The sequence below is a fragment of the Cupriavidus ulmosensis genome (assembly GCF_977008105.1).
Window position 1 is genome coordinate 1,193,555 of sequence record NZ_CDRMWP010000002.1, and the last position, 57,671, is coordinate 1,251,225.

At 65.9% G+C, this 57,671-nt stretch carries 45 protein-coding genes and 2 pseudogenes (2 of these 47 running past the window's edge); 27 read left to right on the plus strand and 20 right to left on the minus strand.

Annotation, left to right across the window (positions count from 1 at the left end; translation table 11 throughout):
* Positions 1 to 1,166, plus strand: partial view of an error-prone DNA polymerase gene (locus ACWTPI_RS24990; RefSeq protein ID WP_454733053.1) — the end only. 2,395 nt of this gene lie to the left of the window's left edge; 1,166 of the gene's 3,561 nt are visible here — the last part of the coding sequence; its start codon lies beyond the left edge, outside the window; the stop codon is at positions 1,164 to 1,166.
* Positions 1,167 to 1,288: 122 nt separating this feature from the next.
* On the opposite strand, the gene ACWTPI_RS24995 is transcribed toward ACWTPI_RS24990, so the two are convergent.
* Positions 1,289 to 1,540, minus strand: a complete 252-nt coding sequence (locus ACWTPI_RS24995) for a hypothetical protein (RefSeq protein WP_020201483.1) — start codon at positions 1,538 to 1,540, stop codon at positions 1,289 to 1,291.
* Between the two features lie 435 nt (positions 1,541 to 1,975).
* On the opposite strand from ACWTPI_RS24995, the gene ACWTPI_RS25000 reads away from it, so the two are divergent.
* Positions 1,976 to 3,916 (plus strand): methyl-accepting chemotaxis protein, encoded by a 1,941-nt coding sequence (locus ACWTPI_RS25000; RefSeq protein WP_454733054.1) that lies wholly within the window; start codon positions 1,976 to 1,978, stop codon positions 3,914 to 3,916.
* Between the two features lie 241 nt (positions 3,917 to 4,157).
* Here ACWTPI_RS25000 and ACWTPI_RS25005 read toward each other — a convergent pair whose 3' ends face one another.
* From ACWTPI_RS25005 to ACWTPI_RS25030, 6 genes are all read right to left on the minus strand, one after another.
* Positions 4,158 to 4,565: a Zn-ribbon domain-containing OB-fold protein gene (locus tag ACWTPI_RS25005; protein ID WP_020204091.1), complete on the minus strand. Its 408-nt coding sequence runs from the start codon at positions 4,563 to 4,565 to the stop codon at positions 4,158 to 4,160.
* Between the two features lie 4 nt (positions 4,566 to 4,569).
* Entirely contained in the window at positions 4,570 to 5,736 is a 1,167-nt protein-coding gene (locus tag ACWTPI_RS25010) for a thiolase domain-containing protein (protein ID WP_454733055.1), read from the minus strand.
* 128 nt (positions 5,737 to 5,864) lie between these two features.
* Positions 5,865 to 7,415: a class I adenylate-forming enzyme family protein gene (locus ACWTPI_RS25015; RefSeq protein WP_059414035.1), complete on the minus strand. Its 1,551-nt coding sequence runs from the start codon at positions 7,413 to 7,415 to the stop codon at positions 5,865 to 5,867.
* A 272-nt stretch (positions 7,416 to 7,687) separates the two neighbouring features.
* Positions 7,688 to 8,983: an MFS transporter gene (gene tcuC / locus ACWTPI_RS25020; protein ID WP_059414037.1), complete on the minus strand. Its 1,296-nt coding sequence runs from the start codon at positions 8,981 to 8,983 to the stop codon at positions 7,688 to 7,690.
* 211 nt (positions 8,984 to 9,194) lie between these two features.
* Complete coding sequence (locus ACWTPI_RS25025; RefSeq protein WP_454733056.1) at positions 9,195 to 10,058, minus strand: crotonase/enoyl-CoA hydratase family protein; 864 nt, start codon at positions 10,056 to 10,058, stop codon at positions 9,195 to 9,197.
* 45 nt (positions 10,059 to 10,103) lie between these two features.
* On the minus strand, positions 10,104 to 10,370 hold the full coding sequence (locus ACWTPI_RS25030; RefSeq protein ID WP_197090432.1) for a DUF2917 domain-containing protein: 267 nt from the start codon (positions 10,368 to 10,370) through the stop codon (positions 10,104 to 10,106).
* A 125-nt stretch (positions 10,371 to 10,495) separates the two neighbouring features.
* Here ACWTPI_RS25030 and ACWTPI_RS25035 point away from each other — a divergent pair, with 125 nt between their 5' ends.
* The 6 genes from ACWTPI_RS25035 to ACWTPI_RS25060 all read left to right on the plus strand — a co-directional run bounded on the left by ACWTPI_RS25035 (position 10,496) and on the right by ACWTPI_RS25060 (position 25,145).
* Positions 10,496 to 11,419, plus strand: a complete 924-nt coding sequence (locus tag ACWTPI_RS25035; RefSeq protein ID WP_454733057.1) for a LysR substrate-binding domain-containing protein — start codon at positions 10,496 to 10,498, stop codon at positions 11,417 to 11,419.
* A 388-nt stretch (positions 11,420 to 11,807) separates the two neighbouring features.
* A complete protein-coding gene (locus tag ACWTPI_RS25040; RefSeq protein WP_454733058.1) occupies positions 11,808 to 14,312 on the plus strand; it encodes a two-partner secretion domain-containing protein in 2,505 nt (834 codons plus the stop codon).
* The gene (locus ACWTPI_RS25045; RefSeq protein WP_454740810.1) at positions 14,309 to 16,087 is read left to right on the plus strand and encodes a ShlB/FhaC/HecB family hemolysin secretion/activation protein; all 1,779 of its coding nucleotides are present in this window, start codon (positions 14,309 to 14,311) and stop codon (positions 16,085 to 16,087) included. Before ACWTPI_RS25040 ends, ACWTPI_RS25045 begins: the two co-directional genes overlap by 4 nt.
* A gap of 34 nt (positions 16,088 to 16,121) precedes the next feature.
* On the plus strand, positions 16,122 to 16,943 hold the full coding sequence (locus ACWTPI_RS25050) for a peptidylprolyl isomerase (protein WP_454733059.1): 822 nt from the start codon (positions 16,122 to 16,124) through the stop codon (positions 16,941 to 16,943).
* A gap of 79 nt (positions 16,944 to 17,022) precedes the next feature.
* Positions 17,023 to 24,783: a two-partner secretion domain-containing protein gene (locus tag ACWTPI_RS25055; protein ID WP_454733060.1), complete on the plus strand. Its 7,761-nt coding sequence runs from the start codon at positions 17,023 to 17,025 to the stop codon at positions 24,781 to 24,783.
* A gap of 14 nt (positions 24,784 to 24,797) precedes the next feature.
* Positions 24,798 to 25,145: a hypothetical protein gene (locus ACWTPI_RS25060; protein WP_454733061.1), complete on the plus strand. Its 348-nt coding sequence runs from the start codon at positions 24,798 to 24,800 to the stop codon at positions 25,143 to 25,145.
* Positions 25,146 to 26,169: 1,024 nt separating this feature from the next.
* On the opposite strand, the pseudogene ACWTPI_RS25065 reads toward ACWTPI_RS25060, so the two are convergent.
* Positions 26,170 to 26,358: pseudogene (locus ACWTPI_RS25065) on the minus strand (transposase); the annotation flags it as partial.
* On the opposite strand from ACWTPI_RS25065, the gene ACWTPI_RS25070 reads away from it, so the two are divergent.
* From ACWTPI_RS25070 to ACWTPI_RS25120, 11 genes and pseudogenes are all read left to right on the plus strand, one after another.
* The gene (locus ACWTPI_RS25070; RefSeq protein ID WP_454734062.1) at positions 26,351 to 26,692 is read left to right on the plus strand and encodes a hypothetical protein; all 342 of its coding nucleotides are present in this window, start codon (positions 26,351 to 26,353) and stop codon (positions 26,690 to 26,692) included. The pseudogene ACWTPI_RS25065 and the gene ACWTPI_RS25070 sit on opposite strands and share 8 nt — an antisense overlap.
* Positions 26,693 to 26,976: 284 nt before the next feature.
* Positions 26,977 to 27,335: pseudogene (locus ACWTPI_RS25075) on the plus strand (immunity 8 family protein).
* Between the two features lie 922 nt (positions 27,336 to 28,257).
* Positions 28,258 to 28,557, plus strand: a complete 300-nt coding sequence (locus ACWTPI_RS25080) for a hypothetical protein (protein ID WP_454733062.1) — start codon at positions 28,258 to 28,260, stop codon at positions 28,555 to 28,557.
* A gap of 4 nt (positions 28,558 to 28,561) precedes the next feature.
* Positions 28,562 to 28,906: an endonuclease toxin domain-containing protein gene (locus ACWTPI_RS25085; protein WP_454734015.1), complete on the plus strand. Its 345-nt coding sequence runs from the start codon at positions 28,562 to 28,564 to the stop codon at positions 28,904 to 28,906.
* Positions 28,903 to 29,397 (plus strand): contact-dependent growth inhibition system immunity protein, encoded by a 495-nt coding sequence (locus ACWTPI_RS25090; protein ID WP_454733063.1) that lies wholly within the window; start codon positions 28,903 to 28,905, stop codon positions 29,395 to 29,397. The genes ACWTPI_RS25085 and ACWTPI_RS25090 overlap by 4 nt, the downstream gene beginning before the upstream one ends.
* 647 nt (positions 29,398 to 30,044) lie before the next feature.
* Positions 30,045 to 30,713: a hypothetical protein gene (locus ACWTPI_RS25095; RefSeq protein WP_454733064.1), complete on the plus strand. Its 669-nt coding sequence runs from the start codon at positions 30,045 to 30,047 to the stop codon at positions 30,711 to 30,713.
* Positions 30,714 to 30,890: 177 nt separating this feature from the next.
* Positions 30,891 to 31,247 carry a DUF7674 family protein gene (locus ACWTPI_RS25100; protein ID WP_454733065.1) on the plus strand — a complete coding sequence of 119 codons (357 nt, stop codon included), beginning with the start codon at positions 30,891 to 30,893 and terminating at the stop codon, positions 31,245 to 31,247.
* Between the two features lie 554 nt (positions 31,248 to 31,801).
* Positions 31,802 to 32,083, plus strand: a complete 282-nt coding sequence (locus ACWTPI_RS25105) for a hypothetical protein (protein WP_454733066.1) — start codon at positions 31,802 to 31,804, stop codon at positions 32,081 to 32,083.
* 958 nt (positions 32,084 to 33,041) lie between these two features.
* Positions 33,042 to 33,560 carry an Imm42 family immunity protein gene (locus tag ACWTPI_RS25110; protein ID WP_454733067.1) on the plus strand — a complete coding sequence of 173 codons (519 nt, stop codon included), beginning with the start codon at positions 33,042 to 33,044 and terminating at the stop codon, positions 33,558 to 33,560.
* 206 nt (positions 33,561 to 33,766) lie between these two features.
* Positions 33,767 to 34,753: an IS5 family transposase gene (locus ACWTPI_RS25115; protein WP_454732083.1), complete on the plus strand. Its 987-nt coding sequence runs from the start codon at positions 33,767 to 33,769 to the stop codon at positions 34,751 to 34,753.
* 763 nt (positions 34,754 to 35,516) lie between these two features.
* Complete coding sequence (locus ACWTPI_RS25120; RefSeq protein WP_454733068.1) at positions 35,517 to 35,669, plus strand: hypothetical protein; 153 nt, start codon at positions 35,517 to 35,519, stop codon at positions 35,667 to 35,669.
* 808 nt (positions 35,670 to 36,477) lie between these two features.
* On the opposite strand, the gene ACWTPI_RS25125 is transcribed toward ACWTPI_RS25120, so the two are convergent.
* Both ACWTPI_RS25125 and ACWTPI_RS25130 read right to left on the minus strand, forming a co-directional pair.
* Positions 36,478 to 36,885, minus strand: a complete 408-nt coding sequence (locus tag ACWTPI_RS25125) for a DUF1484 family protein (RefSeq protein WP_454733069.1) — start codon at positions 36,883 to 36,885, stop codon at positions 36,478 to 36,480.
* A 189-nt stretch (positions 36,886 to 37,074) separates the two neighbouring features.
* Positions 37,075 to 37,965, minus strand: coding sequence for a LysR substrate-binding domain-containing protein (locus ACWTPI_RS25130; protein ID WP_029043836.1), 891 nt, complete (start codon positions 37,963 to 37,965; stop codon positions 37,075 to 37,077).
* Between the two features lie 124 nt (positions 37,966 to 38,089).
* Here ACWTPI_RS25130 and ACWTPI_RS25135 point away from each other — a divergent pair, with 124 nt between their 5' ends.
* The 3 genes from ACWTPI_RS25135 to ACWTPI_RS25145 all read left to right on the plus strand — a co-directional run bounded on the left by ACWTPI_RS25135 (position 38,090) and on the right by ACWTPI_RS25145 (position 40,688).
* A complete protein-coding gene (locus tag ACWTPI_RS25135; RefSeq protein ID WP_020204104.1) occupies positions 38,090 to 38,989 on the plus strand; it encodes an NAD(P)-dependent oxidoreductase in 900 nt (299 codons plus the stop codon).
* An 80-nt stretch (positions 38,990 to 39,069) separates the two neighbouring features.
* A complete protein-coding gene (locus tag ACWTPI_RS25140; RefSeq protein ID WP_029043837.1) occupies positions 39,070 to 40,026 on the plus strand; it encodes a Bug family tripartite tricarboxylate transporter substrate binding protein in 957 nt (318 codons plus the stop codon).
* Positions 40,027 to 40,106: 80 nt separating this feature from the next.
* Positions 40,107 to 40,688 carry an amino acid synthesis family protein gene (locus ACWTPI_RS25145; protein ID WP_020204106.1) on the plus strand — a complete coding sequence of 194 codons (582 nt, stop codon included), beginning with the start codon at positions 40,107 to 40,109 and terminating at the stop codon, positions 40,686 to 40,688.
* A gap of 3 nt (positions 40,689 to 40,691) precedes the next feature.
* Here the strand turns inward: ACWTPI_RS25145 and ACWTPI_RS25150 are convergent, their stop codons facing one another.
* Positions 40,692 to 43,874, minus strand: a complete 3,183-nt coding sequence (locus ACWTPI_RS25150) for an EAL domain-containing protein (protein ID WP_029043838.1) — start codon at positions 43,872 to 43,874, stop codon at positions 40,692 to 40,694.
* 443 nt (positions 43,875 to 44,317) lie between these two features.
* Here ACWTPI_RS25150 and ACWTPI_RS25155 point away from each other — a divergent pair, with 443 nt between their 5' ends.
* The 4 genes from ACWTPI_RS25155 (at position 44,318) to ACWTPI_RS25170 (ending at position 47,908) form a co-directional block, all read left to right on the plus strand.
* Entirely contained in the window at positions 44,318 to 44,713 is a 396-nt protein-coding gene (locus ACWTPI_RS25155; RefSeq protein WP_454733070.1) for a hypothetical protein, read from the plus strand.
* A 23-nt stretch (positions 44,714 to 44,736) separates the two neighbouring features.
* Entirely contained in the window at positions 44,737 to 45,168 is a 432-nt protein-coding gene (locus ACWTPI_RS25160) for a DUF2846 domain-containing protein (protein ID WP_454733071.1), read from the plus strand.
* A gap of 193 nt (positions 45,169 to 45,361) precedes the next feature.
* Positions 45,362 to 46,375, plus strand: a complete 1,014-nt coding sequence (locus ACWTPI_RS25165) for a Bug family tripartite tricarboxylate transporter substrate binding protein (RefSeq protein WP_231586595.1) — start codon at positions 45,362 to 45,364, stop codon at positions 46,373 to 46,375.
* A gap of 357 nt (positions 46,376 to 46,732) precedes the next feature.
* Positions 46,733 to 47,908 (plus strand): OpgC domain-containing protein, encoded by a 1,176-nt coding sequence (locus ACWTPI_RS25170; RefSeq protein WP_020204111.1) that lies wholly within the window; start codon positions 46,733 to 46,735, stop codon positions 47,906 to 47,908.
* On the opposite strand, the gene ACWTPI_RS25175 is transcribed toward ACWTPI_RS25170, so the two are convergent.
* From ACWTPI_RS25175 to ACWTPI_RS25205, 7 genes are all read right to left on the minus strand, one after another.
* On the minus strand, positions 47,903 to 48,607 hold the full coding sequence (locus ACWTPI_RS25175) for a TetR/AcrR family transcriptional regulator (RefSeq protein WP_020204112.1): 705 nt from the start codon (positions 48,605 to 48,607) through the stop codon (positions 47,903 to 47,905). The two genes, ACWTPI_RS25170 and ACWTPI_RS25175, sit on opposite strands and share 6 nt — an antisense overlap.
* 91 nt (positions 48,608 to 48,698) lie before the next feature.
* Positions 48,699 to 49,688: a Bug family tripartite tricarboxylate transporter substrate binding protein gene (locus ACWTPI_RS25180; RefSeq protein ID WP_454733072.1), complete on the minus strand. Its 990-nt coding sequence runs from the start codon at positions 49,686 to 49,688 to the stop codon at positions 48,699 to 48,701.
* A gap of 88 nt (positions 49,689 to 49,776) precedes the next feature.
* Positions 49,777 to 51,705 (minus strand): acyl-CoA synthetase, encoded by a 1,929-nt coding sequence (locus ACWTPI_RS25185; RefSeq protein WP_454733073.1) that lies wholly within the window; start codon positions 51,703 to 51,705, stop codon positions 49,777 to 49,779.
* A 2-nt stretch (positions 51,706 to 51,707) separates the two neighbouring features.
* Positions 51,708 to 52,514, minus strand: a complete 807-nt coding sequence (locus tag ACWTPI_RS25190; RefSeq protein WP_454733074.1) for an enoyl-CoA hydratase/isomerase family protein — start codon at positions 52,512 to 52,514, stop codon at positions 51,708 to 51,710.
* Positions 52,515 to 52,566: 52 nt separating this feature from the next.
* Positions 52,567 to 53,751 (minus strand): acetyl-CoA C-acyltransferase, encoded by a 1,185-nt coding sequence (locus ACWTPI_RS25195; protein ID WP_454733075.1) that lies wholly within the window; start codon positions 53,749 to 53,751, stop codon positions 52,567 to 52,569.
* Between the two features lie 361 nt (positions 53,752 to 54,112).
* Entirely contained in the window at positions 54,113 to 54,664 is a 552-nt protein-coding gene (locus ACWTPI_RS25200; RefSeq protein WP_059414061.1) for a TetR/AcrR family transcriptional regulator, read from the minus strand.
* Between the two features lie 87 nt (positions 54,665 to 54,751).
* Entirely contained in the window at positions 54,752 to 54,874 is a 123-nt protein-coding gene (locus ACWTPI_RS25205) for a hypothetical protein (protein ID WP_454733076.1), read from the minus strand.
* A 51-nt stretch (positions 54,875 to 54,925) separates the two neighbouring features.
* Between ACWTPI_RS25205 and ACWTPI_RS25210 the strand changes: the two genes are divergently transcribed.
* Positions 54,926 to 56,113 carry a thiolase family protein gene (locus tag ACWTPI_RS25210; RefSeq protein WP_059414064.1) on the plus strand — a complete coding sequence of 396 codons (1,188 nt, stop codon included), beginning with the start codon at positions 54,926 to 54,928 and terminating at the stop codon, positions 56,111 to 56,113.
* Between the two features lie 33 nt (positions 56,114 to 56,146).
* Here the strand turns inward: ACWTPI_RS25210 and ACWTPI_RS25215 are convergent, their stop codons facing one another.
* Together ACWTPI_RS25215 and ACWTPI_RS25220 are read right to left on the minus strand one after the other, a co-directional pair.
* Positions 56,147 to 56,767 carry a glutathione S-transferase family protein gene (locus tag ACWTPI_RS25215; protein ID WP_454733077.1) on the minus strand — a complete coding sequence of 207 codons (621 nt, stop codon included), beginning with the start codon at positions 56,765 to 56,767 and terminating at the stop codon, positions 56,147 to 56,149.
* A gap of 52 nt (positions 56,768 to 56,819) precedes the next feature.
* Positions 56,820 to 57,671 carry the 3' portion of a gamma-glutamyltransferase family protein gene (locus tag ACWTPI_RS25220; protein ID WP_059414067.1) on the minus strand. 624 nt of this gene lie beyond the right edge of the window, so only the last 852 of its 1,476 coding nucleotides appear in the window; the start codon falls outside the window, past its right edge — the gene reads right to left on this strand; it ends in the stop codon at positions 56,820 to 56,822.

The window sequence follows — 57,671 nt, forward strand, 5'->3', positions numbered from 1 at the left end:
GCTCGATGGCGGCGTGGCGGCGCAAGGGCGACCTGCGCAAGTACCAGGACAAGCTGGTCAGGGGGCTGACCGCCAACAAGTATCCCGAGTCCTTCGCGCTGGCCATCTGCCGGCAGATCGAAGGCTTCGGCGAGTACGGCTTCCCGGAAAGCCACGCCGCCAGCTTCGCCAAGCTGGTCTACCTCAGCGCGTGGATCAAGTGCCACCATCCGGCCGCCTTCCTGTGCGCGCTGCTCAACAGCCAGCCGATGGGCTTCTACTCGCCCTCGCAACTGGTGCAGGATGCGCGCCGCCACGGCGTGCGCACGCTGCCGGCGGACGTCACGGTGAGCGGCTGGGAAAGCACGCTCGAAGCGGATGCGGATGGGAGCGCGGAGGTGGGAGCAAATATGGACGCGGACATGGACACGGAAGCAGGCACACAAGCGGGCACGCAAGCGGGCAGCGCCCGCCCGGCCGTGCGGCTCGGCCTCGACCGCGTGAAAGGCATGAGCAAGGACGTGGCGCTGCGCATCGAGGCGGCGCGCGCCGGGCGGCCCTTCGCCAGCGTGGAAGACCTGGTGCTGCGCGCCTGCCTGGACCGCCACGACATCGACGCGCTGGCCGCCGCCGATGCGCTGTCCGCGCTCGCCGGGCATCGCCGCCAGGCGCGCTGGCAGGCCCGCGCCGCCGCGCTGCAGGCGGCCCACCGCGACCTGCTCTACGCGGCGCCGCCGGCCGAGAGTGCGCTTGCCTTGCCCGCGCCGCGCCTGGGCGAAGACGTGGCCGCCGACTACGCCAGCACGGGCCTGTCATTGAAGTCGCATCCGCTGGCGCTGCTGCGCCCGCGCCTGACGGCCATGAAATTCGCCACCGCGCGGCAGCTTGCGCAGTGCGGCAACGGCCGGCGCGTGCGCGCCTGCGGCATCGTCACCGTGCGCCAGCGGCCCGCCACCGCCAGCGGCACCATCTTCGTCTCGATCGAGGACGAGACCGGCGCCGTCAACGTGATCCTGTGGCCGGACCTGATCGAGCGCCAGCGCAAGGAAGTGCTGGGCGCCACCATGCTGGGCGTGATCGGCACCTGGCAGCGGCAGGGCGAGGTCAGGCACCTGGTGGCGCAGCAACTGGTGGACCTCAGCCCGCTGCTGGGCCGCCTGATGGTGATGAGCCGGGATTTTCACTGAGCGGCGCTTGCTGCGCGCCCGCTTGCCTGCTTGTCTGCCTGCCTGCTGCGTTTGCCCGCGCGGGCGGCGGCGCGCGCCGCCCGTCCGCGCGCATGCCGGCGGGAGTGCCGGCATGCCGCGTGCTACAGCGCCTGCGTGCCTTGCGCCCGCGCCTGCCACTGTGCTTGGCGCGGTACCTCGTCCCGCCAGCCCACCGCCTTCAGCACGGCGAAGCCATGTGCCGTGACGCGCGGGCAGCGATGCCCGCCCGTGCAATCCTCGAGCGACACCAGGCCGCGCTCGACCAGGGTGTCCAGATCGACGGGGTCGAGTTCCAGGCAGTCCTGCGCATCGCGGACCAGCAGCAAGGTGGCAAATTCGTGGGGACTCAGCATCGGTGACTCCTGGGTAGGGTAGCCCGCGCTCGCAGGCCTTCGAGGACAAAACTGCTGACCAAAAGACAGCATTGCCGCGAATAGGTTCAAGGTCTTTCGTGCCTCCCGGCGTGCCTCCTGGCCGGTGTGCCGCACCGGCTTCGCTTGGCTTCGTTGTACGTTTTCTTTGCGTCCGTTTTGTGTCCGCTTTGTTGGCCCTTTGCTGACCTTCTTGCCATCCTGCCGCCGGCTTACCCGTTTCCCGCGTCCTTTGCCCAATCGGTCCCTTCCCGCCAGCGCTTGCCAGCGCCCGCTTTGCGGGCATGCCGCACCGCGCCTGTGCCGTTCTCGCCCCGTCGTTGTGCGGCGAAAAAATAAGCTGTCATCAAGGCCTTCAGGATGCCGGCGCGCAGCCGATACAAGCCGCATGCGAGTATTTTCCCAAGGATTTTCGTGGTGTCTTTTCTTTCCCCCGCAGTGCGCCTGATGGCGCGCCTGAACATCATCCGCAAGCTCGCCTTGCTGGCCGTCCTGTTTCTGATCCCGCTGTGCGGCGCGCTCTACGCGGTACTGAGCATGTCGCTGCAGTCCGTCGGCGCCGCGCGCGACGAACTGCGCGGCCTCGTGATCGTCGACCGCGCGCTCGATTTCATGCGCGAGACGCAGGTCAGGCGCGGCGCGGCCAACGCCGTGCTGGCGGGCAACGCCGCCTTCCGCGCCACCTTCGACGCCGCCGATGCCAAGGCGGCGGCACACCTCGCGCAGCTCAGGCAGGACGCCGCCGCGAGCAGCGGCTTCGATGTGGTGCCCGATGCGGAAAAGCTCGCGCAGGCGTGGCAGGCCATGCATGAATCGGGCCTGAAAGGCACCGCCGCGCCGCTGTTCGAGCAGCACAGCGCCCTGGTCAAGCAGACCCGCCTGTTCATCGGCGACGTGGCCGACCGTTCCTCGCTCGCGCTGGACCCCGATGCCGGCTCCTACTACCTGATCAACCTGCTGGTCGGGCCCATGCCGAAGCTGGCTGAGCTCAGCGCGCTGGCGCGCGGCCGCGGCGCGGCCATCATCACCCAGGGCGGCTATTCCGACGCGGCGCAGCAAGCCGACCTGGCGGCGCTGGCCGAGCAGATTCATGACGGGCTGGAATCAGTGCGGCGCGACATCGGCCGCGTCCTGCGCGCCGCGCCCGACTACCGCGAGCGCGTGGACGCGGCGCAGGCGAAGCTGTCGGCGATGGATGCCTTCCACGGCACGCTCAGGGACAAGATGCTCGGCACCGGCGGCATTTCCATCGACGCCAAGGCGTACTTCGACAACGCCAGCGCCGCCATCGAGGCGGTGTCCTCGGTCAACAAGGAATTCTCGGACATCACGCACGCCATGCTGGCGCGGCGCATCGCCGCAGAGACCCGCCAGCTCGAAATGCTCGGCGGCGTGGCGCTGCTGGCCGTGGGCGCGGCGCTCTACCTGTTCGCCGGTTTCGCCGCCGGCATGCGCGGCGACGTGCGCGAGGTGGCGGGGATGGTCGAGCGCATCAATGCCGGCGACCTGGCCGTGCACGCGGAAGCGCGCGGCAAGGACGAGCTCAGCGAGGTCAAGCGTCACCTGCTGTCGCTGGTGCGGACCTGGCGCGTGCTGATCGGCGACACCAAGGCCGGCGCGCAGAACGTGCTGGCCGCCGCGGGAGAGATCGCGCAGGGCAACCTCGACCTGTCCCAGCGCACCGAGGAGCAGGCTTCCTCGCTGGAGCAGACCGCCGCCAGCATGGAGCAGCTCACCGCAGCGGTGCAGCAGAACGCCAGCAGCGCCGACCAGGCCAGCGTGCTGGCCGGCGAGGCGCGCGAGATCGCGCAGACCGGCGGCGCCTCGGTCGGGCGCGTGCTGCAGACCATGAGCGAGATCGAGGGCGACTCCCGGCGCATCGTCGAGATCATCGCGGTGATCGACGGGATCGCCTTCCAGACCAATATCCTCGCGCTCAACGCCGCGGTGGAAGCGGCGCGCGCCGGCGAATACGGGCGCGGCTTCGCGGTGGTGGCCACCGAGGTGCGCAGCCTGGCCCAGCGTGCCGCCAGCTCGGCCAAGGAGATCCGCACGCTGATCTCGCAATCGGTGCAGCGCGTGGAGGCGGGTTCCACGCTGGCCGGCGACGCCGCCGCGACGATGGACGACATCGTCGGCGCGGTCGGGCGCGTCACCACCATGATGGACGAGATCAGCCGGGCCTCGCGCGAGCAGAGCAACGGTATCGCCCAGGTCAACCAGGCGGTGGCGCAGATGGATCAGGTCACGCAGCAGAACGCCGCGCTGGTGGAGCAGGCCGCCGCCGCGGCCGACGCGCTCAAGGAACAGGCGCAGCACATGGAGCGGGCGGTGGCGGTGTTCCGGTTGGAGGCGTAGGGGAGAGCGGACCGCTGGCAATCGGGATGCGTCGGCAATCGGACGGCGCCATGCGCGCGGTCCAATTGCCGGCGGCGCCGGCTTTGCTACCTGTGGTCTCCCCTCTCCCGCATGCGGGAGAGGGGCGGGGGGAGAGGGCCGGCGCATCCACGAAGCGATGACCTTCATCATCCGCAAGCGCCGGTCCTCGCTCCAGACCCTTCTCCGTCAGATCCCGCGGCGCCCAAGAGCGCCGCCGCTGTCAGCCCGCCTCCGCAGGCGCGAAGGTCGGCACCGGCGGCCCGTCCTCGGTCGGCGTGAAGGTCAGCTTCACCTTCTGCCCGATGCGCACCGTGTCGAGGTCGCAATCCACGATATGGGTCATCATGGTCACGCCTTCTTCGAGCGTCACGTAGGCGATGCAGAACGGCGTCGGGCCCGCGCGGCGCGTGACGCTGAACGAGTAGATGGTGCCGCGCCCGGAGGCCTGCTTCCATTCGGTGTCGCCCATGCAGAACGGGCACAGCGTGCGCGGGTACCAGTGCGGCTTGCCGCAGGACTTGCAGTGCCTGACCAGCAGGCGGCCTTCGCGCGCGGCTTCCCAGAACGCGGTGTTGTCGGGCGCCACCTGCGGCGACTTGAGCGGCGTGGCCGTGTAGGGTGTGCTCATGGTGTTACTCCCGTTCCAGAATCACAGTGGCGCTGCCGTGGCGCGAGCCGAGATAGCCGCCCGTGCCCTGGGCCAGCGCCAGGTCGCAGTTCTTGACCTGCACGGCGGGGTGGGCCTCGCCGCGCAGCTGGCGCACGGCTTCGATCACCTTGGTGATGCCGCCGCGGTTGGCCGGATGGTTGTTGCACAGGCCGCCGCCGTCGGTGTTGAAGGGCAGCTTGCCGACGCCCGAGATCAGGTTGCCGTCGGCCACGAAGCGGCCGCCTTCGCCTTTCCTGCAAAAGCCCAGGTCTTCGAGCTGCATCAGCACGGTGATGGTGAAGCTGTCGTAGATCGAGGCGTACTTGATGTCGGACGGGCGGATGCGCGCTTCCTCGAAGGCGATCGGGCCGGAGATGGCCGCGCCCGACCAGCTCAGGTCGACTTCGCCGCCGAGCTGGCCCTTGACCGCTTCGCCGGCGCCGAGGATCTTGACCTTGGGGCGCTTGAGCCGGGCCGCGATTTCCGGGCGCGCCACGATCAGCGCGCCGCCGCCGTCGCTGACCACGCAGCAGTCGAGCTTGTGCAGCGGGTCGGAGATCATCGGCGAGTTCAGCACGTCGTCCACGGTCACGACTTCGCGCAGCATGGCGTGGGGGTTGTGCTGGGCGTGGTGCGAGGCCGCCACCTTGATCCACGCGAGCTGCTCGCTGGTGGTGCCGTACTGGAACATATGGCGCATCGCCACCATCGCGTACAGGTTCACGGTGACGGCGTTATACGGTGCCTCGAACGGCTGGTCGGGCAGGTTGGCGCCCCAGTTGCGCGCCTGCGTGCCGCTCGAGCCTTCCGAGCGCGGGCGGCCGGCCAGCGTGATCAGCGCCACGTTGCACTTGCCGGCGGCGATGGCCTGCGCGGCGTGCGAGACGTGGGCGATATAGGCCGAGCCGCCGGTGTCGGTGGAGTCCACGTGGCGCACCTTGAGGCCGAGGTAGTCCACCATGTTGATCATGCCGAGGCCGGGCGCGTCGCCCGCGCAGAAGTAGCCGTCGACGTCCTGCAGGGTCAGTCCGGCGTCTTCGAGCGCGCCGCGCGCGCATTCCGCGTGCAGCTGCGCCACGCTCTTGTCCGGAGCCTTGCGCGTCGGGTGCTCGTAGGCCCCGACGATGTATGCCTTGCCGTTGATGCTCATGGGTCTCCCTGGTTGTTCCGGGTACGGATGATGGAATGGATGGAATCCGCCGGCGGGTCTGCGGGTCTGCCGGTCTGCCCGCTATCCGGCCAGCGCGTTCTTGCCTCGCCCTGGATTGTGGCGCGATCTCACGGCGCGCGCCCGAAGCGCTCGCGCAGCTCGCGCTTGAGCACCTTGCCGATGGCGTTGCGCGGCAGCTCGCCGGTCAGCTCCAGCGCGGCCAGGCGCTGCATTTTTTCCAGCCGGCCGTTGACCCACTCCAGCAGCGCCTCGGCGCTGGCCGCGGCGCCGGCGCGCGGCACCACGAAGGCCACCGGCGTCTCGCCCCAGCGCTCGGAGGGCACGCCCACCACCGCCGCGTCGGCGACGTCGGCGTGCTTCAGCAGCACGGCCTCGATGTCGCTGGGGTAGAGGTTGAAGCCGCCCGAGATGACCATGTCCTTCTTGCGGTCCATCAGCACCAGGAAACCGTCGGCATCGAAATAACCGACGTCGCCGGTGCGGATGAAGCGCTTGCCGCGGGCGTCGAACCATTCCGCCTCGGCGGTCTTGGCGGGCTGGTTGTGATAGCCGGACATCATGCCCGACGAATGCCCCACGATCTCGCCCGGGGTGCCGGGCGGCGCGTCGGGCGGCAGCTCGCGGCCATCGTCGCCGAGCAGGCGCATGTCGGTGTCCGCCGAGGGGCGCCCCACGGTGTGCAGCTTGTGCGGGTGCTCGTGCGCGCGCAGCTCGCAGCGCCCGCCGCCTTCGGTCATGCCGTAATACTCGATCAGCGCGCCCGGCCAGCGTTGCAGCACCTCGGCCTTGAGCGCCGCCGGGAACGGCGCGCTGGTGCAGAACTTGTAGCGGAACGCGGACAGGTCGGTGCCGGCAAAGTCCGCGTGCGCGAGGATGCGCTGGTACTGCACCGGCACCAGGATGGTGTGGGTGGCGCGGTGGCGCGCCGCCAGCGCCAGGTAGCGGCCGGCGTCGAACTTGCCCATCAGCACCACCGTGCCGCCCAGCGCCAGCGTGGGCAGCAGGCTGACCAGCGTGGTGTTGGAGTACAGCGGCGTCGCCAGCAGCGCCACGCTGTCCGGGCCGTAGCCGCCCTGGGCGGCGCGCCGCACGTGCGAGGCGCGCATGCCGAACGGCTGGATGATGCCCTTGGGCACGCCCGTGGTGCCGGACGAATAGATCAGGTTGAAGGCCCAGTCCGGCCGGATCGCCACCGGCGCGGGCGGCGTGCCGGCGGGCGCCAGCCACTGGCTGAACGGCAGGCCGGCCGCGCTGTCGTCGAGCGCGATGCAGGGCGCGTCCGGCCCGGCTTGCGCGCCACCGCGCAGCGCCTCGCGCGTGGTGGCGTCGACGAACACGCGGCGCGCGCCCGCATCCCGCACCATCGTGCGCAGGGTGTCCGGATTCAGCGCCGGCGACAGCGGCGCCACCGCCACGCCCGCGCGCAGCGCGCCGAGGAACGCGGCAACGTAGCCGATGGACATCGCCGCGCAGATGGCGACGGTGCCCTGCGCGGGCACGCCGTCGCGCTGCAAGGCCGCCGCGACGCGGTCGGCCAGGCGGTTCAGCGTGGCGTAGTCGATGCTCTGCCCGTCCAGCACCAGGGCCGGGTGGCGCGGGCGCGAGGCGGCCTGCGCGTCGACCAGGGCGGGAAGGGGAACGAAGTCGGTACTTGTCATCGGGGGCGCAGCGAACTTCCCGCCGGAGCGGGAAAGCGTTGAGGAGAGCGTGGTCCGGGGCGCCCAGGGCGCCAGCCGCTGGGGAAAGAGTGTCGCGCCTGACGGCGGGTTCGACAATTTGGCTTTTTGGAAGTGAGCCTTGCGCGGCGGTTTTGTGCGCCGCACAAGCGGCGGCGCGGCGGCTGTGACGATGGCTGCGAGGACCATCGTCACGACCGCCGGCGCGGCGAGGAACCCGGCGCCGGCGGCGCCGGGCCGGGCGAGCCCGCTGCCTACACGGTCGCCTGCACGCGGTTCTTGCGGTACAGGATGATGGTGGCGGCCAGCCCGCACGCCGCGGCGAAGGCCATCCAGTAGCCCGGCGCGGCCTTGTCCTTGGTGACTTCGATCAGATACGTGGAGATGGCCGGCGTAAAGCCCCCGAAGATGGCGGTAGCGAGGCTGTACGCGAGCGAGAAGCCCGCCACCCGCACCTCCACCGGCATCACCTCGGTCAGCGCCACCACCATCGCGCCGTTGTACATGCCGAACAGGAACGACAGCCACAGCAGCACCAGCAGCATGCGCTCGAAGCTCGGCGCGCCGGCCAGCCAGGACAGCGCCGGGTAGGCCGTCACCAGCGCGATCAGCGAGATCGCCAGCAGGATGGGCCGGCGGCCGATGCGGTCGGACAGCGCGCCGCCGACGGGCAGCCAGATGAAGTTGGAGATGCCCACGCACAGCGTCACCGCGAGGCTGTCGGCCGTGCTCAGCTTGAGCACGGTCTTGCCGAAAGTGGGCGTGTAGACCGTGATCAGGTAGAACGTGGTGGTGGTCATGGCCACCAGCATGGTGCCGGCCAGCACGGTGCGCCAGTTGCGCAGCATGGAGTCCAGCACCTCGCGCGTGCTCGGGCGGCTGCGGCGCGCGCTGAAGGCCGCGGTCTCCTGCAGCGAGCGGCGCAGCACGAACAGGAACGGCACGATCAGGCAGCCGATCAGGAACGGGATGCGCCAGCCCCAGCTATGCAGCGCCTCGGGCGCCAGCCACTGGTTCAGCCCGAAGCCGAGCGCGGCCGCCACCACGATGGAGATCTGCTGGCTGGCCGATTGCCACGCGGTATAGAAGCCCTTGTGGCCCGGCGTGGCCATCTCCGCGAGATAGACCGACACGCCGCCCAGCTCCGCGCCGGCCGAGAATCCCTGCAGCAGGCGGCCCGTGAGCACCAGCAGCGGGGCCAGCACGCCGATGGTGGCGTAGCTCGGCACCAGCGCGATCAGGATGGTGCCGCTGGCCATCAGCGTCAGTGTCACGATCAGGCCCTTGCGCCGGCCCACCTTGTCGATGTACGCGCCCAGCATGATGGCGCCGAGCGGGCGCATCAGGAAGCCCGCGCCGAACACGGCGAAGGTCAGCATCAGCGAGGCGAACTCGCTGTCCGAGGGAAAGAACGCCTGGGAGATGTAGGTGGCGTAGAAGCCGAACAGGAAAAAATCGAACTGCTCGAGGAAATTGCCGCTGGTCACCCGCAGGACCGCGGCGAGTTTCGAGGACCCGGGTACGGCCGTCCCGGCCATTTGCGCTTGCATTGCCTGTCTCCTTGGGCACGGCGTGCGGCGTATGCGGCGCCCCCGGCGAGGCGCCGGCGGGCGACCGCTTGTGCGGCCCGCGCGTGTGGAGGTCAATATATGCGCTGCAAGCCTCCGGCGCCAGTCCCGCGGTTCGGTCCGGGCGTGGCCTGAACGTGGCTCAAGCGTGGCTCACGCGTGATTCAAGCATAGGCTCAAGCGCAAGCGCGGCCTAGGCATGGCGGAACGCGGGCGGGCGTTTCTCCACGAACGCGCTGGTGCCCTCGCGCGCATCGTGCGAGGCCGCGGCCACCAGGAATTGCATCGCCTCCACCGCCAGCCCCTCGTCGATCGGCAGGTTGATGCCGCGCGTGACCGCGCGCAGGCTGGCCGTCACCGCCACCGCGGAATGGCGGGCGATGCGGTCGGCCAGCCGCACGCAGGCGGGGATCAGGCCGGCCGCCTCCACCACCTCGTTGACCAGCCCGAGGCGCAGCGCCGCGGCGGCGTCGATGGCCTCGCCGGTGAGGATCATCTCGTTGGCGCGCTTGCGCCCCACGTGGCGCGGCAGCCGCTGCGTGCCGCCGAACGTGGGCGGGAAGCCCAGCTTGATCTCCGGCTTGGCGAAGGTGGCGTGAGCGGCCGCGATGGCCAGGCTGCAGGCTTCCAGGATCTCGCAGCCGCCGCCGAAGGCCAGCCCGTTGACCGCCGCGATGACCGGCTTGGGGAATGCCTCGATGCGCCGCGTCATGGCCTGCCCGCGCTGCAGGAAACGGCGCAGCGCCTGCTCCGGCGACGCCGCGAGGTCCGGCGCGAAGCCGGCGATGTCCGCGCCCGCGCTGAAGGCGCGCGTGCCGCTGCCGGTCAGGATCACGCAGCGCACGGCCGGGTCCGCCTCGATGGCGTCGAGCTTTTCCATCAGGTCGTCGATCAGCGCGTAGCTCAGCGCATTGAGCTTGGCCGGGCGGTTCAGCACCAGCAGCGCGTGCGCGCCCAGCGCGCGACATTGCACCGGCGCGTCGTCGTGGCCGCGCGCATCGTCGCCGTGCACTCCGTGCGTTCCGTGCGCGCCGTGGCGCGGGCTGGTCTCGTTCATGGTCGTTCTCCTGTCGTGGTTCGTGTCGTTCTGCATGGCCGGTGTTCAGGCCGCGTGCCCCACGGCGACGCGCGCCGGCCGCCCGCGAAAAGCGGAGACGAACACCACCGCCGCGCGGCGCGCGACGAAGCGCTCGCCGCACGCCAGCACCGTGTCGCGTCCGGCCGCCTCGGGCGCGGCCGATTGCTCCGTGAGCCACGCCGTGCCCTGCGTGCAGATCAGGTAAGATCCACAGCCAAGCGGGATCCGCAGCGCGGCCGGGCCGAGCAGCCAGACGCCTTGCGCGGCGGGGTGCTCTGTCGGGTTTGTCATCGGCATGATGGTCTCCGGGCAAGGCGTTCCGGACCGCGGGCAGCGTCCTGAACGTTGACTGCATTCTTGCCGGGTTCCGGCCAGCGCGGCCGGAAGGATTTTCATCAGCGGTATGCCTGGGCGTCATGTCGATCCTGAGCCGAGCCTCCACCGGCGCGCTGCGCGCCATGTCCCTCGAAGCCCTGCGCGGCTTCGAATCCGCCGCGCGCCACCTGAGCTTCACCGCCGCGGCAGAAGAACTCTGCATCACCCAGTCCGCCGTCAGCAAACAGGTCAAGAGCCTCGAAGACATCATCGGCGCCGCGCTGTTCCGGCGCGGCGGCAAAGGCCTGAGTCTCACGCCCGAAGGCCGCCAGCTCTACGAAGCCGCGCGCGCCGCCATCGGCCAGCTGGGCGCGGCCATCGACCGCCTGCTGGCGGTCGACCGCGTTTCCATCGCCGTCACCACCACGCCATCGTTCGCCGCGCTGTGGCTGGTGCCCAAGCTGGCCCGCTTCCAGGCCGCCGAGCCCGGCATCGACGTGCGCATCGACGCCTCCGAAGCCATGCTCAACCTCGAGCGCGAAGGCATCGACCTCGCCATCCGCCTCAACGCCCAGCCCCCCGGCCCCGGCGACCCGCGCCCGCTGCTGCGCGAGCGCCTGATGCTGGTGGCCGCGCCCGCCATCGCCGCGCGCATCGCCGAGCCGCGCCACATGCTCGACGCGCCGCTGCTGGTGTTCCACGACCCCGGCGCGCGCTTCGCCTGGATGTCGTGGACGCAGTGGTACCAGCGCCTGGGCCTGGCGCGCTCGTCCAAGCAGGCCTGCCTGTATTTCTCGCAATACGCCCACGTCCTCAACGCCGCCGTCCAGCAGGCCGGCATCGCCATCGGGCGCACGCCGATGGTGTTGCCGATGCTCAAGAGCGGCCAGCTTCAGGTGGTGCTGCCGGAGCATGCCGTCGACGGGCTGACGTACCAGATCGTTGCCGCCGACACCGAACGGCCCGGGGTGCGGCAGTTCCGGGCGTGGCTGGAGGGGGAGTTGGCGGGGGAGGTGATTGGGTGATGGGGGCGCGCGGGGGGCTGAGGCCGGTTTCCGCCGGTATTCAGGTGGCGTCAGGCCGACGCCTGCATCCGATGTCCATGAAATTCGGAAAATTCCGCAGTACAAACCAGACTTTGGGGGGGTGATCGTTTTCCCTCGCAGTGCCGTAATTCAGGGTCAACGGCGACAAATCGCATAAATGGCAGTTTCGGGAAACTTGACAGTTTCCGTGGAGATGCCGTGGCTGCGTGCGATCGCCGATCCACCAGGGTGCCGGCGCCATCGCGTCGCGCCCCGATCATGGCGCTGCAAACGCGAGGAAAACCAGGCGGAAAACACACGTTGAAGCCTTCAATTCGCCCGGATCCACCGGGGCCGTTTGCGCATAAGGTTGAGCGGAGTGCAAGCGGTGCAGGCAGTAAATTTCAGGGTTGGTGCAGGGATTTTCGCGGTGGCGGCGGGCTGGAGCCTGGCCGCCGTGGCCGCCGGCGTGACGCCCGACGGCGGCTCCGTCACCACCGTCACCACGGGGGCCGGCGGCCGCATCACGGTCGGTGTGGCGCAGGCGGTGGGCGGCGTCTCCACCAATACGTACCGCGATTTCAACGTGCCCCGCGCGGGTGTCGATCTCGACAACCGCGCCGCCTTCGCCCGCGTCATCCTCAATCAGGTCACGAGCACGAATCCGTCCGTGCTGGAAGGGCAGCTCGCGGTGCTCGGCCAGCGCGCCCACGTCATCATCGCCAATCCCAACGGCATCAGCGTGAACGGTGCTTCGGTGCTGAACGTGGGGAACCTCGCGCTGACCACCGGCCAGGTTTCGTTCAATGATTTCATCAGGCCGGACGGCGAGCTCCAGCGCAACGTCAAGCTGGCAACCACGGCGGGCATGATCGACGTCGGCCCCGGCGGCCTGTCCGGCGAGCTGCTCAATCTCGAGCTGGTGGCCAAGCAGATACGCATCGCGGGCAAGGTCGAGAACCGCTTCGACAATGCCAACGCGCATATCCGCGCGGTGGCCGGGACCAGCAACGCCGAGATCGATTCCAGCATTTCCCCCACCGACAACGCCAGCGAGTGGGTCAAGTATTCGGCGCCGGCGGTCAACCCGGGGCAGGGGTTCGCCGTGGACATCACCGCGGCGGGCAGCCTGAGCGCCGGGCGCATCGAACTGATGGTGACGGACCAGGGCGCGGGCGTGCGGCATGCCGGCGCGGCGTATGCCACCGCCGGCGATTTCGTCGTCTCGGGCACCGGCGACCTGCAACTTGCCTCCGGCCGGATCCAGGCCGCGCGGGACGTGCTGATCGGCAGCGGCGGTCTGGTCGGCAACGGCAACGTCGTGGCCGGCCGGCACCTGCAGGTGGCTTCCGACCGGGTCGACCTGGCGGCTTCCGCCTTGAGCGCGGGCACTCGCACCGCGGGCGACCTCGTGATCGGGTCGTCCGGGCAGGTGCATGCGCAGCCCGTCGCGCTGGCGGACACCACGCTGGCGGCCAGCGGCGGCATCGGCGTGTTCGACGCCGGCCCCGGCGTGCTGTGGCGCGGCACGCAAGCCACCGCCGGCGGGAATATCGTCCTTGCCGCCACCGGGCTGCAGACTGCACAGGGCGCGGGCCGCAGCGCCCTGGTCTCGAAGAACGGCGCCGTTTCCATCGAGGCCGCAAATGCCACGCTCGCGGGCACCGATATCGACGGCACGGCCGGCACGGCGATCCGGGCGCAGTCGCTGGCGCTGCAGGATGCCGACGTGCGTTCCTCCGGCGGCGCCATCGCGGTCACGGTCACGGGCGACTATGCCCAGCAGGACAGCACCCTGCTGGCCGCCGGCGATGTCCGCCTGCGCGCGGGCGCGGTGTCCATCGGCTCGGACGCCCGGCAATCGAGCGTGGTCGCCACCGGCGGCGGCGTGCTGGTGCGGGCCGACGGCGACATCGCCAACAGCGGCGGGCTGATCCAGGGGCAGGCGAGGAACGCCGACGATGCCGAGGCGGCCGGCGCCGTCACGCTGCGCGCCGGCGGCAACATCCTCAACACCGCCACGCCGCAATGGCTGGGCATCCTGTTCGGCGCCGGCGACGACGTCTCGGTGCAGGCCGGCGGCGACGTCGTCAACCTGCACGGCCGCATGCTCTCCAACGGCTATCTCGACGTGCGCGCCGGCGGCGACCTGCTCAACCAGATCACCAAGCAGGCCGGCGCCAACGGCGAGCAGCCCGATTTCCGCACCGCCTCCGGCAAGCGCTGGCTGTTCCTGACCAAGAGCACGGCCAGCTTCGACGTGGACTACGGCCAGGCCGACCGGCCCGGGCAGATCGCCTACCTGCTGTCGGACAAGGGCACCACGCTGACCGGCCGCAACGTGATCAACCAGGGCGGCGAGATCTATGCCAACAACGGCGACATCACCGTGCGGGCCGCCGATACCTTCAGCACGCAGGGCGTGGCCACCGGCAGCGCGCACTACGCGCGCTCGTGCCTGATCGTGTGCCGCGCCTCGGCATCGTCCACCACCACCGTGACCGGCGGCCTGCTGTCCGCCGGCGGCAACATCGACATCCAGGCGGGCAACGTGGCCGCCAACGTGGGTGGCCGGGTGCTGGCGCTGGGCGACCTGCGCGTCGACGCGCCCGTCACCTACGCCACCGGCATCACCGGCTACAGCGCCATCGCGCGGGACCGCGGCTTCAAGGCGTTTTTCGGCGACACCTGGGCCCGGCTCTACGCGATGGACGTGGGCGGCAGCTGGATGGCGGCGGGCCGCACCACCGTCACCGGCGACACCGTGACCAACGGCGGCAGCTTCGACGGCGACGTGGCCATCGCCGGCAACGCGGCCACGATCCGGCCGCGCCAGCGCGATCCGGTGTCCATCGACAACCGGCTGGGCCTTACGTCCTGGTTCTGGAAATGACGGACGTGAGCATGCGCGACTTCGACGGATTCCATGCCGTGGCGGCACTGGCCGCCGCGCTGGCGATGACGCCGGCAATGGCGCAGGTGCCGCCGCTTCCCATGCCGTCCGCGCCGGCGGTGCAGGAAGACCCGGCGCAACGCCTGCTGCGCGAGCAGCGCCAGCGCGAGCTGGAGCGCGAGGCCACCCAGCCGCCGGCGCAGATCCAGGCCGCGCCCGGGCTGGCGCCGGACGCGCCGGTCGAGGCCGTGCCGGAAACCTCCGCCACCTTCGAGATCCGGCGCATCCAGGTGCGCGGCAACACCGTGCTCTCCGAGGCCGAGGTCGATGCCATCACCGCGCCGTTCCTGGGCCACGCGCTCGGCACCAACCGCATCAACCTGCTGCTGCGCCGCTTCACCGAGGCCTTCGTGGCCCGCGGCTACATCACCACGCGCGCCTACCTGGGCGAGCAGAACCTGGCCAGCGGCGTGCTCGTCGTCACCGTCGTGACCGGCAAGGTGGAGTCGATCCAGCTCAACGGCCGCGTCATCCGCCCGGGCGGCGGCGGGCTGTTCGACACCGTTGGCGGCGGCCTGCTGACCGATGCCGGCACCGCGTGGCAGTTCCCGGCGCCGGACGACACCCTGCGCCTGCCCGACCTGGAGCAGGGCGTCGACCAGATCAACCGCCTGCGCCGCAACCAGGCCGAGCTGCAGATCCTGCCCGGCCAGACCCCGGGCAGCTCGGTGGTGGCGCTGACGAACCAGACCGGCGACCGCTTCCGCTTCAACGCGGGGGTGGACAACTACGGCAGCCGCAGCACCGGCATCGCGCGCACCCGGCTGGGCATCGACGCGGACAACGCGCTGGGCTTCCAGGAGTCCGTTTCCGCCAGCTACATCGGCACGGTGGACACCAACGCCGCCGTGCTGTCGGCGGCCGTGCCGTTCGGCTACAACACGTTCAGCTATACCGGCTCGCTCTCGGAGTACCAGAGCGCCATCGCCGACACGGCGCTGCTCTACGGCCGCAGCCTCGGCCACACGCTGGGCTGGAACCGCGTGATCACCCGCGACAGGACCGGGCGCCAGGCGCTGGACCTGACGCTGACCTATCGCAAGAGCGAGCGCGAGATCAACAACCTGCAGCTCGACCCCCAGCGCCTGACCGTGCTGCGCGCGGCCTGGAGCGGGCTGCGCCGCTTCGCCGCCAACGGGCAGCCCGGATACGCCACGGCGGAGGCCGGCATCTCGCGCGGCCTGACCTCCCTGAACGCGACCCGCGATCCGTCGGACATCCGCGCCGACGAAGCCCACGCGCAGTTCACCAAGCTGGACGCCAGCGCCACGCTGCAATTGCCGCTGCCGCGCCTGTCTGGCGGCGCGCAACTGGCCTGGCGCGCGCAACTCGCCGGCCAGTGGGCCAACGTCGCGCTGTTCGGCTCCGAGCAGATCTACGCGGGCGGCATGAGCACCGTGCGCGGCTTCCGCGAAGGCGTGATCGCGGGCGACCGCGGCGCCTACCTGCGCAACGAGCTGGCCTGGGCCAACGCCCCGGCGCTGGCCGGCGTGCGCATGGAACCCTATGTGTTTCTCGACGGCGGCCAGGCCGCCTATGTGGCAACGCGCAACTGGCAGTCCGTCGCCGGCACCGGCCTGGGGCTGCGCCTTTCCGCCCAGTGGGCCAGGCAGGTCTTCACCAGCGAGCTGATGCTCGGCATGCCGCTGGCGCAGCCCGCCTATCTGGGCACGAAGAGCGCGCTGGTGCTCGCCACCCTGAACTGGACTTACTGAACCCACGTTTTATCGGCTATCCCAAGGACCCGTCATGCAAGCACAGATCCGCCTCGTTCGCCTCACTCGCCTCGTTGCCGCCGCCGCGCTGGCCTGCGGCCTGCAGGCCGCGCAGGCCGCCACCGTCAACGGCGTGGCCGTGACCGACGAACAGGTCACGCAGGCCATGCAGCAGATGCGCATCGCCGACGCGCCGCAGGCACGCGAAGCCATCAAGCAGCAGCTCATCGCGCGCGAGCTGTTCCGCCAGGAAGCGGCCAAGGACAAGACGCTGGAGACGCGCCCCGAAGTCCAGGCCGCGCTGCGCGAGGCGCGCAACAACATCCTGACCCAGGCCTGGCTCAAGGACAGGATCAAGCCCGCGCCCGTCACCGACGAGCAGGTCAGGCAGCGCTACGACGCCATCGTCGCCAGCCTGGGCGAGAAGGAATACAAGGCCCGCGTGATCGAAGTCGCGGACGATGCGGCCGCCGGCAGCGCGCTGGCCCGCATCAAGGGCGGCGAGGACTTCGGCAAGGTCGCGCAGGCGGTCAGCCTGGCGCCCTCCAGGGCCAGCGGCGGCGCCTTGGAATGGATCAGCTTCAAGGTGCCGGCGCAGGAGGGGCAGACCCAAAGCCTGCCGCTGCCGCTGGCGCAGGCCATTGCGGCGCTGCCGGCCGGGGCGGTCAGCGCCGCGCCCATTGCCTGGAACAACCACCGTTTCCTGGTCAAGGTCGATGAAGCGCGGCCGACCCAGGTCCCGGCCTACGAGGCCGCCAAGCCCGGCATCCAGCAGGCCCTGCAGGCGCAGGCGCTCGAGCGCGCCACCACCGCGCTGGTCACGCAGTTGCTGACCAAGGCAAAGATCACCCAGTAAGGCGATCCGGCGCCGCCCCAGCGCAGGCGGCGAGCGGGACCAGCAGGCAGAACGAACAAGAAGACAGCCAGAACCGACCATGCACCACGACCGACCGGCCACGCCATCCACCGACACGCAGCAACCCATGCCGCCGCTCGCCGCCACCGGCGCCGCCGACGCGGACGCGCTGTCGCTTGCCGAACGCGGGCGCCGCAGCGTGCTGGCGCGCGCGGTGGCGGGGCTGGTCGCCATGACCTTGTGGCTTGGCCCCATGCAGGTCACGTTGCAGCAGGCGCAGCAGGCCGCCGGCGTGCTGGCCGCGGGCGCGGTGGAACTGCAGGCGCCGGCGGTGCATGCGGGCGCGGTACGGCAGAGCTTGCTGCGCTGGGCGGTCGCCCACCTGCCGGTGATGCTGCGCTTCGGCCCGGCGCAGGCCTACGCCGCGCCGATCACGGACCCCAGCGCCCCGGTACGCTTCACCCCCACCATCACCAGCACCACCGGCCCCGGCGCGCCGCAGGGCGGCGTGCCCGTGGTGGGCATCACCACGCCCAATGCGCAGGGCATTTCGCTGAACCAGTACCGCGCCTTCGTGGTCGACCCGGTCGGCCTGATCCTGAACAACAGCGCCACCGGCGGCGGCAGCTTCCTGGGCGGGCAGGTCGGCGCCAACGCCAACCTTGCCGCGTCGGGCCCGGCCAGCCTCATCATCAACCAGGTCACGAGCCAGTCGCCGGCGCAGATCAACGGCACCGTGGAAGTGTTCGGCGCGCCGGCCGGGCTGGTGATCGCCGCGCCGGGCGGCGTCTACACCAGCGGCGCCGGCTTCACCAACACCACGCAGGTCACGCTGACCACCGGCACGCCCCAGTTCCTCACGGCCGGCGGCGCGCCGACCAGCTTCGACACGGCGGCCGCGGCCGGCTTCCTGGTGCAGGGCGGGCGCGTGCAGATCGCCAACCCGGCGCCGGGCAACGCCAATGCGTCCGGCATCGAAGGCACGGTCGGCAACATCAGCCTGATCGCGGAGTCGATCGGCATCGACGCGGCCCTGCACGCCGGCAACCAGATCAACCTCGTGGCGGGCCGGCAACTGGTCACGCTCGACGCGGGCGGCTTCGCCACGTCCGCCGCGGGCGCCAACAACGCGGCCACGAACAGCTCCGCCACCGGCGGCCTGGCCATCGATGCCACCGCCTTCGGCGCCATGAACGCCGGCCAGATCAAGATCGTCAGCACGGCCGCCGGGCTCGGCGTGCGCGCCGATGGCAGCCTGGCGGCATCGTCCGGCAACCTGACGCTCGATTCGGCAGGCAATCTCAAGGTGGGCAACACCTACGCCAAGCAGCAGGCCGCGCTCACCGCCGCCAGCGCGGTCGCCGCCTCGGGCAATGGCCTCGGCGAGGCCGGCTACAGCATCAAGGCGGGCACGGACGCCACGCTTGGCGGCACGCTCGAATCCGGCCGCGCCTTGTCGGTGGCGGCCGGCGGCTCGATCACCGGCGCCGGCGGCGCGAAGGCGCAGGACGCCGTGACCCTGGCCGCGGGCGGCAGCGTCGATATCGGCGGCGTGGTCAGCGGCGCGCAGGTGGCGGTGCAGGCCGCCGGCAACGACGGCCGCGGTGACATCCGGCTGCGCGGCGACGTCACCTCGCCCGGCCAGATCCAGCTCCTAGCCGCGCGCGACACCACCATCGACGGCAACGCGATCTCCGCCGGCGACCTGAACCTGTCCACCCGGCGCAACCTGACCATCAACGGCGCGGCAGGCAGCACCTCCGGCAACGTGGCGCTGACCGGTGTCACCGGCAGCGTTACCACCGCCGGCAATGTCGTGTCGCCCGGCACGCTCACGGTGAACGCCGGCACCGACGTCAACCTTGGTGGCGAAGTGCTGTCTGCAAAATCCGCCACCGTGGTCGCCGGCAGCGGCAGCATCGCCACCACCGGCCAGATCGGCAGCAATGAGGATCTCACGCTCGTTGCCGCGCAGAACGTCACCGTGGGCGGCCAGGCGCAGAGCGCCGGCAACACCGCGATCACCGCCGCCGCGGGCAGCGTGGCCATCGACGGCGCGCTCACCAGCGACAAGGACGTCACCGTCACGGCCGGGCGCGATGCCGTGGTTTCCGGCAACCTCGGCAGCGGTGGCGCGGTCGCCCTGACGGCCACGGCCGGTTCCGCCACCGTGAACGGCACGCTTGGCAGCGTCGGCAATGCCAGCCTGGCGGCGGGCCAGGACATCCACCTCGCCGGCAGCGTGCTCGCCGGCGGCAACCTGGCCGCCAACGCCGGCCGGACCCTCGACGCGGGCCAGCTCACCTGGGTCGCGGGCAATGCCACGCTGCGCGGCAAGGACATCTCCATCGGCTCCGCGCCCGGGCAGGTCAACGCCGTGAGCGGCACGCTCGACGCCGCCGCCACGCGCAATCTCACGTTGACGGGCGACACCACGGCAGGCAACGCCAGCCTCGCCGGGCAAACGGTCGCCAACGGCGGCGCCACCATCGCCACGCAGCAACTGACCGTGCAAGGCGGCGCGCTCAGCAATACCGGCACCCTTGCCGGCAACCAGCTCACTCTGGCCGCCGACAGCCTCGTCAACCGCGGCACCATCGGCGGCCAGAACGTCACCGCCACCATTGCCGGTGGCCTGGACAACGCCCAGGGCCTGATCGCCGGCACGCAAAACCTGGCGGTCACGGCAGGCGCGCTCACGGCCAACCAGGGCGGCACGCTGTTCGCCGGCGACCTGAGCGGCCAGAACCCGGCCATCGGCGACCTGACATTCAGCGTGACGGGCGGCAACGGCAGCTTCAACAACGCCGCCGGCCAACTGCTGGCCGGCAACAACCTCACGCTCAACACCCCCAGCCAGGTATTCGACCCGTCCGCCGCCGCCAACGGCACGCTCAATGCCAATGGCACGCTGACGCTGGCCGCGCTGGCCATCAACAACACCGGTACCTGGAACGTGCCGGGCGGCAGGGTCGTGCTCAACGCCAGCCAGGGCATCACCAATACCGGCACCATCCAGAAGGCGGGCGACCTGTCGCTCGCCACCGGCGGCACGCTGGCCAACAGCGGCCAGATCATCGGCGGCGGCAACCTGTCCCTGTCGGCCGGCAGCCTCGGCAACACCGGCACCGTGCACGCCAATGGCGACCTCGCGCTGAACGGCGACATCGCCAATGCCGGCACCGTGGAATCGCTCGGCAATATCGCCATCACCGGCAGCAACTACGACAACCGCGGCGGCACCACGCAGGCCAATGGCGATCTCAAGATCGACATCGGCGGCACGGTGAACAACCTGGGCAGCGTGCTCGGCGCCAACGGCAACCTGCATATCGCGGCCGGCGCGGTCATCAACGACCGTGCCGGCCCGGTGGATGCGGGCAGCGCCACCAGCAAGGCCAGCAATCCGGGCCTGCTCGATACCGTGGTCATCGGCAGCTACGTGCCGTGGCTGCCCGGCGGCAGCTGCGACAGCTGCCCGGGTTTCATCCCCGGCACGCCGACCGAAGTCACGCTGGGCAATGTCATGCGCAACCCGGACGGCTCGGTGCGGCTGGTCCTGGGCAGGGAGAACACCACGAGCGGGGATGGCTTTGCGCAGGTCTATCTCTGGCACTTCATTCCCACCTCGGCGTGGGGCGGCACCATGCCGCCCGACTACCAGAATGCCACCGTGCGGGACATCGCCGCGCCCACGGTGGATCGCACCACGATACGGCAGGCCGACGGCGCGGCAGGACAGATCATCAGCGGCGGCAATCTCGACATTACCGCCGCATCCCTGTCGAACAAGGGAGGCGTCGTGTCCGCCGGCAGGGACGTCACGCTCAATCTCGGCAGCCTTGACAACGGCCGCTCGGCAACGCTGGTCAACAGCGTTACGGATACCGTCAACCAGGCCGACCTGTCCGCCTTCATGGCACGGCTTGCCGCGCTGACGACCGAGCTGGTGTCCCCGACCATGCCCGGCCCGCTGGTCTACGGCGTGCCGCCGGTCATCAGCGACTGCGACACCTGTCCCGGCCCGCCACCCTGGTCGCCGGTCGTGCTCGGCCAGACCGGCAGCGGCGCCCAGCCGGCGCTGCCCAGCCAGTCCACCGTGAGCTACCAGCTCGGCAAGGCCGGCCAGATCGTCGCCGGCGGCAACCTTGGCCTGACCGGCACCGGCGACCTGACCAACAGCGGCGACCTGGCGGCCGCCGGCAAGATCGCCATCGCCACGCCCGGCACCTTCACCAACCAGGGCCTGCACGACAGCCAGGTCATCACCACGCCGGGCTGCGTGCCCGGCGCTGCCTCCTGCCCGGGCGACAGCTATCAGCGCGTGGAGACGCTGGCGTGGCAGCAGACCCCCAGCACGGTCGCCGCGGGCCAGACGCTGACCATCGACGCCGCCAATATCCAGAACCTCAGCGGCACGCTGGCCGCGCAAGGCGACGTCAAGCTCACCGCCGGCAGCAGCGTCACCAACCAGGCCGGGGCCATCCAGTCCCTGAACGGCGACGTGTCGATCACCGCGCCCACGCTGGTCAACAAGACGCTGGACCCGGCACAGCTGCACAAGAGCTACGGCAGCAGCAACCCCGCCTACGCGGGCGGCTGCAACCCGGGCGGCAGCTACGGCAACAGCCAGTGCGCCGCCACCGAAGACACCGCCGCCGGGCCGGCCGCCGTCATCAGCGCCGCGCGCGACGTGCAGATCAACGGCGGCACGCTGACCAACAAGGGTGCCCTGATCACCGGCGGGCGCGACGTCACGGTCAGCGCCAGCGGCGCCATCGACAACAGCAGCCTGCCGCTCAATGCCGACTGGGTAGGCCGCTGGCAGGAAGACCGCTCGGGCGGCGACCGCTGGCACGACACCGGCGGACGCGCCACGCTCGGCAGCCTCGAATCCGGCATCCAGGCCGGCCGCGCGCTGTCCGTCACCGCAGGCGGCCAGGTGCTCAACACCGGCAACCTGATGGGCAGCACCGTCGACCTCACCGGCGCGGCGCTGGTCAACGGCTACACCAGCCCCAACCAGCCCACGCCGCCGTCCACCGGCGCGCAGCAGGTCATCTCCCTCGGTCCCGTGGCGGCACCCGACGGCGCCGTGCCGGCCGCCACGCCCGTGAGCGATCCCACGCGGCCCTGGCAGTTCAACCCCGTGATCGTAGCCGCGCCCACGGCGCCGGACGTCGGCGGCAAGCAGACCATCGACTGGCACTTCAACGCCAACCTGGGCGGCAACCCGGTCAGCGGCCCCAGCGTCAATACCGATCGCGCCCAGTACCTCAACAACAGCGCGGCCACCGCCGTGCTGGCCGGCGTCACGCCGGACAGCCTGCTGGCGCAGCTGCCGGCCGAACTGCGCCCAGGCAACGTCAACTTCTACTACGACCCCTACACCGAAGGCCAGAAGCTCCAGCAAGCCGCGCTGCAACAGACCGGACAAGCCAGCTTCATCAACGGCCTGGCGTGGGACAGCCAGAACCAGCTCTCGGTCACCGACCAGGAAAAGCTGGTCCTGTACCGCAACGCGGCGGACTACGCCAAGGAACACAGCATCGCGCTGGGCACCGCGCTCACGCCCGAGCAGGTGTCGGCGCTCGACGCGCCGATGCTGTGGTACGTGCAGCAAGCCGTGCCCGACCCGAGCTGCAACAGCCTGGCGAGCATTGCCTGCCCGACGGTCAACGCGCTGGTGCCGCAGGTCTACCTGCCCGAAGGTTACGCCCAGGCACTGACCAAGCCCACCGGTGGCAGCATCGCGGGCGACAACATCAAGCTGGACATCGAAGGCCAGCTACGCAACACCGGCACGGTGACGGCCACCGACACGCTGCAGGTCAAGGCCGGCAGCATCGAGATCGGCCCGAACGTGGTGGACATCGGCACCTCGGCGTACAAGGTGCAAGGCGGCTGGAACGAGATCACGGGCACGGTGGTGCAGCCGGGCGGGTTCATGAGCGCGATGCACATGGACATCGAGACCGAGCGCATCCACGCGGTAAACGACGCCTTCCTGATCCGCAACGCCGACGGCACGGTAGACGAAGCCGCGACGCTGGCGCTGGTGAACCAGTTGAAGGCCAACCTCGGGCTGAACTACACCGAGGATACGGTCAGCGACGATATTCATACGCGGTTCATTAAGGAGAAGAAGGGGTTTGGGCCGCTGGGGCAGATTGTGGCGCTGGTGGCCGCGGTGGCGATTTCGATTGTGACGGCGGGGACTGGCACAGCGATTGTCGGTGCGGCCTACAGTGCTGCGATGGGGGCCACGGCAGCGGCAGGGGCGGCATTTGCCGCCGCTGGCATTGGCGCGGCGATGTCGCTGGCGGTGACGGGGCTGGTAGCCGGCACGCTGTCGAGCATGGCAAGCCAGTTGATCTTGAACGGATCACTTGATATCGGCGCCGCGCTCAAGGCGGGCGTGGTGTCCGGCGCGACTGCCGGTCTGACCAAGGGCGTGACAGCTGGTTTGGACCTTGGCGGCGCAGGGCTTTCCAGCATCGGCGAGAACATCAGCCTTGGTAACTGGGGGGCGATCCAGGCCAATTTCGGCAGCTACATAGCATCCTCCGTGGTGCGCTCGGCGATCAGCGCCGGGGTGAACACCATTGCTTATGGCGGCAGCTTCGGCCAGGCGTTTGCCGGCGGCTTGGTTCGGGATGCGGCGGCGGGAGTGGCCAATGCGATTGGGGGGGGACTGCCGGGCATCGGCTCGGACAAGGCGACTGCGGAGACGATCCTGGCGAATGCGGCTGGTCATGCGTTGCTGGGTTGCGCTGCGGCGAGCCTGACGGGCGGTGACTGTGCGGGTGGTGCTGTGGGTGGCGCGGCCAGTGCCATTGTCGCCCCATTGATCCGGGATGTGGTCTACGCGGACAGTCCGGTGCTCAACTACAGCGATGACAAGATCCGGCAGGCGTTGACGGTCGGTCTGGCGACGCTGATCGGTGGAGTGGCCGGCGCGCTGCTCGGTACGGACGCGACGTCGGCGGCGTTGGCTGCGCAGAATGAGTCGTTGAACAATACGACTAGCAGTTGGCAGAACGTCAAGAATCCGCGTTTCCAGGCCAATGTGAAGGCGCTGGGCGAATGTCCTGCGCCAACTGTGTGTCAATCGAATACCGCGTTCCTGGAAAAGCAAATTGGTTTCTTGAGCGACGAGAACATCGCCGGAATGTGTGGCGCCAATGTGGAGTGCGTAACCGCGAGGCAGCAGGAACGCGATCTGTACCAAGATGCCTATGTCGAGGCTCTGGCCCGTCAAGATCCCCAAGTCGCCACACGGGATTTCCTTGCTCGTGCCAGCCAGGCACAAGGCAATGGCTATACGACAACACAACTAGACGCTGCTCTGCAGCGTTTCGATCAAGGGAAAAGTGATGCGAACAATCCCGTAGATGCCTTTGTGGTGAAGGCAATCACGGGAAATATTGCTGTTTTCGGCGCGATCAAGGGTGTTACTAGCATTGATTCGGATGGGGGTGGTAGTTCTCGCGGGCCCGTTGCTCAATCAATTCCTGGGCGAGTTCAGTCGAGGATAAACTTGGAAAGTGACGGTTGGACGCACGTTGTAGATCGCCACTTCGATAGCGCAGTGAATGCAAGTCAATTTACCATAACTCAAGCGGAGCTTAGGAACTTGCTTCAGAGTTCAGACGTGGTTACTGCACCTATAATTAAAATTAGGTCGAGCGTGGATGGACCCAGATTTGAGCGCGTGGTCGATTTAGGTCGAAGTATTGGAATAGATAAATTCTCAGGGGGATCACCCACGTCCGTCATCACGGTACTTACTGATCGCTTTGGGAATTTAGTGACAGTAACGCCAGGGAGAATAAAGTGAGACTCATTGGAAGCATGAGTGAGCAGAAGATCCGAGAGGAAATGCTTAAGGGGAAGGATGGGATCTTCTTGGGAGGGGAGGCGCCCCGATTGTTGAATGCGTTGCGTAAAATTTACCCAGGGCTGGGTAAGGCCTTTGTGCTTCATTATATACCGGAGCAAGATGCGGATATATATGATGTTTTGGTGGATAAGGATACTGTAATAAATATAGAAATTAATAATAATAATAATAATAATAATAATAATCTTTTTTATAAATTTAAGATTTTTGATGTTAATTGTTATTCATTGAAAAATAAATCAAGGATAAAAAATATAAAATTAATGGTGGCCATTGATTTGATGGGGTTGACCGATTGATTTTATGTTGGGGATTATTTGTAATTGTGTGTTGGTAATGGAGGCATCACCAGATGTCAATATCTAAAATTATCAGGCTGTATGCCAGAAGTCTATTTTCTAGTGTGTCCGAAAGATATAGATCCTTACTGGATGCGGAGTAAATTATTCGCAGTCACGGATCAGCCATTCCTGCATGGAGGATATGTCTGACAGGGTAGGTCGGTGGCTATCAAGGGTTGCTGGTGGCGTTTGGTATCACGGCGATTGTCGGCTATGACGCCTTGGTTAGCGACTATCAGCATTACGTTGGAATTCTTGAGCGTGATCCTGTTCAGATTCAAAGGTTCTTTGCCGCGTACGACCACGCCGCCGCGGCTACCTTTCTCTAAGAATGGGGGTTGATCTTGAGTGACCTATTGAGATTGAATGTACCTAGTGGATACCATTGGCTGCTTACTCGAGCTCTCGTGGGCTGCGAGCCTTTTACCCAACTGCAGCCGTGGCACTACTTGCCACCGGAGCAGAGCTTTTGGGCATCTGATCGGTGGTCCGGCATTACGGAGAAACGCTTGCTAACATTTGCGAAAAGGCAAGATTGTGACGACTTGGCGTGTTTCGTTGTCGGAACCAACGGTGCGGTTCAGGGAGTCGCCTTGATTCACGGCCGGACGGCGAATGGCTTTGAGACCTGTGCGGAGTACCCTGACTTCTGGGCGTGGTTGAAACATGTGGTGGAAGACATCGCCGACTGGGCGGCCGTAGGCACCTAACTCCTGGCGAGAGAGGACGGTTGGGCTGGGCTGCAAACAGCGCATAGCCGAGACAGGCGCTGTTCTGGTATGCAGCGAGGCGAACACGAAACCGGCGCTGACCGGGTTTCGTCGTCGCTGATGAGGCAGAGTCATCTGTGCGGTTCGAAGTTATGACGGGGGAGAACTCTCCTGTGTCTGGAGGCGTTGCGCTTACGGTTCCAATGGCGAGCCGGATATACCCTTCCCTTTCCCATTTAACGTCGTTGGTGCGTTAACGCATCCCTAGAGTGTTAGGCACTTTGCAGGATGGACGTGGCGTGAATGAGCGTGAGCATGGCGAAAACAACGAAGTGCAGGCCGGCCAGGGTTTCGGGCAAGCGCTCATAGTCGCATGCGAGTCTGCGAAATCGATTCGCCGAGCCGAAGCTGCGCTCCACGACCCATCGCCTGGGCAGGGGAACGAATCCCTTCTTGGAAAAAGTGAGAATAATGAATTTCCGATCTCTTGAAATTGTTGTCGGGAAAAAAGTCGTGGATGCGGACCTGACTCCGCAGGATGGCGGTCTCGTGTTTGAAGATGGGATTACTTTAAATATATACAATCGTTACACAGTATTCGATAGAAATCAGGTAGCAGTAGGGAAGATTTTGGTCGGGGCGATTGTTACAAAGGTCGAGGAAGAAAAGGATCATATCTTCATCATTTTTGGCGAGGAAATAAAGATGGAAATAGATTTAACCGATGATGCGTATTCTTCTCCGGAGGCTATGCAACTTCGGGTTCCGGGTAAATCTATAGTTATATGGAATTGAACGGCTTCTCAGGTAATTATTGCGTAGTTGGTGTCGTTGGCCGGCGAATCTCGGTCGAGCGACTTTCACAGAGAAAAATGAGCTTGAGAGGCGTAGGTCGGTCCGGGATACCGTATTTCGAGCGATGGCTCGTCATGGGTAAGTAGTGATGGTCTTCGAATTTATCGCCCGCCATCGGCCAAACCGAACAGTTCTTATGCCACAACTGGTGTGCAGGCTAATTTCGAATCGAAGCTGACACCCGGAAGCAGACCAATTAGTAATGGACATTTAAATATCACACCATGAAAGCCGAAATAAAATCATTATATTCCCTGCATTTAGAGGGCAAATTGATAAACTACTGGCCGGATGACGTGTCGAACTTCGGTACGTGGATTCGAGCTCATATTGGTCCCCAAGGCGAGGCGGGCTCAGAGGCATTCGATTTCATGTTTGTACGCCGGAATGGCTTAAGGCGCAATGTGCTGCCCTAGGGCCGATGTGGGGTAGGCATATGCTGATTGTCGATGCCTACAGTTACGATGCCATCAAGGCAATTATTGAGGGCTACATAGTGAACAGCGAGAGTGATTGCTGGTCGACGGTGGCCGCCAAGTTGAGCCGAATTGGTGCATGGGAATTTGAGGATTATCAGTCTTGATGACTGTATAGTGGTCTTCATTTGGCACACCCCGGGATTTGAAGCAAGGCTGGATTGCACTTGGGATGGAGTTGATTCCCAAGTTGATCTCCGGATAAGGGAGTCACTGTTTATTGGACCATCGGGTCAATCTGCAAAATTCAGAAGTACATTTCAGGTTCTTCCTGATGGAAGTAGGAAGTTTAGTGCGATCATCCCATTTAAGAGTGGGGAGTAATATGATTTTTCCTGGCAAAGAAGAATTTCTTAGGGAGTTTGGGCTGGAGCCAGTCGAAGAGGACTCTTCTATGGCGCTATGTCGTTATAGGGTTCGCTCCGAGCGGCGTGGTTTGGAAATTGATATTTCGTTTAGCGCGGTCCTTGAGTCATTCGAGGTTGTTGTCTATTGCAATGGCTACGAAATAGCAAGCCTAGTTAGTGAGAGAGTAAATAAAATTGAGATGCGAAATGACTCGTCTGGGTCTGGGATTCGGGCAGTCTTCGATATTCAAGGTGTTCGGAGCGAGGCTGTGGTGAATTTCGAACCGGAAATAGCATGTCGATGGTGGGCAATTCGTGTCTAGGAATGTGTATCTCGATGGCGAGGTTGGTAAAATCTGTCGAGATTTCTTGAGGGCGTTGTTAAAGATAGCGAGAGCGTGAAATAAGAAGGGCACGGAATTGTTATGGATGTCATCTCGGTGCCGAATGGTGCTACCGGCCCGGAGTTGACAGCGCCGAATCCGCTGGCGCCAGGTGGCATTAGATATGGTAGTGTAGCCACAAACAATGGTCAAACACCCTCCGGCTCATCGGTCGTTTGCCGGCGAGGTACATGGTTGGCAGAGAATTTTGCGAACGGGAGTGATGTCACTCAGAACCCCAATGGTTCGAACGAATACATTGTGCATGTGAGTCCCGTAAGTACTTGGAAATCAGTGAAATGAAATCCATTCGTCTGGGCGTGGTTTATGGCGGTCCGCCCATCTTCTGTGCTGACATTGACCAAATGGGGTATGTCGAGCCGGATTGCCTACCTCTGACGCCCCCATTGGTCGCTGATCTCAAAGCTTGGAATCAGGACTTTCAGGCGACCTTTTGTGAAGACTACCCGCCGGACTCAGGATTCCAGTCAGAGGACGAGCGGCTAGAGCACAATAAACGGGGAACGCAACTCTGGCTGCAGCTTCAACAGGAGCTGGGAGCCAATATGTTCGTTGAATTTATTCCGTTAAGGGAGTAAGCGGCTGCCGCCAGGATCGAGACTGCCGCCGAACTTCAAGACTTTCGACTTTTACGATGAAGCAACAGGTATCGCAACCAGTGCCAAGACTCTGGATACTATGACGGAGGCAAAGATAGCTAATCCGGCACAAATCTATTCATCGTTGAAAGGAAATATCGATGCGGTTGCAGATTTCACGCAAGCTAGTCTTGGCGGCGTGGTATTGAGAGAGAAAGCAATTGTCGCCCGACAACTGCAAGTGGCGGTTCCTTCTGGAACCACTCAGGTGCAATGGCAGCAGATTGATCGCGCCATTCAGTATGGCCAGAGCCTGGGAATCAAAGTGATCGTTACCCCGGTGAAATGATGGAAAGTGAACCGATTTGGGAAAAACTGGCAATGGCATTGGCTAATGAGAAGTTTATCTGTCTCGTGCCTCAATCAGGATATCGGATAGCGATGGCAGAGCCGACGGCAACGGAGCGTTTGTTGGTGCCAGATACTCCGGATAGTGTGTTGGGTGAGGCTATCCAGAGCGCAATAGCTGAAAGTAGATTCTTGAATCTCGAAGAGGCAAAGGCGTTGCGATCAACGGTCGATTCGCGCTACGCGGAATGGGTGCGATCCCTAATGGATCGTTACGGATACAGAACGAAGCAAGCATTGTTCAAGAAGATGAAGAGTTGCAGCATTGTGGTATCGGGCGATGAATTTGTTCTATCCCCAAGTCATCACGATAAGTTGGATAGTTGGAGTCGAAGCAAGGGCGATGGCATCGAGGATGTAATTATTCCATCCGGCAGTTCCATGGTAGATTTTGGCGCGGCTTTGCGTTTGGCGCTCAGTCGTTGCACGTAGTAGGTTTGTAACGACTTGTTATTGCATAAGTCACAAAATGAACATAGCTATGCGGTTGGACTCAATAGCGCCGGACTTGGTTGAATTTGCCGAAAGACTGTCGGAGAGCGAGAGAAATCCGATCGCTCACTTGGTTGCCTCTTGGGCTTGCCAGGAAGCAGATGCGATTGAGTTCTTACGTGAGATTCAAAGTACGTCTCCGAAGACCGATATTCATACGACCGCTGAGCAGGCCCGCAAACGTCTATCGGCGATAGTAGAGGATTTCGACAATCGTTACTTTGACATTGTGGAGTAGCACGATGGTCTAGATGACGCAGGCGAGGCTTTGCAGTGGTTTCGCAAAGCAAGAGCAGCAGCATCGTTGCTCTATTCGGTTGATGCCAATGTTGTGTGCAAGTTCTGCGAGACCCTGTATGAGGCTCATGCGGCGACAGGCGATCTTGATAGGCTCAGAGAACTATGTCTCAGCAAAGAGCAGAGTTAGAGCCCTTCTCTATCTATCGATTCAAACGGCTACCCGAATGAAAACGCCATTTCCTCTCTGATTTCGACGCTGTGGACTTGCTGCAGGAGCTTGCCTGGTGCTTCTGGCCTGATTCCAAGAGCGGCAGAGTAATTGTCATTGACTATGGCAAGATCAAACAATGAGCGAAATTGAAATGAGCGAATACGAGCAACGTCAGTTGGGGCTGATGCGTGACTTCCTTGTTGATTACACATGTCATGGGATCTCGCTGAAACGTCCGATCGATGTGATGGAGGGGCTATTGTTGTGCGTTCCCGACTTTCCCCTTAACTGGCGCACGGAATTCCATGAACATTGGTTCTCGTTGGAACAAGCTCGGGCAATAGTGCTAGATCGGGGCGAAGATGTGTCTTATTTTTCCACGGAAATTGACGCTGCCATTGCTATCTCAAGCAAGGAGATTAAGTTCTTGGGGGAGCGAAATGAAATGAAGATAAAGAATATAAAAGAGATCATTGAATGTTCGTTTGGGCTATGGATTTCAGTATTGTTCAGTGCTATTAGTGGCTGGAATCCAGGGATATCGTTCCATGAACAAAAGGGCGAATTTTTCTGTTTATTGGAAGAGCTTCTCAAGGAAGGGCGGGTAAAATTCTGTCCTCCAAATGAACTGTGGCGTGATGGTTATGATATTTGGGATGTTGATGTTACGACCATCCTTGAATATTTGCGGTCGCGCTGGCCGGATGCGGCGAGGTCAGAGAATGATATCGTCCTGGCCGAATATTTTTACGATATGCCGGCCATTCTATGGGTTGCTGAAGATGGAACGCTACGCGGGGCATAGTTCTTGCAGTTAACGCTGCGACCGCCTAGACGGGTACGCTGAAGAGCGTTGGTCTCTTGGGCATGAGACCCAAAAGATGCAAGACTACTCGATTGCTCTGCAAAAATGGTTGGATTCGAATCCAAATGCTCCGTTTGGAGATCGTTCAGCAGCTCAGAACGTCTTGGGAGGAAAATAATGCGTACCTGGCAAGAATTCGTTGCGGAACTGACCCAATGCAATGTGCTTAGTTCGGCCAGGAGACTGGCCTTTGAGGAATGGGGAGAGGACATTCCCACTACAGTTTTGTTTGGAAAACTTGGCAAGGCTCTCGCCGATCATGTTGACGAACTTGATCTTGAAACCAGAACGCATATCTTCCAAATCATCGAGAGTGGTCTTGCAAGCAGCAATGTGGCGCTCAAGGAACTTGTGGCGACGGGTTTACTAGAGGCCTTTTATTTGCGAGTCTCTGGCGTTTCTGGTCATTGGAATCGGACTAGAGATTATCTCGGTCCTCTATCTACTGCTTATCTGGTGGAGTGGGGGGGATAAATTTTTGACGCAGAAGAATCGAACCCGACCACAGTTGGGGTTGTCGTTTCTATGGAAAAATTTCTTCTGGCCTGCAGACGTTAGGCTTACGGATCCTGCGAGGATAATGGAAAATTCGTGAAGGACGGGACCCGTGATGGTGTCAGTATTCTTATCGTACTTGAGCCACCCAGCAAGGGCGGAATTGTTACTTATATGCGGGATAAGCGTCGACTGTTTGTTACCTCTCAAGCTGGGACACTGGTCAACATTACGTCCGCTATGCCCCGGGGAGGTGGCTAGTAAGCTATGGAAGTTCTCAACGTAAAATCAAGGATGCATTACATTATCGCCAAGTGACTATGACTGGATTTGATATGCTGAAGTGGGTACCTTGCGACTCCCGCAGCGACATGGAGGCGCGCGCTTCTGGGGAAAATGTGCTGGGACGCTGCTGACCTGCGATGCGAATACGTGGGGATATGTTCAAACGCCGGAAGGCTCGCATCTGAACGTTGGCTACGCGATCTCAGGTCTGGTGCCGCAGGGCCGTGCTCGATGGTCAACGTATGCTCGTGGGTATCAATGAATGTTTGGTCTGCTACGATTTGACGATCGGTATCAAGTGCTTCTCCTTCCGCATGCATTTGGTGTTTCACGAATTCATCGAGATTGGTGATCCGCTAATTGTTCGAGATGAGATGGGCTTTGTCGGCATTGCTCAAGATGGCACTGAGCTTTGGAAGCTTGGTATCGAAGGTATCGTTGAAAGCTATACGGTGACATCGTCCAAAATCAGCGGGCAAACGACTGAGGGGTCGCGTTTCTCATTTGAGCTACCTATGAGACGGCGGTAGCCTTGGCGTTTGTTTTGCGCCGAGTGATGCCCGACTACAGGATATCCACACGGCGACGCACCCGGCGCGGTTGGCGGCGCAGCCAGCGCGATCGCGGCGCCATTGATTCGGGATACGGTGTATGCCGATAGCACGGTTGCGAAATATAGCGACGATCTCAACCGGTTGGCTTTGACGGTTGGACTGGCGACATTGATCGGCGGCGCGGCTGGTGCTTTGCTGGGGACAAATGCGACGTCGGCGGCGTTGGCTGCGCAGAATGAGTCGTTGAACAACTCGGCTAGCGGGAAGCTACCAATCCTAATTCCTGTCCCGGGGCCTGGTGGTATGGTGACGTACATGCCATTGCCCAGGGGGCACGTCTACGCCGAATAATGGACCGCAGAAGACGGACCCGTTGACCACACCACTGGAGGCGCAGAATAGCAACGGCAACGCTATTACAACGCCGAATGATGGGCCTCAGGGCTCGACGTTGACGGGATCGCCGGTTGGCACGCCGCAGGGACCAACGATTCTGGGAAATCCTGGCTGCATATTTCTGCCTACGATCTGCGCGGGTCTGACTGCTATTGCGCAGGTAGTGGGGATGGGTGACGCTGAAACTGCAATCAGTGGCTCTGGTCCTGGACTATCAACAACACCAAGCCCGGCGCTAGCTGACAGCCCGTACAGTCCTTCTAATGTAGAGGTTCGCGTAAAGCCGCCATATCAAACCAATCCGGCGCACGACACGGGGAGTTCGTTGTATAAACCCGAATAAAACACCTGAGCCTTTTGACGCTCAGAGTGCATACAACGCTGGAGCAGTTCGGGGAGGCATGGGGACGTGGTATGCGTTGGGTGAAAACGGCTACTATCGGCATTTCTCGGACAATGCTGGTGCGGTGCATTTCAGTGGATCAGTTCCCAAATCACAGGTGCCAAATAGTGTTCTGAAACAGTTGGGGAAGTAGCCATGGAGTTTGGTGATAGATATAGATTTTCGATAGCGCTAGAGGTGGACCGGAACTGCGGTGGTCCATGGTTGTTCGGGAGATTTTGCTACTGGCTGGAAGGAAAAGTCGTTGGAGAATACGGCATGGGGGCTTCTCTGCGAGATATTCTTTTTCAGATGAAGTATATTATCGGTGATAGAGGAGGGAGATTATGTCCGAAGCTCCTTATGTTGCCGGGGGAAAAGATATTCGACATGATTTCGGATGCGCTAGACGGAGTCAGTGATGAAATTCTTGGCTATACACACCAGGATTTTTTGCCCGCGCGACTTGATGTGCGTATACCGGTCGATGTTTTTGATTGCTGGAAGATATATTTAGTCGAAGGTGTGAGCGAGGCGAAGCTCCTATATCGTAGCCTAAATTCGGATAAATTGAATGTGGCAACACTGAACTCGGGGGAATTCGATACAGTATTTGAGTCGGCATATAACTATCTTGAGCGTCTTTACCAAGAAATTGGTGATGAGGCCGGATAGTCGTTTCGCAGTGATAATAATGGCACATCCAGTGATGATTTTTTCGATGGGAGTTGAATTAATTTTTGAAAAATTCGGCTAAAGGGCGCTATCAGTCCTGATATCTGTCCCCGGGGCCTAGGGAAAGACTGATTTATTCAGAACGAAAGTCATCGTTGGGTGGCTTGTAAGCGTTGTCATATGCATGCCCAAGAGATGAGTCGGAGATGAAGCGACAGATCAGTTTTGCGGAAGCGGAAAGCCACGGTAAGAAGCGGGTGACGCGCCGCCAGCGCTTCCTGACGGAGATGGAAAGCGTGGTGCCGTGGTCGCGCCTGATTGCGGCGGTCGAGCCGTACTACCCCAAAGGCAAACGCGGACGGCCGCCGATCGGTCTGGAGCGGATGCTGCGCATTTACTTCCTGCAGCAGTGGTACGGGCTGTCGGACGAGGCACTGGAAGACGCGCTGTACGACAGCGTGGCGATGCGGGCGTTTGCCGGGATCGACCTGGCAGTCGAAGCGGTGCCAGACGCGACCACGCTCCTCAAGTTTCGCCGCATGCTCGTCGAGCATGAGCTGACGCGAAAGCTGTTCGACGAGATCGGCATCATGCTGTGCGAGCGTGGGCTGATGATGAAGGAAGGCACGATTGTGGATGCCACCATCATCGAGGCGCCACCTTCGACCAAGAACAAGGAGAAGAGCCGCGACCCGGAGATGCACCAGACCAAGAAGGGTAATGAATGGCACTTTGGCATGAAGGCGCATGTCGGCGTGGATGCGGCTTCGGGGCTGGTACACAGCGTGGTGGGCACTGCAGCGAACGCGTCGGATGTGTCGCAGGCGCATGCCTTGCTGCATGGTCACGAGGAGCATGCGTTTGGCGATGCGGGCTACACGGGCGTGGAGAAGCGCGACGAGATGCAAGGCAAGTCCGTGAAGTGGCAGGTGGCCGTCAAGCGCGGCAAGATTAAGACGATGCATGACGGCACCGTCAAGGACTTGCTGATCGCCGTCGAGCGGGCCAAGGCCCAGATTCGGGCGCGGGTCGAGCATCCGTTCCACGTCATCAAGAATCTCTTTGGTCATCGTAAGGTTCGCTACAAGGGCCTGGTCAAGAACACGGCGCAGTTGCTCAGCCTGTTTGGTCTGGCGAATCTGGTGCTTGCCAGGAAACCGTTGTTGGCCTCACGGGGGAGCAGTCCGTGCTGAGCGCGCCAAGCGCGCCAGGAGAGGCGCAAAACCCGGGAAAAACCGTGCTGAATTGGTCTTTCTCTCCCGCATTGCGAAAACCGAAGTCAATAGCCTGAGCAACATCACGCGCAAAGCTCATTGATCAGCATTTCCCTAGTGATACGGTGATGTAGAAGAGCCGTTGCCGTTGCCGGAGAAGCCTGAGGTAGTCCGACCATTCAGGTCCGACGGCAATTAGTGCAACCGGCCTTCGGATTGGCCTCACCTACAAAGACGGCCGCAGGCGGCCTCCTTGCTAGTTCGGCATTTGCTGCTTTGCGACGGCTGCGGTCGCGTGGGCGGCTGATGCAATGTGTCAGGACCAGATTGAATCGTCTCAGCGATTCAAGGGTGTCTACGACACGCAGGACAAATCCGGTACGCTTACCTCCAATGCGACTGGACCTAGCGCCGGTATTGACGGTGATGGGATGAAAATTGCCGGAACGCGTGTCAGCATCGACGATCTGCAGAAATGTGGATCGGTTGTAGCGCGGCCGGATGGCGCATGGGATTTCACGGGAACTACTAACTTGGACACGGGAAAGCCGTGAACATTGGCGCAAGCACTCAACAATGAAGGGGGCTGACGGGAGGGTTCCAAGGACTAGAAGGCACGCCTGCAAAATCACCATACTTACCAGGCACATTTACCGACAAGGTGTTGGCGTCTTTTGCTGGGCCGCATGATTTCCTTGGTAGCCTTACTGCTGACGACAGCCTTGGCAACCTGAAGGAGAGCATGACGTCGTTCCAGCGCATGATGTTCGAAATCCAGACGGATATTGACATCCCGTTGGCGGCGCCTTTCGCCGCAGTCACATTGCTGAATCAATATGGCATCGATTGGTCGATATTCCGTAACCAGGCACAGCAAAAAAAGGACAAAAAATGATGCGAGCTAAGTCATGTATTGTGGGACTGGCTCTTAGTTGTACTGCTTGTTTCCATTCCCCGCCGAACTACCCAGGTGCTGGAGGCAACAATCTTGATCCGGCAGAGTACGCGGCTGCACGTTGCCCGAATCTCAGTGGGCGATATGAAGGGATGGGTGAACTCATTGAAGGGGATGCAACAGCAAAACAAGGGGAGATGAGTTGGCGGCTATCAAATGTTTTTCCCTTCCGGGACACTCGTCAATTGAAAGACGTGCTAGCTACTTCCCAGTCAAGCGACGGTCGGTACCTCCCCCTTATTTACGCAAAAGTGAGGATGAGAGAGCGTCTTGTGACACTCGATCTGCAATATGAGGGCGGAAGATCTATTGAGTACGTTTCGTCCTTTGAGAACAAGGGCAGATTTGTCTGCACTGGCGAGAATGGAATCATTTCCTGGGGAGGGTCAAGTGATGGGGGGCGATCTGAGTTTGGGCCAAATCGTTCCGATTCTGTCGTCACTTTGTACCTGGATCCCTCTGGAAATCTCATCTTTGAACGTGGCATGCAAGTCCACATGAGTCTGCGCCTCGGCGCAATTCCCGTGGGGACAGCCAAGTACTTCGCTATCTATCGATTCAAACGGCTACCCGAGAGTATGAAATAAGGATCCACCTGTAATCCGTACATCAAAGTCTAGAAATTGCGGCCAGCCGCGCTAGAGCAGACTGGACAATGGAATCAAAGCGTAGGGGCGCGCCCGGCTGCTGACGGTGTGGTGTTCATAGGCAAGAGACACGGCCCGCAGCCGCGCCTCTCACCTTGGCGCTAGTACATCCCCTGAATCCGACCGACAGCCAGATCCAACTGCGCCTTCTGCGGCAAGAGCAGCGCATGCAGCCCCAGGCCAAACGTCGAGTCTTCACGCTGCTGGTCCAGCATGGCAAGGACCGATTCCAGCGCCGCGCTGACGCGCAACAGCGCATCGCAGCTTTCGAGCGTGGTGTCGCGCACGGTATCGCCGAGCGCGCCGAGTTCGGCGGTGATCTCTGAAAAGACCGGCCCGACGCGCGGCGCGTCGGGGTCGGCCATCAAGATCAGTTCCGCGACGAGATCCCGGTATCGCGAGGCCGCGAGGGTTGGAGTTTCGGTGCTGGGCGGATTGTGTTGCGTCGATGCTGGCGCGGGATTGGCGCCGGTGCCGATGTGGTCAGGGAAAGTGGTATGGATTTGCATGAGACCTCCGTGTATGGGTGGGAGGCGTGCATGACAGGCTGCTAAACCCGGTCGCCCGTTGTTTTGGATGACGAGCCGATTCTTCGCGATCAGCGAAGGGCTGTCAATACAACCGCGCAAGCAGAATGTTAACTTGTGCTGCCGTCCCGCCCCCTGAACGAAGCCCACACACGCCATCCCCGCACGTCACTACATCCCACCCGCCTGCGCCCTCAACAACCCCACAAACGCCTGCGCCTGCCGGCTCGGCGTATCGAAGCGCGAGCGCACCAGGCTTAGCGTCAGCGGAATGTGTTCGCGCAGCGGCCGCACCACGGTGCCGGGCCAGCCGGCGCGGCCGACCGAGAATTCGTCGACGATGGCCAGGCCCACGCCGGCGCGGACCAGCGCGCAGGCGATCTCGGCGCGTTCGATGTCGGCGCGCGCGCGCCACTCGACGCCGGCTTGCGCGAACGCCGCCGCCATCAACTGCCCGAACGGGATCTGGCGCGCGTAGAGCACCAGCGGGTGGGCGGCGACCTCGGCCAGCGTCAGCACCGGCGATGCGGCGAGCGCGTGCCCTTCGGGCAGGATGCAGACCATGCGGCCCTGCGCGAACGGTTCCACCACGAGGTTCGGATGTTCGATCGGCAGCACCGACACCGCCAGTTCGGCCTTGCGGCCGAGCAGCTCGAGCGCCATGTCGGCCAGCAGCGTGGTGCGCATGGTGAGCCGGACCTGGGGATGGGCGTCGAGGAAGGCGGCCATGATGGGCGGCAGGAAGTTCAGCGCGAGGCTCGGGCTGGAGCAGATTTTGAGCACGCCCTGGGGGTTGGTGGCGAGGTCGCGCGCGAATTCGTCGATGCGCAGCGCTTCTTCGTAGAGCGAGCCGACTTCCTGGAACAGCAGTTGCGCTTCGGCGGTCGGCCGCAGCTTGCCCTTGACGCGCTCGAACAGCCGCAGGCCGAGGCTCTGCTCGGTGTAGGCGATCAGCCGGCTCACGGCGGGCTGGGAAATGCACAGCAGGCTGGCGGCGCCGTTCATGGAGCCGGTCAGCATGACGGCCCGGAAGACCTCCATTTGTCTGAGTTTGAAGCGCATCGATAACAGATGGTTATAACCCACAATCACAAGAGCATACGACAAGTCACGGCAAAACCCATACGATCTGGAGCACATGCCGGGATACGGACGGCAAAAAAGACATAGGAAGAGAGGAGACCACATGCGCCGCAAGATCGGCTTTATCGGCCTGGGAATGATGGGCTTGCCGATGCTCGAAAACCTGGCCACGGCCGCGGACCTGGAGATCCGGGCCTTCGACACCGCCGACGCGCCCTTCGCGCGGCTCGCCGGCCATGCCGCCTGGGGCAGCACGCTCGCGCGCGCCACGGCGCTGGAGGCGCTGGCCGGCTGCGAGGTGGTGATCACGATGCTGCCGAACAGCCCGATCACCAACGCGGTCGTCGCCGGCGAGGGCGGCCGCGCGGGACTGGCGGACATCCTTGCCGCGGGCGCCACCGTGGTGGACATGGGTTCGTCCAACCCGGCCGATACGCGCCGCCTTGCCGCCACGCTGGCCGGGCGCGGCATCGCGCTGGTCGACGCGCCGGTCTCGGGCGCGGTGGCCAAGGCGCGCGCCGGCACGCTGGCGATCATGGCCGGCGGCGATCCGGCGCACGTGGAGCGCGTGCGCGCGCTGCTGGAGCACATGGGCGAGACGCTGATCGTGACCGGCGCGGTCGGCTCCGCGCACGCGATGAAGGCGCTCAACAACTACGTCTATGCGGCCGGATTGCTGGCCGCATCCGAGGCACTGCTGATCGCGCAGCGCATGGACCTCGACGCGGGCATCTTCGCGAGCGTGCTCAACGCGTCGAGCGGCCGCAACGTGGCCACGGAAACCAAGCTGGCGCAGTTCATCATCCCGGGCACGTTCAACGCGGGCTTCGCCATGCGGCTGCAGGCCAAGGACCTTGCCACGGCCGCGGGGCTGCAGGCCCTGGCGGGCGTCGAGGCGCCGCAACTGTCGCTGTGCGCGTCGCTGTGGCAGCAGGCCGCCGGGGCGCTCGACCCGCGCGCGGACAACACGGAGATCATCCGCTACCTGGACAAGCAGGCGTAGCACGGGCGGCCTCGCGCCGCCACGACAAGAACACAAGAGCACAAAAGCATAAAAGCACAAGAGGAGACAACAACATGAGCATTTACCGAGGCATTGCCGCCGCGGCAATCGGCCTGGCTTTCAGCATGGGCGCGCTGGCCGGCGGTTATCCCGAGCGGCCGATCCGGATGGTGGTGCCGTTCCCGGCCGGCAGCATCACCGACGTGGTTGCGCGCGCGCTGGCCGAGCCGATGTCGCAGGACCTGGGCCAGCCGTTCGTGATCGACAACAAGCCCGGCGCCAACGGCATCATCGGCACGCAGCAGGCCGCGCAGGCCAAGGCCGACGGCTACACGATCGTGATCGTCGGCGTGACCACCGCGGCGAGCAACGTGAGCCTGTTCAAGAAGCTGCCCTACGATCCGGTCAAGGACCTGCAGCCGCTCGGCGGCGTGGCGGAGACGCCTTACCTGCTGGTCGGCTCGCCGGACGCGCCGGGCAAGCGGGTCGGCGACGTGTTCAGCTACGCGCGCCAGAACCCGGGCAAGCTGACCTATGGCTACGGCTCGGGCAGCGCGCAGGTGTTCGGCGCGAAGCTCGCCCACATGGGCAAGTCGGACATCACGCAGGTGCCGTACAAGGGCGGCCCGCAGGCGCTGACCGACGTGATGGGCGGCATCGTCAAGCTGACCTTCACCGATTTCGCCAACGGGCTGCAGCAGGCGCGCGCCGGCAAGGTCAAGGTCTATGGCGTGAGCACGCGCGAGCGTTTTCCGCTGGCCGCGGACATTCCCACGCTCAACGAGAGCGGCGCGCCGGGCTTCGACCTGACGGTGTGGTTCGGCCTGATGGCGCCGGCCGGGCTGCCGGACGACGTGGCGCGGCGCCTGTCGGCCTCGCTCGACAAGGCGCTGTCCTCTGACGAGCTGGTCCGCCGCTTCGCGGCGCAGGGCCTGACGCCCAAGCGCCAGCCGGCGCCGGACTTCGGCGCCTTCGTCAAGGCCGAGATCGGCAAGTGGGCGGCCATCGTCAAGGAAGCCGGCATCACGCCGGAATAGGCGGTGCTGGCCGTGCTGGCTGCGCTGGCCGCGCGGTCGGCGTTGCCCGCTTTTTTTCTGTGTTTTCTGGAGAGTTTCCCGTGTCCCTGATCGAAATCCGCAAGCGCTGCCTGATCGTCGAAACCACGTATCACGAAGGCGGCCCGCCGCCCGAGAAACCGCTCAAGCTGGCGGCATCGTGCGCGGTGATCCGCAATCCCTACGCGGGCCGCTACGAGCCGGACCTGATGCCGTTCATGTCGGAGCTGCGCTCGCTCGGCTCGCTGCTCGCCGGCGAACTGGTCGACACGCTCGGCGGCAAGGACAAGGTGGAGGTCTACAGCAAGGCCGCCATCGTCGGCATCAACGGCGAGATGGAGCATGGCGCGGTGTGGCACGAGGCGGGCGGCTGGGCCATGCGCACCGTGCTCGGCGAGCCCAAGGCGATGGTGCCGGCGGTGAAGGCCGTGGCCTCGGCCGGCTACCGGATGATGGTGCCGGTGCACTACATCCATGCGTCCTACGTGCGCAGCCACTTCAACAGCATCGAGATCGGCATCCAGGACGCACCGCGCCCCGACGAGATCCTGTTCGCGCTGGTCATGGGCACCGGCGGCCGCGTGCATTCGCGTCTCGGCGGCCTGCTCAAGGAGAACGTCGTCGGGGCCGACGGGCAGCGGTAGCGCTCAGGCATCCACCAGCGCCTGCTCCCGCAGCCAGCCTTCCAGCGCCTGCGCCGACATCGGCCGCGCATAGAGGAAGCCCTGCAGCTCGTCGCAGCCGAGGCTGCGCAGGATGTCGGCCTGGTGCCGGCTTTCCACGCCTTCGGCGACCACGCGCAGGCCGAGGTCGTGGCCCAGTTCGACGATGGCCTTGATGACGGCGAGGTCGGCGGGCGCGTCGAGCATGTCGTGCACGAACGCGCGGTCGATCTTGAGCCGGTCGAGCGGGAAGCGGTTCAGGTAGCTGAGGCTGGAGTAGCCGGTGCCGAAGTCGTCGAGCGACAGCTTGACGCCGAGCGCGCGGATCGCGTTGATCGCGTCGAGATAGTTTTCCGCGCTGTCCATCAGCACGGTCTCGGTGATCTCCAGCTCGAGCCGTTCCGGCGCGACGGCGTGGCGCGCGAGGCTCGCGCGCAGCGTGGCGGCTAGGTCGGCGTCGCGCAGCTGGATCGCCGACAGGTTGATCGACATGCGGATGCCGGGCAGGCCGGCGGTGCTCCACTGCGCGAGCTGGCGGCACGCTTCGTCGATCACCCAGGCGCCGATCGGGATGATCAGGCGCGTGTCTTCCGCGATCGGGATGAACTGGGCCGGCATCACGCTGCCGAGCTGCGGATGGGTCCAGCGCAGCAGCCCTTCCACGCTGATGACGGCGCCGGTGATCGCGTCGAGGCAGGGCTGGAAGGCGAGGCGCAGTTCCTGGCGCTCGACCGCGGTGCGCAGGCAGGCTTCGAGCGTGAGCCGCTGGCGCGCGCGCTCGGCGATGTCGGGCGAGAAGAATTTCACCAGGTTGCGCCCGGCCGCCTTGGCCTGGTACATGGCCGCGTCGGCGTTCTGCATCAGGGTGTCGATGTCGGTGCCGTCGTCCGGGTACATCGCCACGCCCACGCTGCACGAGACCTGCAGCGTGGCGCCGCCGATCGCGTGCGGCTCGCGCACGAGCGGCAGCAGGCGGTCGTCGATGGTGCTGGCGACGTCCGCCGCGCCGCCGATATCGTTCAGGATGACGGTGAATTCGTCGCCGCCCAGCCGGCTCACGGTGTCGCCGCTGCGCACGGCCTGCAGCAGGCGCCGCGACACCGAGCGCAGCAGCGCGTCGCCGATGTGGTGGCCGAGCGAATCGTTGATGTCCTTGAAACGGTCGAGGTCGATGAACAGCACGGCCACGCGCGCCGGCGAGTTTCTCGCGCGCTCGAGCGCGATGCCCAGGCGCTTGGTGAACAGCGCGCGGTTCGGCAGCTCGGTGAGCACGTCGTGCTCGGCCAGGAACTGGATGCGCGCCTCGCTCTTCTTGCGGTCGGTGATGTCGATCAGCGTGCAGATGTAGTGCGAGACGTTGCCGCGCTTGTCGCGCACCGCGCTGATCATCAGCCAGGCCGGGTAGTCGCCGCCGTAGCGCCGTCGGATCTGCGCCTCGCCGTTCCACACGCTCGACAGGTCGACCAGCGTCGCCAGCCCCTCGATCAGCGGCGTGCCGCCCGCGGCCGCGACGACGAACTCGGGCAGCTTGCCGGTGACGTCTTCCGCGCGATAGCCGGTGGCGCGGTAGAACGACGCATTGGCCGTCAGCAGGCGCCGCTCCTGGTCGAGGATCAGGATCGCTTCCGAGGACGCCTCGAACACCTTGCCCCACAGCTCGAGCCGCTGCTCCATCAGCTTGATCTGGTTGATCGGCGTGAAGGCGGTCAGCACCGCGTCGCGCCCCTGGAACTTGAGCCGCCGCGCGGACAGCATGGCCCAGGTCGGCTCGGCGCTGGCTTTCCAGCGCACCTCGAATTCCTCCACCGCATCGCGGTCGGACAACTGCTGGAAGAAGCGCGCCCGCACGGGCGAATCGAGCGCGAAGGCCCACGGGTCGGCCGTGCAGCCGTTGAGCCAGTAGAGCGCGGGCTGGTTGGCGTGCAGCACTTCGTGGCCGGGGACCGCAGTCACCATCATCGGCACCGGCGTGGCTTCCACCAGCGCGTGCTGCGCGGCGGAGGCGCGCGCCGTGGCGGCGAGCTCCTTCTGCACGTCGCGCTCGCGGTCGAGCTGCTCCAGCATCTCGTTGAAGCCGCGCACCAGCTGGCCGATCTCGTCCTGGCTGTGCCAGCTCGCGCGCAGCGTGTGGTCGCCGGTGCGGCGCACGGTGTCCATCACGCGCGCCAGTTGCCGCAGCGGCCGCGAGATCTGCTGCGCGACGAAGTACACCATGCCGAGGATGCCGCACAGCAGGAACAGCGCGGTGCCCAGATGCAGCCACATGCGCGAGAACAGCCCGCGCACCCGCGCGTGGAGCAGGGTGTCGAGCTGCTCGCTGGTGTCGCGCCAGGTGTCGCGCACGCTCAGCACCAGCGCCTGCTGCGCGGTGTCGAGGTTGGCGAGCAGGGCGGGGTCGGTCTTGTCGCTGCCGTTCACCACGATGCGCGCGGCGTGCCGGTACGCTTCCACCGCGGCCCGCATGCGCGCCACGGAAGGCGCCAGCGCGGTGCCGAGCGCGCGGTCGGCGGCGCCGGCCTCGGCGAGGTCGGAGCGCAGGCCTTCCAGCACTGCGTCGAGCTGGCCTTCGAGCACGAGATAGCGCGTGCGCAGGGCCTCGCGGGATTCCTGCCCGTGCATGCCGTCGTGCAGGCGCCGGCCGATGCCGTGCACCGCGTCGACCAGTGCCGGATAGCGCAGGATCGACAGCGACATGGCGTAGTAGCTGTCGAGGTCGGGGTCGAGGATCAGGTTGGACTGGTTGCCGATGCGCGTGACGAGCTCGCGGCAGGCCTCCAGGGCCTCGCCCACGGTGGCGGGCGTGGGCTGCGGCTCGCGCGCGATGGCGGCGAGTGCCGCGCGCACGCGCCGGCTCAGCTCGGCGCTCTGCATGTGCGTGCCGTACTGCTGCTCGGCGTGGGCCAGCTCGGCCCCGATCTGCTCGAAGCGCGCGGCGGGCGGCCGCGCCCCGGCCTCGGTCAGCGCGACGTCGGCCAGCGCGTCGCGCACCGTGTGCAGGTAGATGTTGCCGCCGATCTCCTTGTTGGAGAAGTCGATGGCGATGTATTTCTCGTGGATCAGTATCCCGCTGATGTAGACCACCGCGCTCAGATCCAGCAGATAGATCAGCAGCAGCTTGCGGCCCACGCGCAGGCGCCCGAGAAACCGGAAGAAGGGATTGTCTTTCATCGTGCGCGCACCGTCGCGCATTATTTAGGGTGACTCATGGCGCACTCCAACGGACTGGCGGGAAAGAGGCAAGAAAGATGCCGGGCCTGGCTGGAGGGTTGGCTGGCATTCCCATATCGACGCCCGCGCGCCGCGGCTTTAGCGTTTGGCGGATATTCCCCGTGACGGTGCGTGCGTGCCGCGGGAGGGTGCGGGAAGCTGGCGGCCGGCACCATTGCGGCCCCTCCGCGTCACTGTTCGGGGCCATTGTTCCGACCCCTCGGATGCCACTCTTTGGTGGGGGGCATTTTTGGCGATACGTGCCGTTATTTGTCATTAACGACAATGTTGATCAACGATGACTGCTGCCATTGCGATCTGCGCGGCAGCCGACGCGGCATGCACCAATGACGCGGGCAACGCGCGGCCGCTGGCCGGCAAATATCAAGCAGACAGGAGAATTCATGGGGCGTATCCGTCTTGCCGGCGCATGGCTGGCGTTGAGCCTGTTTCTCGGCGCATGCGCGCCTTCGGTACCGATTTCGCAATCGAAGGTCGAGATATCCGGCCGGGAGGCGGCAGCACGGCGAATCCGGCTGCTGGAGCCGGCCGCCATCAAGCTCGATACGGGATATTCGCGCACGCTTGTCCAGGACTCGGTCTGGCTGTCCTTCGGGCGTCTTCCGCAGGGCCAGGTCTTCAGGCCGGTCGGCACGATTTTCACGATTGAAGGCCGCCAGGTGCATGAGGCGTACCTGGTGATCGAAGAACAAAAGCTGGTGGGATTCTATTTGCCCGGGGAAGAAAACTATTCCCCGCTTTCAACCGCGGTACCCCTTAAATTCGGAGATATCAAGTGATTCGTGCTGTACGGACTGTAGTGATGGGCCTGGCCCTGGCTGGTCTTGTGGCGGGCTGCGCTTCCGGCGTGAAGCATTCGGAAATGGCCGCATCCATACCTACCATCAAGCAAGGCGAGGGCCGTATCTACTTCCTGCGCTCGGCATCCATGTTCGGCGCGGCGCTCCAGCCGGATATTCGCCTCAACGACCAGGTGGTGGGCGAGTCCAAGCCGGGCGGCTTCTTCTTCGTCGATCGTCCGGCAGGCAAGTATGTCGCCGCCACCGCGACGGAGACCGAGAAGACGCTCAGCTTCGGTCTCGATGCGGGGGAAACGAAATACGTGCGCAGCTCGCCTTCGTTTGGCCTGGTGGTCGGCCGGATCGTGCTTGAGCTGGAAACGCCGGAAAAGGCCAAGGAAGACCTGCCGTCGCTGAGCTACACCGGCAATGCGCTGACGCCGCAAGCGAAATAAGGCTGCCGGGGGCGGTCTCGCGCGGCGCCCCGGCCCAGGCCGGCGGCATGCGCGCTCCCATATGCGAAAACCGCCTTTCCATAGCCGAAAAGTTGTCTATACAAGTAGCGGGCGGCCCGATAACATCGGTCTGATCTACAAGCGCGCGCGGTCCCGGCGCGCTTGTTGTCTTTCCATGTTTCCGGAGTCAGAAGTGAACCGTCTTGTCCGCCTGTTGGCCGATTCCCTTGTCATCCGCATCGCCGGCGCCGCCTTGCTGGCCTGCGCGAGCCTGCCGGCGCCGGCCGCGGGGCCGGCCGGGGCGGAAGGCTATCCGGCGCGGCCGGTCCGGGTGATCGTGCCGTTCGCGGCGGGTGGCGTGGCGGACGCGCTGCCGCGCCTGGTCGGGCAGAAGCTGGCGGAGCAGTGGGGCCGCCCGGTGGTGATCGACAACAAGCCGGGCGCGGCCGGCAATATCGGCATGGAAGCGGCGGCGCGCGCGCCGGCCGATGGCTACACGCTGGCGCTGGCGCCGGCGGGCAACCTGACGGTGAACCCGATTCTGTTTCCGAAGCTCGGCTTCGAGGTGAAGGACCTCGTGCCGGTCACGCTGCTGGCGACCTCGCCGAACGTGCTGGTGGTGAATCCGGGCCTGCCGGCGCACACGCTCAAGGCGCTGGTCGAATACGCGCGCGCCCATCCGGGCGAGCTGAACTTCGCTTCGCCGGGCAACGGCAGCGGCGCGCACCTCGCGGGCGAGCTGCTGAACCTGGAGGCGGGCATCAAGACCATGCACGTTCCCTACAACGGCATCGCGACGGCGCTCAACGACGTGCTGGGCGGGCAGGTGCAGATGGTGTTCGCGGGCGTGTCGAGCGTGCTCCAGCACATCCGCTCGGGCAAGCTGGTGGCGGTCGCGGTGGCCGGGCCGCACCGGCTGGCGCAGTTGCCGGGCGTGCCGACGGTGGCGGAGTCGTATCCGGGCTTCGACGTGACCTCGTGGTACGGGCTGGTGGCGCCCAAGGGCACGCCGGACGCGGTGGTGCGCAAGTGGCAGGCCGACGCGGCCGCCGTGCTGCGCCAGCCGGAGGTGCGCGAGAAGCTGCTGGGTCTCGGCCTGGAGCCGGTGGGCAGCACGCCGGAAGCGTTCGCCAGGACCATCTCCAGTGAAACCCTGAAATGGCGCGCGATCGTGCATCGCGCGAAAATCCAGCCGCTGCAGTCGTAGGCCGGAATCGGGCACCGGCACCAGCACCGGCACCAGTACCGGCAACCGTCCGCGCTCTCCGCGCGCCGGCTCGCGCGAGCCGGCGCCGTCTTTCCTCCCTCCCGCCTTCCCGCCCTCCCGCGTTTCCCCAGCCCCCGGCAGCCTCGCCCTAGGGTAATCCCCAATATGCCGTATCATCTCGCCCGGTGCATTGGCCGCCAGGGCAGGCCGCGTCGCGGGCGCGGCACATTTTTGTCTTTGCGCTGTCCAACGTGCCGGATTTCATAGTGAAACAGGTAGCGGATTCGCCATATGGCGGGTCCGGGGTGGCGGGGCGCCTTGTCGGGACGTCTGCCGCCTGTGATGCAGGAGAGGCTTTTGGCGACAAACGAAACCCAGCGCAGAACTGAGGTCGACCTGATCCGCGGCGTGGCGCTGATCTTCATCGTGGTGGATCACGTCAACGGCAGCGTGCTGGCTGACTACACCATCCGCAATTTCGCGTTCTTCGACGCGGCGGAGATCTTCGTCTTCCTGGCCGGCTATTCGGCCAGCTCCGCCTTCCTGGCGATGGAGGCGCGGCACGGCGCGGCCGCCGCGCAGAGCCGCCTGGTGCGGCGCAGTTGGGAGATCTACAAGGCCTTCGTGCTGACCGGGCTGCTGATGCTGGTGTTCGGCCTGCTGCTGGCGCTCGCGCGCGTGCCGGCGCCGGCGGTGGTGTCCACCGAGGCGCCGATCTTCATGGCGCATCCGTTCAGCACGCTGATCGAGGTGTTCAGCGTGGCGCGCCAGCCCTTCGTCTCGGACGTGCTGCCGATGTACGCGGTCTTCATCCTGTGCGCGCCGCTGTCGATCCGCATGGCGCGCGCGCGGCCGCTGACCTTCGTCGGCGCCAGCGCGCTGCTGTGGCTGATGGCGCCGATGCTCACGCCGCTGCTGCCGAGCAGCGACGGCAACGGCTGGAGCTTCAATCCGTTCGCGTGGCAACTGATGTTCGGCCTGGGGCTGATGTCGCGCCTGCGGCCGGACGTGATCCTGCCGCGCCAGCCGCTGGTGCGCTGGGTGGTGACGGTGCTGGCGGTGGCGATGACGCTGGCCGGCGTGCTGCTGGCTTACCTGTGGATGCGCCCGCACGTGTACGAGCCGTGGCTGCCGGCATGGCTGCCGACGATGGTGTTCCCGCTGCCCAAGAAAAGCCTGGCGGCGCTGCGCGTGGCGAGCTTCCTCGGGCTGGCGTGGCTGGCCTACCTGGCGGTGCGCGCGGGCTGGGTGGCGCGGCTGGCCTCGGTGATGGGGCCGGTGGTGCAGATCGGCCGCCACAGCCTGTTCTGCTTCGTGTTCGGCGCGGTGGTGTCGGTGGTGATCGAGGGCTTTACCTACGGCATCGCCGGCGGGCGGCCTTCGCGGCCCATCGCGCTGGGCGGCGACATCGTGGCGGTGGCGCTGCTGCTGGTGATCGGCGGCTGGTGGGGGCGGCGCAAGGAGGGGCGCAAGGCGGCGGTGGCCGCCCGGCAGTTGCGCGCGGTGCCCTGCGCGAACGGCCGCGGCCTATGAGCGGGCCGCGGCGCGCTGCCGCGTCCGCGGCTTCGGCGCGGCCGATGCGGCCGATGCCGCCTTCTCCCTGCCGGCGGCCAGCAGGCCGGTCAGCACGAACTGCTGCACGCCCTGCCGCCATTGCGCCAGCGCCACCTTCGGGCGCGTGGTGGGCCCGGTCGGCTTGGCGCTGAAGAACATGCTGACGCCGTGCATGGCGGACCAGGCGCAGCGCACCATCATGTCGTCGAACTGCGCGTCCAGTCCGTTCTCGCTGAAATAGTCCTGCACCGCGCCGTAGAGCAACTGGTAGGAGGCCGCGCCCGCTTCCAGCAGCTCGGGGTAATTCTCCTTGCCGACGATCTGCGGGCCGAACATCAGGTAGAACAGGGCGGGGTGCCTGACGGCGAATTCGATGTAGCCGTCCATCACCGTGAGCAGCCGTCCCTCGGCCGTCATGTCGGGCGACATGCGGGCGCGCCGTATCGCCACCAGCTCGCGGAAGCCGTCGGCGGCGATGGCGGCGAGCAGTCCTTCCTTGTCGGCGAACTGGTTGCGCGGCGCCCCGTGCGAGACCCCCGCGAGCCGCGCCGCCGAGCGCAGCGTCAGGCCGTGGACGCCTTCGGTTGCGAGGATCTCCCTGCCGCAGCGGATCATTTCCTCGCGCAGGTTGCCGTGGTGGTAGCTCTGGCGGGGCGGCGGGGTGGTGGCGTTGGTCATGGTGTTGCCGTGGGCGGTGTCGTCAGGCCTCCATGTTAGCGCCAACGGCAGCGCGCCCGCCCCGCATCCGCGCGCGCGGCGATGGTGATTGCTATTGCAGCGTGATGTGCTTTTCGGCGACCACCCTGGCCCAGCGCTCCGCGTCCTTGCGGATCTGCGCGTCGAACGCGGCCGGCGTGGTGCCGCTAGGCTCGGTGCCCAGCTCCTGCAGCCGGGCCTTGACCTCGGGCACCGCCACCGCCTTCGCGACCTCCGCGCTGAGACGGTTGACGATCGCGTCCGGCGTGCCGGCCGGCGCGAACAGGCCGAACCAGCCGACGTCGGCGAACTGCGGATAGCCCTGCTCGGCGAAGGTGGGCACGCTCTCCAGGCCTTTCCAGCGGCGCGGCCCGGTCACGCCGAGCGCGCGCACGGTGCCGGCCTGGATATGCGGCTTGATCGCCAGCGGATCGACGAACAGGCCGTTGATCTGGCCGCCGATCAGGTCCTGGATCGCCGGCGCGGAGCCCTTGTACGGCACGTGCATCATGTCGATGCCGCTGACCGAGGCCAGCATCTCTCCCCACAGGTGGGAGCCGGTGCCGGCGCCGAAGGAGCCGAAGTTGAGCCGCTCGGGCGACGCCTTGCCATAGGCCAGGTAGCTCTTGAGGTCCGTCACCGGCAGCTTGCGGTCCACCACGAACACCACGGGCGCTGCCGCGATCCCGGCCACGCCGCGGAAGCTCTTGATGGCGTCGTAGGGCAGGTCCTTGAACAGCGCCGGCTGGATGCTGTGCGCGGAGTTGTTGAGCAGCAGGGTGTAGCCGTCCGGCGCCGCCTTCGAGGCGATCGAGTAGGCCACCACCGTCTGCCCGCCGGGCCGGTTGTCCACCACGACCGGCTGCCCCATCTGCCGCGACAGGGCCGCGCCCACGGTGCGGGCGATGATGTCGGTGCCGCCGCCGCCGGCGTAGGGCACGATGATCCGGATCGGATGGGTGGGGTAATCCGCCGGCTTTTCGGCATGCGCGGGATGGGGCGCCAGCAGCAGCAAGCCGGCCACCCCGGCCGCGAGGCGCGCGGCCGTGTTGGACGTGGTCATGGTTGTCTCCTGTCTTGATCTGTTTTCGATCTGATTTCGATCTGTTCTCGGTTCCGCATTTCGGCTGGCTTTCGCCAGCCTTTCCGCGCTACTCGTACACCACCGAGTAGCGCGTGGTCAGCGTGGCGAAGGCGGTCTCGATGGTGGCCATCGCCGCGGCGCGCTCGGCTTCGCTCATGGCGGCGGGCAGCACCAGCGTGGAGGCCAGCCCGAGGTCGCCGCGGTCTTCCACGCGGATGTCGCGCACGGGGAGCGGCGCCCCGGCGGCGGCATCGGCCAGCATCTGCTGCTGGGCGCGCCGGATGGCGTCGCCGCGCAGCACGTTCTTCTGGATCTTGCCGACCGCGGTCTTGGGAATGGCGTCGACCAGATAGAACTGCCTGGGCACCGCCGCGCGCTCGGGAATCGCCTCGTAGGCGTAGTGCCTGAGGCGGCCGAGCGGATAGTCGCTGCCCGGCTTGAGCGCGATGTAGGCTACCGGCAGCTCGCCCGCGTGGGCGTCCGGGATGCCGACCGCCGCGGCGTCGAACACGGCCGGATGGCGGTACAGCGCTTCCTCGATCATGCGCGGGTCGATGTTGTTGCCGCCGCGGATGATGAGGTCCTTGGCGCGGCCGGTCAGCCAGAAGTAGCCTTGCGCGTCCATGTAGCCGAGATCGCCGGTGTTGAACCAGCCGCCGTCGAACCAGATGTCCCGGTTGTGCGCCGGGTCGAGGTAGCCGGCGAAGACGTTGGGCCCGCGCACCACCACCACGCCCGGCTCGCCGGGCTCGCAGTCGCGCACGATGCGCCGGCCGGCCACCTTGACCGCCTTCATCTGCTGGTAGGCCATGCGGAACCCGATCGAGCCCGTGCGCGCTTCGCCGTGGCGCGGGTTGCAGGCGCTCAGCGCGGTGCCTTCGGTGAGGCCGTAGCCTTCCAGGATGACCGAGCCGGTCTTCCTGCCGAAGGCCTCGGCGATGGCCGTCGACAGCGGCGCGGTGCCGCAGGTGGCGGCCTGCAGCGAGCTGATGTCGGCATCCTCGAGGGGGATGTTGAGCAGCATGTTGACCACGGCCGGCACCATGCTGAGCGTGGTGACGCGGAAGCGCTCGATGATGCGCCAGATGTTGCGGATCACGGAGGGATCGCGCCAGCCGCCCGAGGTCAGCATGACCACCGAGGCGCCGCGCGCGAGCGGCATCAGGCAGTTGGTCAGCACGCCGGTGACGTGGAACATCGGCACGCCGCACACGCGCACGTCCGCGGGCTGCACGTCGTACTGCATGCCGCTGGCCCAGGCCATGAAGACCTCGTTGCCGTGCGTGTGCAGGGCGAGCTTGGGCGTGCCGGTGGTGCCGCCGGTGTGGAACATCGAGGCGGTGTCCCCGGGGGCGATGCGCCGGCCGCTGTCGAGCGCCTCGGCGCCGAAGCGCGGCAGCTCGGCCAGCAGGTCGACCACGCCATCCTCGCTCGCGGGGCCGCCGCCGGCCTTGATCCAGTGGCGCACGCCGGGCAGCTCCCGGCGGATCAGCATGGCTTTGTTCCAGGCCTCGATGTCCGGGTCGGGGCCGTAGACGATCACCGCCTTCGCGCCGGCGTTGGCGAGCAGGGTGCGGATGATCTCCGGCTCCAGCATCCAGTTGACGGGGCAGGCGATGCCGGCCGCCTCGCTGCCCCAGAGCGCGTATTGCGACTCCGGCGCGACCGGCATGAGGATGCCGATCACGTCGGCCGGCCCCAGGCCGAGCGCATGCAGCAGGTTGGCGGTCTGGGTGATGCGGCCGAACAACTGGCCGTGGCTCACGGTGGTGGCGCGCTCCAGCTCGTCGCCGGAGGCGAAGTGGTGCAGCGCGGGCGCATCGGGCGCGCGGTCGCGCGCCAGGCGCAGCAGGTCGTAGGTGCTGGCCGGCAGGTCGCGCGCCGGCAGCGGGGTCTGCTCGAAGCGCTCGATGTCGCCGAGCGTGGCCACGCGCAGCCCGGGCTGGTAGAGGTCCCGCCGCGCGCGGGCGGCGGCTTCGATGGCGGCTTGTGTCATGGTCAGGATCCCCGGTAGGCCGGACGGCGCTTGTTCAGGAAGGCATCGCTGCCTTCGTGCATGTCGTCGGTGCTGAACAGCGTGGCGAAGGCAAGCTGCTCCATCATCAGCGCCGTATCCAGGTTGGTGTCCTGCCCGTTGTTGATCATCAGCTTGGCCAGGGCGATCGAGTGCGGCGATTTCTCCGCGATGCGGTGCACGTAGGCCTTGGCCTCGTCGAGCAGCTGCGCGGCGGGCACCACCTTGTTGACCAGGCCGATGCGGTAGGCCTCGTCCGGCTTGATGATCTCGCCGGTGAAGATCATTTCCTTGGCGCGCGTCGCGCCCACCAGCCGCACCAGGCGCTGGGTGCCCCCGCGCCCGGGGATCAGGCCGACGTTGGTCTCGGTCTGTCCCATCAGCGCGTTGTCGGCGGCCACGCGCAGGTCGCAGGCCATCGCCAGCTCCAGGCCGCCGCCGAAGCACGGCCCGGCGATGGCCGCCACCACCGGCACGGTGCTGTGATGGATCAGCGCCCACAGGTCGGACGCGCCGCTGGTGGGGCCGAACGCATCGAGCGGGCGGCGCTTGAGCATCTCGACCAGGTCGCCGCCCGAGACGAAGGCCTTGGTGCCGCCCCACAGCACGATGCCGCGGATGGTCTTGTCGGCCATCAGCGCCGACATCGCCGCGTGGATGTCGTTGCGCAGCGCGGCGTTGAGCGCGTTGTACTTCTCGAGCCGGTTCATCGTGACGATGCCGCAGCCGCCGTCGCGGTCGACGAACACGGTGTCGTATTCGGTGATGGGGGTGGTCGGGTTGGTTGTCATTGGCTTGTCTCCTGTCGGCGTGCGCCGTCTTGTTTGTTGGCTTTCCGGTCGTTCAGTGGATGAACTCGAACAGGCCGGCCGCGCCCATGCCGCCGGCCGCGCACATGGTCACGACGCCGTACCTGGCCTTGCGGCGCCGGCCTTCGAGCAGCAGGTGGCCGACCTGGCGCGCGCCGGTCATGCCGTAGGGGTGGCCGATGGCGATGGCGCCGCCGTTGACGTTGACGCGCTCCTCCGGCAGCCCGAGCTGGTCGATGCAGTACAGCGCCTGGCAGCCGAAAGCCTCGTTGAGCTCCCACAGGTCGATGTCGTCGACGGTGAGCGCGTTGCGCTCGAGCAGGCGCGGTACCGCGCGCACGGGGCCGACGCCCATCTCGTCCGGCTCCACGCCGGCCGTCGCCAGCCCGATGAAATAGCCCAGCGGCGCCAGCCCGCGCCGCTGCGCTTCCCGCTCGGACATCACCACCAGCGCGGCGGCGCCGTCCGACAACTGGCTGGCGTTGCCGGCCGTCACCTGGTAGCCCTCGCCCTTGACCGGGGGCAGGGCGCCGAGCTTTTCCAGCGTGGTGTCCGGGCGGTTGCCTTCGTCGGCTTCGAGCAGGCAGGCCTCGGTGGTGGTCTGGCCGGTCGCCTTGTCGGTCACGCCCTTGCGCGTGGCCAGCGGCACGATCTCGTCGCGGAACAGGCCGGCCTGCTGGGCGCGGTCGGTGCGCTGCTGGCTGCGCAGCGAGAAGGCGTCGGCGCGCTCGCGCGACACGCCGTAGCGCCGGGCCAGGATCTCGGCGGTGTCGATCATGTGCAGGTACACGTCGGGCCGGTGCTCGGCCAGCCACGCTTCCTGCTGGGCCACCTTGAGCGTGACCGGCTGCGACAGGCTGATCGACTCGACCCCGCCGGCCACCATGACCGGCACCTTGTCGACCAGCACGCGCTGCGCGGCAAAGGCGACCGCCTGCAGGCCGGAAGCGCAGAAGCGCGTGAGCGTGGTGCCGCTCACCGAGACCGGCAGGCCGGCGCGGATGGCGCCGGCGCGGGCCACGTTGCCGCCGGTGGCGGCGACCGGCTGGCCGCAGCCGAAGATGACGTCTTCCACTTCGCCGCCTTCGAGGCGGGCACGCCGCACGGCATGCTCGATGACGTGGCCCGCCATCGTGGCGCCGTGCGTCTGGTTGAAGGCGCCCCGCCCGGCCTTGCCGATGGGGGTGCGGGCGTAGGAAACGATCACTGCGCGAGACATGGGTTCTCCTTTGGTATGGGTATCCGCACGGGGACTTCCGGTCCTGGTGCGTGGCAGATATAGACAGTGGATAGATTTGGACGGAGCGATCCGGCTGGTTGCCAGGATGCCGCCGGTTTTCCGTGTGTCCAGCCACCTGCGCCAGGTGGCCGCCTCGGTGTATCCACTGTCTACATGCTAGTTAGCGGATTTCGGCAGGTCAAGCGCGCGGCGGGCTGGCGAGGGTTTACCTCGATGAAGCGGGAAGAGGAGGGAGGGAGAAAAAAAGGAGGGCCGGCGGCAGCCACATCACCGCGCGGAAATAATGGTTCGCATGCGAAGCGATGGTGCCGCACGGCGGTGCAACGCGCTCCGCGCGCCGCTAGCGGGACGCCTGCACGGTATCCAGGATTTCGGTGGACAGCGCCTCCGAGCGCACCGCGCGCGCGAGCACGAGGCCGCCGACCATCGTGGCGAGCATCAGGATCGCGTCCTTGCGCGACGACGCGCTGTCGTCGCCCGCGATCAGTTCGATCAGCGCCGCCACGCCGGCCTCGAAGCGCTTGCGGGTCCTGGCGTCGAGCCGTGACACGTCGGCGCCGAGCGCGGCGATGGCGCAGCCGCTGGCGGGCTTGTCGCGGTGCTTCCGGTTCATGTAGGCGTGCAGGATGGCGCGCTTGCGCTGCCGCGCGGGCGCCGCCGCGGCCGCCGCTTCGAGGAAGGCCGTGGTCTGGCCGAAGGCGGCGTCGACCGCGTCGGCGACCAGGGCATCGCGGGAATCGAAGTGCGCGTAGAAGCCGCCGTGGGTCAGCCCGGCGCTTTTCATCAGCTGCGCCAGGCCGACGCCGTCGATGCCATGCTCGCGGAATTCGGCCGCGGCGGCCTCGACGATCTGCTTGCGGGTTTCGGCCTTGTGTTCCGGCGAGTAACGCACGATTGGACTCCGTAGGTTGAAGGGCGGCGCTGATTGGATGACGATCATCATATCCGGATGATGAAGCGCCCGGCAGCCGATGCCACATCATGCCATGACGATGGCATGACGGTCATCATTCAATGACCGGACCACGTTGGCAGAAGTGGCGGATACGCCAGCATCCGGCGCTTCATCTTCTTTCCGGTTCTTTAGTATGATGATCATCATTCAATCGAATGACGCAAGGGCGGAACGTTCGCCCCAACCAGGAGCGATGTGATGAAAGCGAGAGACGTGGTGCTGTGCCATCCGGTGCGAACGGCAATCGGAGCCTATAACGGCGCACTGAAATCGACGCCGGCGACCGAGCTTGGCGCGGCGGTGATCGCCGAGACGTTCCGCCGCTCCGGGCTCGACCCGGAGCTGGTCGGCAGCGTGGTGTTCGGCAACGTGATCCAGGCCGGCAACAAGATGAACCCGGCGCGGCAGGCTGCGCGCGGCGCCGGCCTGCCGGTTTCGCTGCCGGCGATGACGGTCAACCGCGTGTGCGGCTCCGGCGCGCAGGCCATCGCCAGCGCGGCCGACGAGATCCGCCTGGGCTACGTGGACGTGGCGATCGCCGGCGGCATGGAGAACATGGACCAGGCGCCCTACCTGATGCCGGCCGGGCGCTGGGGCAGCCGCATGGGCGACGCGGTGCTGTACGACAGCATGCTGCGCGATGGCCTGGTGGATGCGTTCTCGGGCGAGCATTCCGGCTGGCACACCGAAGACCTGGTGGAGCGCAGCAAGCTGACCCGCGAAGACCAGGACCACTGGGCCGAGCGCTCGCAGCAGCGCTTCGCGCGCGCGCAGGAGCAGGGCCGCTTCGCCGCGCAGATCGTCGGCGTGCCGGTCAAGGCCAAGGGCGGCATGGCGACGTTCAGCGTGGACGAGGCGAACCGGCCGGACACCACCTTCGAGATCCTCGGCAAGCTGAAGCCGGCGTTCCGCAAGAACGGCACCATCACGGCGGGCAACGCGCCGGGGCTCAACAGCGGCGCGGCGGCGATGGTGGTGGCCGAGCGCTCGCTGGCCGAGGCGAAGGGCCTCGTGCCGATGGCGCGGCTGGTGGCCTACGGCGTCGGCGCGGTCGAGCCGGGCCTGTTCGGCCTGGGCCCGGTACCGGCCGTGCGCCAGGCGCTGCAGCGCGCGCAATGGGCGCTGGGCGACGTGGAGCGCGTGGAGATCAACGAGGCGTTCGCGGCGGTGCCGCTGGCGGTGGCCGGCGAGCTGGGCTTGCCGCTCGACATCATCAACGTGGACGGCGGCGCCATCGCGCACGGCCATCCGATCGGCGCCACCGGCGCGGTGCTGACCACGCGGCTGCTGTACTCGATGCGCGCGGACGGCATCCGGCGCGGCATCGTGACGCTGTGCATCGGCGGCGGCCAGGGCATCGCGCTGGCGCTTGAAGCGCTGGACTGAGGCGCCGGACTGAGGCGCCGGACCGACGCGGCGCTAGGCGGTCTTCTGCCGCAGCGCGAAGGCCCGCTGCGCCGCCGGCCGCGCCACGCAGCGCTGGTGCCACGCGGCCACGTTGGCGAGGTCCGCCGCGTCCAGGTCGGCCAGCCGATGCAGCACCGCGGCGAGGTTGAGGTCGGCCACGGTGAAGCTGTCGCCGAGCAGGTAGGGCTGGCGCGCGCAATGGGCGTCGAGCACGGCCAGCGGCTTGCGCAGCGCGGCCAGCGCGGCAACGGCCTGGGCCGGGTCGCGCTGCGCCGGCGGCAGCAGGCGGGTGTGCTGGGCGAGCTGGGTGGTGAGCGGCTCGACCATCGTGGCGGCCCACAGCGTCCATTGCAGGATGAGGGCATCCTGCCGCGCGGTGCCGTCCCACAGCACGCGGCCGGCGTGCCGGCGCGCGAGGTACAGGGTGATGGCCAGCGATTCGTAGAGGACCAGGCCGTCGTCGTCGATGGCCGGCACCATGCCGTTGGGATTGATCGCCAGGTAGGCCGGCGCCTTGGCTTCGGGCGAGGCGTAGTGCAGCGGAACGTGCTCGTAGGGCAGGCCGAGTTCTTCGGCCGCCCACAGCGGGCGGATGGCGCGCGAGGCGGCGATGCCGTAGATCTTCAGGGTCACGGATGGGGTTCCGGCTGGTGGGTTCGAGGGTTGGGAAGGGGCGGCGCCGGGCTCACTCGCCCAGCGCGATGCCGTCCTTGCGCTTGTCCGACGCGCCCAGCAGGCTGCCGTCGGCATCGCGCATGACGATCTGCGCGCCGCCGAAATCGCTGCGCCCGCCGAGTTCGCCGAGGCCGGCCGGATCGCCGTAGCCGGCGTCGCGCAGGGCCTTCGCGATGGCCGGCGGCGTGCCGGCTTCGATGGCGAGCGCGGTGTCGGACTCCAGCCGCCAGCGCGGCGCGTCGAGCGCGGCTTGCAGCGGCTGTTGCCACGCCGCCAGCCGCACCAGCAACTGCAGCTGGCCTTGCGGCTGCATCAGCCCGCCGACCACGCCGAAGCCGGCATGGAAGCGCCCGTCGCGCAGCGCCGCGCCCGGCACCACGGTGTGATACGGGCGCTTGCCCGGCGCCGGGCTGTTGATGTGGCCCGGGCCGGCGAAGCCGAAGCCGCGGTTCTGCAGCACGAAGCCGCAGCCCGGCACCGCGATGCCGGAGCCGAAGCGCTTGAAGATGCTGGTCATCAGCGTGACGGCGAGGCCGTCGCGGTCCACCACCACGGTGCAGACGGTGTTGCCGGCCGGGTCCGCCACGGTCTGCTTGGCGTATTGCATGGCGCGGCCCATCGCCCGCACGGTGCGCAGCACGGCGGCGGGATCGTCCTCGGCCAGCAGCGCCGGATCGAGCTGGCCGAGCTCGTCGAGCGCGTGCAGGATGGCCACGCCGTGCGTGTTGGGCGGGCACTCGAGGATGGTCAGGCCGCGGAACTCGGTGGAAACCGGCGTGCAGAAGTCCCCGCGGTGGGCCGCGAAATCCGCCGCGGCCAGCGCGCCGCCGGCATGGCGGCTGGCGGTCTCGGCCGCCTGCGC

What these genes read in the sequence shown, in the direction of transcription:
- ACWTPI_RS25195 (WP_454733075.1), bottom strand. Translation starts at nt 53,751, where the DNA reads ATGTCTCGCGCAGTGATCGTTTCCTACGCCCGCACCCCCATCGGCAAG.
- ACWTPI_RS25035 (WP_454733057.1), top strand. Translation starts at nt 10,496, where the DNA reads ATGTCGATCCTGAGCCGAGCCTCCACCGGCGCGCTGCGCGCCATGTCC.
- ACWTPI_RS25180 (WP_454733072.1), bottom strand. Translation starts at nt 49,688, where the DNA reads ATGACCACGTCCAACACGGCCGCGCGCCTCGCGGCCGGGGTGGCCGGC.
- ACWTPI_RS25025 (WP_454733056.1), bottom strand. Translation starts at nt 10,058, where the DNA reads ATGAACGAGACCAGCCCGCGCCACGGCGCGCACGGAACGCACGGAGTG.
- ACWTPI_RS25010 (WP_454733055.1), bottom strand. Translation starts at nt 5,736, where the DNA reads ATGAGCATCAACGGCAAGGCATACATCGTCGGGGCCTACGAGCACCCG.
- ACWTPI_RS25150 (WP_029043838.1), bottom strand. Translation starts at nt 43,874, where the DNA reads ATGAAAGACAATCCCTTCTTCCGGTTTCTCGGGCGCCTGCGCGTGGGC.
- ACWTPI_RS25030 (WP_197090432.1), bottom strand. Translation starts at nt 10,370, where the DNA reads ATGACAAACCCGACAGAGCACCCCGCCGCGCAAGGCGTCTGGCTGCTC.
- ACWTPI_RS25205 (WP_454733076.1), bottom strand. Translation starts at nt 54,874, where the DNA reads ATGATGATCATCATACTAAAGAACCGGAAAGAAGATGAAGCGCCGGAT.
- tcuC (WP_059414037.1), bottom strand. Translation starts at nt 8,983, where the DNA reads ATGCAAGCGCAAATGGCCGGGACGGCCGTACCCGGGTCCTCGAAACTC.
- ACWTPI_RS25130 (WP_029043836.1), bottom strand. Translation starts at nt 37,965, where the DNA reads ATGCGCTTCAAACTCAGACAAATGGAGGTCTTCCGGGCCGTCATGCTG.
- ACWTPI_RS25015 (WP_059414035.1), bottom strand. Translation starts at nt 7,415, where the DNA reads ATGACAAGTACCGACTTCGTTCCCCTTCCCGCCCTGGTCGACGCGCAG.
- ACWTPI_RS25055 (WP_454733060.1), top strand. Translation starts at nt 17,023, where the DNA reads ATGCACCACGACCGACCGGCCACGCCATCCACCGACACGCAGCAACCC.
- ACWTPI_RS25045 (WP_454740810.1), top strand. Translation starts at nt 14,309, where the DNA reads ATGACGGACGTGAGCATGCGCGACTTCGACGGATTCCATGCCGTGGCG.
- ACWTPI_RS25175 (WP_020204112.1), bottom strand. Translation starts at nt 48,607, where the DNA reads ATGACCAACGCCACCACCCCGCCGCCCCGCCAGAGCTACCACCACGGC.
- ACWTPI_RS25210 (WP_059414064.1), top strand. Translation starts at nt 54,926, where the DNA reads ATGAAAGCGAGAGACGTGGTGCTGTGCCATCCGGTGCGAACGGCAATC.
- ACWTPI_RS25100 (WP_454733065.1), top strand. Translation starts at nt 30,891, where the DNA reads ATGCGTACCTGGCAAGAATTCGTTGCGGAACTGACCCAATGCAATGTG.
- ACWTPI_RS25125 (WP_454733069.1), bottom strand. Translation starts at nt 36,885, where the DNA reads ATGCAAATCCATACCACTTTCCCTGACCACATCGGCACCGGCGCCAAT.
- ACWTPI_RS25050 (WP_454733059.1), top strand. Translation starts at nt 16,122, where the DNA reads ATGCAAGCACAGATCCGCCTCGTTCGCCTCACTCGCCTCGTTGCCGCC.
- ACWTPI_RS24995 (WP_020201483.1), bottom strand. Translation starts at nt 1,540, where the DNA reads ATGCTGAGTCCCCACGAATTTGCCACCTTGCTGCTGGTCCGCGATGCG.
- ACWTPI_RS25060 (WP_454733061.1), top strand. Translation starts at nt 24,798, where the DNA reads ATGAGTGAGCAGAAGATCCGAGAGGAAATGCTTAAGGGGAAGGATGGG.
- ACWTPI_RS25155 (WP_454733070.1), top strand. Translation starts at nt 44,318, where the DNA reads ATGGGGCGTATCCGTCTTGCCGGCGCATGGCTGGCGTTGAGCCTGTTT.
- ACWTPI_RS25090 (WP_454733063.1), top strand. Translation starts at nt 28,903, where the DNA reads ATGATGGAAAGTGAACCGATTTGGGAAAAACTGGCAATGGCATTGGCT.
- ACWTPI_RS25110 (WP_454733067.1), top strand. Translation starts at nt 33,042, where the DNA reads ATGGAGTTTGGTGATAGATATAGATTTTCGATAGCGCTAGAGGTGGAC.
- ACWTPI_RS25080 (WP_454733062.1), top strand. Translation starts at nt 28,258, where the DNA reads ATGAAATCCATTCGTCTGGGCGTGGTTTATGGCGGTCCGCCCATCTTC.
- ACWTPI_RS25135 (WP_020204104.1), top strand. Translation starts at nt 38,090, where the DNA reads ATGCGCCGCAAGATCGGCTTTATCGGCCTGGGAATGATGGGCTTGCCG.
- ACWTPI_RS25190 (WP_454733074.1), bottom strand. Translation starts at nt 52,514, where the DNA reads ATGACAACCAACCCGACCACCCCCATCACCGAATACGACACCGTGTTC.
- ACWTPI_RS25160 (WP_454733071.1), top strand. Translation starts at nt 44,737, where the DNA reads ATGGGCCTGGCCCTGGCTGGTCTTGTGGCGGGCTGCGCTTCCGGCGTG.
- ACWTPI_RS25115 (WP_454732083.1), top strand. Translation starts at nt 33,767, where the DNA reads ATGAAGCGACAGATCAGTTTTGCGGAAGCGGAAAGCCACGGTAAGAAG.
- ACWTPI_RS25185 (WP_454733073.1), bottom strand. Translation starts at nt 51,705, where the DNA reads ATGACACAAGCCGCCATCGAAGCCGCCGCCCGCGCGCGGCGGGACCTC.
- ACWTPI_RS25120 (WP_454733068.1), top strand. Translation starts at nt 35,517, where the DNA reads ATGACGTCGTTCCAGCGCATGATGTTCGAAATCCAGACGGATATTGAC.
- ACWTPI_RS25095 (WP_454733064.1), top strand. Translation starts at nt 30,045, where the DNA reads ATGAGCGAAATTGAAATGAGCGAATACGAGCAACGTCAGTTGGGGCTG.
- ACWTPI_RS25005 (WP_020204091.1), bottom strand. Translation starts at nt 4,565, where the DNA reads ATGAGCACACCCTACACGGCCACGCCGCTCAAGTCGCCGCAGGTGGCG.